Source organism: Parvibaculum sp., assembly GCF_039973015.1.
Classification (GTDB): Bacteria; Pseudomonadota; Alphaproteobacteria; order Parvibaculales; family Parvibaculaceae; genus Parvibaculum.
Genome location: NZ_JBDWLT010000008.1, coordinates 115343 through 173013 on the forward strand (window position 1 = coordinate 115343; position 57671 = coordinate 173013).

Below are 57671 nucleotides of genomic sequence, written 5' to 3' on the forward strand. Positions count from 1 at the left end.
CTCACGCTGCATTTCCTCGCGCGCGGGGAGCGGGTTCGCACGGCGGCGGAAATCCGGCGGCGGCTGAAATCCGGCGCGCCCTTCGTTGCCGCGCATTCGAGCTTCCCGCAGGACGCCGAAACGCGGCCTCAATGGCTCTCGCGCTACGCCGCCTTTGCCATCGCCTCCGGCGCGGACCCGGAAATGGCCGAAAAGGCGCGCGCGGGCGTCGCGGCGCATCTCGACCTGCTCTCGCCGGAGGAAGACGAGGCGGTGCTGCGCGAGGCAGGCTTTCGCGATGTGACGCCGTTTTATGCGGCGTTTACCTGGCGCGGCTGGGTCGCCTATGCGTGAGCGGCATCGGAGGCAAAGAGCTTCTGGAGCTTCTGGAGCTTCTTCCTGACGCGGAAGACACGCGGCCCCCGCCCGCGCTCCTGCCGCAATGCCTTTCCAAGCGCGGAGAGAAGCGCCGGTTCGGGTGCGAGCGCGGCGGCGCGGGAGAGCACTTCGGGCGGCACGGCGCTGCCGCCGCCATATTCATCTATGACCGCGTTGTAGCCTTTCCAGAGCGAGTCATCGTGCGGGTCGAGCCCGCAGATCAGCAGCAGGCCCGTGGGGTGCGTGTCGAGCAGCGTCAGCACGAGATCCGGCCTTTGCCTGCGCAATGTCTCATAGAGCTTCCAGACATCGCCCGCCCACAGCGCGGTGCGGCGCTCGCGCGCACCCTGCGCGGCATGAGCGGGCAGCACATTGTTCACGACGACAAGCGTCGAGGGGCGGGACAGGCGCTCCACCTGCATGAAATCGAGCAGCATGGTCTCGAAAAAGCGCGCGCCATCGAGAAAGACGAGATCGGGCGGCGTATCGAGGGCGGGCTTGCCGCGATGCTCGAAGAAGTAATCACCGCTGGCGGCCGCGACGGTGCGGATATTTTCCCGCAATGCGCCAAGCGCGCCGGCATGAGGGCCGATGCCGAGCGCAGGGCAATGCGCAAGGGAGAGGCCGCGGGCATCGCGCGCGCCGATCTCGAAATAGCTTTCGGGCTTCAGGGCAGTATGCAGCTTTTCCAGCACCTCGAAGGTGGAGACACTTCCCTTCGCGGCTTCCTCTTCATCCGATCCGCGACCGGCGAAGGGCGGCTCCGCGTCGTGCGCGGGCTGCGCGGCGGCGGGCAAGGCCGGTGCGCCCTTCTTGCGGAAAATACCCGTGAGGTCATTCCACGGACCGCGCTCGTCCATCCAGACATCCACCATCTCGCAATCCGTGTAGCGCGCGAGCGCGGCATAGGCATCGGGGTAGAAGCGGTAGCAATCGACGGGATAGCGATGGATCGGGCCCGCAGAGGGCGCAATGAGGAAGATAAAACCCGATGGCTTCAGTACACGGACCATTTCCTCGAAGCTCTTCCAGAAGAACTCGCAATGCTCCAGCATCTGGCCGCTAAGCACGATATCGACCGAGGCATCCTCCAGCGGAATTTCGTAGGCGCTTTCGAGGACGATGGCGACGCCCTCGCCCGCCACGAGATCGGCGCCGCGATAGTCATATTGCGGGCCGCGGAAAACATCGCGGTAGCTGCCATTTACATCGGCGCCACCCAGATCGAGGACGATGAGGCGCTCACGCGACTCCAGCTCCGTTCCCGCCACAAAGCGGCGGTAACAGCGGTCCATGTTTTCCATGGAACTGATATGCATTCCGTGCAACTCCCCCAAAGCAGCCCGAATGAACGATTTTCCGCCAGCCGGGAAATATCCGGGCGGTGCGGAGTTTGAACGTCTTTGCGAAGAGCGGCAAGTTCGGGAACAAGGCATCCGCGCGGCGGGACGCGGCGTTCAGGCGCTTTCTAGGCGATGGCGCGCAGGCCCGTGCGCAACAGATCGGCGTCGACGCCGATCTCCTTTTCCAGCGCTTCATGTTCGCTCTTCCAAACGGTCATGGCCGCGCGCAGCACCTTGCGCCCCTCGGGCGTGAGCGAGAGCTTGCGGCCGCGACGGTCTTCCGGGTCGACCTCAACCGCAATGAGGCCATTGCGCTCCAGCGGCTTCAGGTTTGCGGTGAGCGTGGAGCGATCCATAGCGAGGAACTTCGCGACAGGCCCCATCGAGACCGGGTCCGGCCTGTTCAGCACGTTCAGAAGCGAGAACTGACCGCTGGTGATGCCATGCGGGCGGAGCGCATCGTCAAAGCGGCGGGCGAGCGCGCGGGCGGCGCGCTGCGCATGCAGGCAGAGGCAATGGTCGCGGATATGGGCCGTCGCCTCCTGAAGAGCGGTCTGCTTTTTCGTCATGGCTTCTTGCTACATGGATTTTTTGTTGATATCAAATCGCCCTTATTGTATTGATATCAAACTATTTAGCAATGCGGAAACCGGCCCTGCCCGGCTTCCGCAACCGGACTGCCCCAGCCCCCGAAAGGAGCCGTCATGAGGACCGCCGTACACAGCGACGCGCCGAGGACAGAACGCACCGTTTCCCGCGCCGAATGGGAGGAAACCGTGAAGGCGCATCTCGCCAAGGAGAAGAAGCTGATGCGGCTGCAGGACGAGCTCTCCGCAGAGCGGCGGCGGCTGCGCCGTGCACAATTGATTTCGACAGAGACGAGCGTAAGGAGAGAGTAATGAGGACATTGAGCGTGTTGAAATGGGTGCCGCCTTTCGCGCGGGGCTCGGTGAAGGAATTCCGGGTGCGCTGGGCGCTGGAAGAAGCGGGGCTGCCCTACGAGGAACGGGTACTCACGCCGGAAGACCAGGACGCGGCGAGCTATCGCGCGGTTCAGCCTTTCGGGCAGGTGCCTGTACTGGAGGAAGAGGGGTTCGCGATGTTCGAGAGCGGCGCGATCGTGCTCGCCATCGCGGAGAAAAGCGAGGCGCTGATGCCGCGCGACGAGGAAGGCCGCGCGCGGACGATGCAATGGATGTTTGCGGCACTGACATCGGTTCAGCCCGCGGTCGCCGAAGTGGCGGCGCTGGATTTCTTTTATCCCGAGGAAGAGTGGGCGAAGCTGCGGCGGCCGGGCGCGGAAGAGTTCCTGATGCGCAGGCTCGGGCAGGTCTCTGGCCGGCTTGAGGGACGCGAATGGCTGGAAGACCGCTTCACGGCGGGCGACCTGATGATGGTGACGGTGCTGCGCGACCTGCGGCACAGGGATTTCATCGCGAAGATGCCGGTGCTCGATCAATACGTGAAGCGCGCCGAAGCGCGGCCCGCCTTCAAGAAGGCGCTGGCCGGCCACATGGCGCTTTATGCGGAAGCCGCGAAGGCCGAAGCGGCGGAGTGAGGGGCGAAAAGATTGGCGATCGGGGGTATACTGGTGATGCTCCCGTCGCGACCAGACCCAACAGAAGCGGGGAGATGACAGGACCGGCTTCATGAAAGACCCCTACGAAACATTGGGTGTGACGCGCACCGCCAGCGACGCCGAAATCAAATCCGCCTTCAAGAAACTCGCGCGCAAGTTCCACCCGGACCTGCATCCAGACGACAAAGAGGCCGAAGCCAAGTTCAAGAACATATCGGCGGCGCATGACCTCTTGAAAGACCCGGAGAAGCGACGGCGCTTCGACGCGGGCGAGATCGATGCAAGCGGCGCAGAACGGCCGCAGGAGCGCTATTACCGCGAATATGCGGACGGTCCCGGCTATGCGTCGCACGCCGCGCAGGACGGCTTTGCCAGCAATGAAGATCTTGAGGCATTTCTGTCGCGCGCTTTTGGCGGCGGCGGTATGGGCGGGACGCGGCGGCAGTCGGGCGCGGCGTTCAAGGCGCGCGGTCAGGATGTGAGCTACACGCTGCCGGTGACGTTTCTCGAAGCCGCGACCGGCGCCAGGCGCACCATCACGCTGCCGGAGGGCAAGACGCTGCAGGTGACCATTCCCGAAGGCGCGGAAGACCGGCAAATGCTGCGGCTGAAGGGCCAGGGCATACCGGGTTTCGGCGGCGGACCGGCGGGCGACGCCTATGTCGAACTTCACGTAGCGCCCCATGCCTTCTTTCAGCGCAAGGACGACAATATCCATGTCGAGGTGCCGATCACGCTGAAGGAAGCCGTGCTGGGCGGGCGGATCGAGGTGCCGACCATCGGGGGCACGGTGTCGATGACGGTGCCGAAGGGATCGAACACCGGCAAGACGCTCCGGCTGCGCGACAAGGGCGTACGAAACCGGAAGACGGGCGCCGCCGGACACCAGATCGTGACGCTGAAAGTGGTGCTGCCGGAGGGCGAGGAGCCGGAGCTCGCGGCGTTCCTCGAAAGCTGGCAACCGGCAAGCCCGGACGAGCCGCGCAAGGAGATGTTGTCATGATGGGGATCGAGGAGCTTGTGAACGAGATCGCGGCGCTGCAACGCGCGGACCTCGAAGCATGGATCGGCGAGGCGCTCGTCTCGCCGCAGGAGGAAGCAGGCGCGCCGGTTTTCCCGGAGATGGAATGCGCGCGGGTCCGTCTCATCTGCACGCTGCATTACGATCTGGAGATCGAGGCGGAGACGCTTCCCGTTGTGCTGTCGCTGATGGACCAGCTGTACGACACGCGGGCAAGGCTCAACTCGCTGACGGCGGCCGTCGCGGCGCAGGACGAGAGTGTGCGCGAAGCGGTGCTGAAGGCGATGGGACGGGAGTAAGCGCGGCGGCGGCACTTCCGTTCTCGCAACGCAGAAATAAAAAGCCCGGATCAAGCGATCCGGGCTTTTGCGTTTCAGATTTGTGCCTTCGTCACTTCCCCTTGGGGGCCTGATTGAAGGGCAGATCCTTGTCGACACGGATTTCGCCCGGCAGGCCGAGCACACGCTCGGACACGATGTTGCGCAGGATTTCATCCGTGCCGCCCGCGATGCGGTAACCCGCCGCGCCGATCCACTGCTCGGTATAGGCACCATCGGCAGGCGAGAGCTTGCGGTCGCGAATGACGCCGCCCATGTCCTGCAGGTCCATGCCGAAGGAGCCGAGATCCTGCATCTTCTTGGCGGCCACGATCTTGGAAATCGAGGATTCCGGTCCGGGCGTCTCGCCCTTGGAGAGCGCGGTCAATGTGCGGAAGCGCGTGAACTTCAGCCCCTGCGCCTGCACATACCAGTCGGCAATGCGCTCGCGCACGCCGCCATGACGGATGGCGGGCTCACCGGCGATGGTGACATCGCGCGCCAGCTCGATGAGGTCGTCCGTATCGGCGTTACCCTGCGAGCCGCCGACGGCGAGACGCTCGTTCATGAGCGTGGTCAGCGCGACCTTCCAGCCGTCGCCCGGATTACCGAGACGCTGGCTGTCCTTCACGCGGAGATTGGTGAAGAAGACCTCGTTGAATTCCGAGCCGCCCGACATCTGCTTGATCGGACGCACTTCCACGGCCGGATCCTTCATGTCGATCCAGAACATGGTGAGGCCCTTGTGCTTGGGCACGTTGGGATCGGTACGGGTGAGGAGGATGCCGTAGTCGCAGAAATGAGCGCCGGACGTCCAGACTTTCTGGCCGTTGATGACCCACTCGTCGCCATCCTTTTCGGCCTTGGTGCGCAGACCCGCCACATCCGAACCGCCTGCAGGCTCGGAGAAGAGCTGGCACCAGATCTCGTCGCCGCGCACGGCCGGACCGACGAAACGCTGCTTCGCCTCGTCCGAGCCCCAGCTCATGACGGTGGGGATGCACATGCCGAGGCCGATGGCGAAGATGCCGCCGGGGACGAGATATTTCGCTTCTTCCTGGCTGTAGATCACGTTGTCGATGGTGGTGCCGCCACCGCCGCCCCACTCTTTCGGCCAGGTGATGCAGGCATAGCCGGCATCGGCCTTCTTGGCCTGCCAGGCTTTCGACTGGGCGATCAGCTCATCGAGGTCGCGCGGCAGTTCCATGCCTTTCGCGTCCGCCTTCTTCGTGGCGTTCTTGTCGAGCCACTCGCTCACCTTCTTGCGGTAGGCGGCTTCTTCCGGTGTGTCGTTGAAATCCATTTTGGTTCTCCCGAATATCTTTATTTGAGCCGCTTATGCTGCGTTCTTCGCTTCAAGGCGCGAGACGAGTTTTTCCTTCCACTGGATCGGCGCACCGATCGTCAGGGCAAGGAACTTCGCGCGGCGATAATGGAACTGGCAGTCGGACTCCCATGTGTAGCCGATGCCGCCATGCGTCTGGACGTTTTCCTGAGCGGCGAAGACATAGGCGTCCGAACCCGCGATGCGCGAGGCGGCGGCGGCTTCGGTGAGTTCCGAGCCCTCGTCATTCAGCATCATGGCGCCGTAATAGGAATTCGACTTGGCGAGTTCCTTCTTCACATACATGTCGGCGAGCTTGTGCTTGATCGCCTGATAGGAGCCGATCTGACGGCCAAAGGCATAACGCTCAAGCGCATATTCGCGCGCCATTTCGAGGGCCGCCTCGGTACCGCCGACCTGCTCGAAGGCGAAGAGGACGGCCGCGCCATCGAGGATGCGGGAAAGCTGCGACCAGCCTTCGCCCTGCTTGTCGCCGAGGACTTCGGCGGGCGCATCCTTGAAGGTCATGGTGACGTTATCGCGCGAGGGGTCGATGGTGCGGACTTCCTCGGTGGAGACGCCGCCCGCCTTCGCATCGACGATGGCAAGCGAGATGGCCTGCTCACCGGCGCCGCCCGTGTTGACCGCGACGATGACGACATCGGCGATGCTGCCATCGGTGACGGGCTGCTTCACGCCGGAGACCTTGCCGCCGGCAAAGGACGTCTCGATGTTGCGCGGATGGGCGGCGTGTACGCCTTCGGAGATGGCGACGGTGCCGATGATCTCGCCGCTCGCGAGCTTCGGCAGCCAGGCTTCCTTCTGCTTCTGCGTGCCGAAAAGCCTGATCGCTTCGGCGGCGAGATAGATCGAGGAGGAGAAGGGAACGGGCGCGGCAACGCGGCCAAGCTCTTCGGCCACCACGCAAAGTTCAAGAGGCCCAAGACCGAGGCCGCCGAACTCTTCGGGGATCGCCGTGCCGGTGAGGCCCATCTCGACGAGGCCCTTCCAGACGTCCTTCGCATAAGGCTCGTCGCTTTCCAGGACGCGGCGCGTCACGCTCATGGGGCACTTGTCGGCAAGAAACTTGCGGACCTGCTCCTTCAGCATTTTCTGGTCGTCGGAAAAATCGAAATTCATGATGTCTCCCTTGTCGCGCCGCTGGCGCATTCTTTTGAGGATTTCCGCGCGAGCGCAGGTCTCCGTATCGTTGTTTGGCGCGCATTCTCACTGCAATTTGGCGATGTGAAAAGGGTTTCGATTTGACGCCGCGTCCGCTTGGGATGCGAGACGCGCGGGAGGCCGAATCCCGGCTGAAGTCCGGGGATGGCAGCCGTTTTCCCTTTTTCACTCCCCCGGCACCGGCTTGCAGAAGCCGGGGTAAAATCCTGCATTGGGAACAAACCAGATCATTTCCTTAAGCGGGCGCTAACCGCTCGGCGGCCATACTGAAGCCCGGATTTCAGACGTTCGGGCGGAGGCTCCCCCTCAGATGGCGAAAGCGCAGTTCCATAAAAACCAGCGGGTCTATGTGCGGCCCGTGGGCACCTGGGCGACAATCGAGCGTGTCGTGCCGCAATGGGTCAAGGACATGGATGAGCCGTTGCGCATCCATTACGACGTGGGGCTTGGCCGCGACTTCGCGGCGAGGGAACTCGAAACGGAAGAAGTGGCGGCGCTCTCCCATCTCGATCCGCAGATGGAGGAATGGCATGTGGTGCGCGTGCCGAACAAATGGCGCTCGGCGGAAGAATGCGCGGGCCACCCCGTACCGGGGACACATCCGGTCGTCGTGACGGGCTCTCACGAAGGCGGGGGCTGGCGCGTGCCGGGCGTGGAATACGACATGACGCCCGACCGCGTGGAGCTTCAGGCGAAGGTGATCGCGGCGGCGCCGAAAATGATGGTGCTGCTGAGCCGCCTCGCCGATACGGCGCGGCACAACCCCGAGAACCTGCCGGAAGACGTGATGGTGCTGGCGGGCGATGCCGACGCGATCGTGAGCAGCATCATGGGGGCTGCCGAGGAGTGATCGCGCGGACATGCCGGGACCATGACGGTCTGGCGGGCGGCGGTTTTGCCTCCATGCCGCAATTCCGCCATGCCGGGAGCGGAATCTGCCCCTCGCAGTCTCCGCCGATTCACCTATATAGAGGGTGTGACCCCCTCCGACGCCGAGCACCCCCATGCGCAACGAAGACCCCCGCCCCATCCGCCTGAAGGATTATCAGGTTCCCGCCTTCGCCACGCATGAGGTCATGCTCGATATCGAGCTCGATCCGAAGGCTACAAGGGTCCATGCCACGCTGAAGATGGAGCGCAATCCGGCCAGCACGGACAGGCAGGCGCCGCTGAAGCTCGACGGTGAGAAGCTGAAACTTCTCGAAGTGAAGATCGATGGCGAAGTGCTGGGCGCGAACCGCTACAGCGTGGACGCGGAGAGCCTGACCATTCACGACGCGCCGGAGGGCAAGTTCACGCTCGAAACGGTGACGAATTGCGCGCCTGAAGAAAACACGGCGCTGGAGGGGCTCTACCTCACTGACGGCATCTATTGCACGCAATGCGAGGCGGAGGGCTTCCGCCGCATCACCTATTATCTCGACCGGCCGGACAACATGGCCGTGTTCCGCACCCGCATCACGGGAGACCGGAAGAGCGAGCCGGTGCTGCTTTCCAATGGCAATCCGGTGAAGAAGGGCAAGACGAAGGACGGGCGGCATTTCGTCGAATGGCACGACCCCTTCCCGAAGCCTTCCTATCTCTTTGCGCTGGTGGCGGGCGACCTTGCCCATGTGGAAGACAAGTTCATCACCATGTCCGGCCGCGAGGTGACGCTGCGCATCTTCGTCGAAAAAGGCAATGAAGACCGCTGCGCCTATGCGATGGAGGCGCTGAAGCGCTCCATGAAATGGGACGAGGAACGCTTCGGCCGCGAATACGATCTCGACATCTTCATGATCGTCGCGGTGAGCGCCTTCAACATGGGGGCGATGGAGAACAAGGGCCTCAACGTCTTCAACGACAAATATATTCTGGCGCGGCCCGACACGGCGACGGACGCCGACTATGCGGCGATCGAGGCGATCATCGCGCATGAATATTTCCACAACTGGACCGGCAACCGGATTACCTGCCGGGACTGGTTTCAGCTTTGCCTGAAGGAAGGACTGACCGTTTTCCGCGATCAGGAATTCACGAGCGACATGCGCTCGCGCCCGGTAAAGCGGATCTCGGATGTGCGGCTGCTGCGCGCGCATCAGTTTCCCGAAGACGGCGGACCGCTGGCGCATCCCGTGCGGCCGGACAGCTATATCGAGATCAACAATTTCTATACGGCGACCGTTTACGAGAAGGGCGCCGAGCTCTGCCGCATGATCCATACGATGGCGGGACCGAAGCGTTTCCGCAAAGGCATGGATCTCTATTTCGAGCGCCATGACGGTGAAGCGGCGACAGTGGAAGATTTCCTCGATGCGCTGGCGGACGGGGCGAAGCTCGACCTCACGCAGTTCAAGCGCTGGTACTGGCAGTCCGGCACGCCGGAAGTGCTGGCCTCCGGGCGCTACGACGCGGCGCGCAAGACCTATACGCTGAAGATGAGCCAGGTGTGCCAGCCGACACCGGGACAGCGCGTGAAAGAGCCGTTCCACATTCCCGTTGCGGTCGGCCTTGCCGGCCCGGACGGCAAGGACATTCCCCTGACGCTGGACGGCGAGGAGAAGCCGGGCGCGAAAACGCGCGTGCTGCACCTCACCGAACGCGAAGGCACATGGCGTTTCAAGAATGTACCCGAAAAGCCGGTGCCCTCGATCCTGCGCGGGTTCACCGCGCCGGTGAAGCTCGACGCGAACCTCAAGGAACGCGACCTCGTGTTCCTGATGAAGCATGACAGTGACAGCTTCAACCGCTGGGAAGCGGCGCAACGCTATGCGACGAACCTGCTCACGCGCATGGTTGAAGCGGCGAAGGACGGCAGCACGCCGCGCAAGGGAACGGCATTTGCCGAGATGGTGCATGACCTTCTCAGCGCGAAGAAGATCGACCCCGATTTCGTGGCGCAGATCATCCTGCTGCCGAGCGAACAGACGCTGGCACAGATCATCGGGCAGGATGTGGATGTCGATGCGATCCACGCCGCGCGCGAGGCGCTGCGCCTTGCCATCGCGGCACATGCGAAGGATGCGCTCCTCTCCGCCTATACGCGCATGGAAGTGACGGGAGCGTACAATCCCGACGCGGCAGATGCCGGCAAGCGCGCACTCAGGAATGCCTGCCTCGGCTATCTTGCCGCCGCGCCGGGCGATGAGGGCGTGACGCTCGCGGCCGAACAGTTCCGCCATGCGACGAACATGACGGATTCCATCGCCGCGCTTTCCGTGCTCTCGCATATCGATTGCCCGGAACGCGAAGAGGCGCTTTCCACCTTCTACGAACGCTGGAAGGACAACCACCTCGTCATGGACAAGTGGCTCGCGATCCAGGCGATGTCGTCGCTGCCGGGAACGCTGGACGAGGTGAAGCGCCTCACGCAGCACCCCGCCTTCACGATGAAGAACCCGAACAAGGTGCGCTCGCTCATCACGAGCTTCGCCAGCGCCAACCAGCTGCACTTCCACGATGCGAAAGGCGCGGGCTACCGCTTTGTGGCCGACAAGGTGCTGGAACTCGACAAGCTGAACCCGCAGGTGGCGGCCCGGCTTCTGGGCGCCTTCAAGAGCTGGCGGCAATTCGAGCCGAAGCGCCGCAAGCTGATGCAGAAGGAGCTGAAGCGGATCGCGGGCACGGATGGCCTCTCGCGCGACGTTTACGAGATCGCGAGCAAGACGCTCGCCTGACACCTACCCGGCAGCCCCCGAAACAGCTCCCAAAACAGCCGGATGAACGCCGGTTTGTGCCGCGGCGACGCGATTCGTATCGCCACGGCACACGTTAACCATTCTGCTTAACGCAGAATTAAGGACGGTGGCTCAGGAGTCATTAAATCGGCGTTTTCTCCAGATCACATGCTGGATCAGGTGGTTTGTGAGGGACATTGAGTGAGTCCCGCTTGCATCTATTAACAAAAAGTTAACGCCAGCTATGGACAGGCGGACTCTCAGGCCGAATCATCGCTTCAAGGGCAGTGATTCGGGTAATGGCGGGCACCGGCAATGCTGACGGAACCCGAGCGGACGGAAGAGCGCATGAGCGACGCTACGACAACAAGACAGGACGCTATGAAGTGGCGCGAGGCCGCGGGCCGCCGCCGCCGCACCCTGCCCGCCGGATTGCTGCCGCGCCTTGCCCTCGGCGTTTCCGGGCTTGCGCTCGCTGCACTCAATGTCACCCTCTACGCGCAGGAAGGCATGTCCCGCGCGCTTCTCTTTTCCTCGTTCCTTTCAGCCGGCTATCTCGGCCTTGCCTATATGCTGGTGCGGCTTCGCGAGTCGAAGCTCGAAGCGGAAGATGCGCTTGTCGAGAACCAGCAGCGCTTCGACATGGCCTTTGCGGGCGCGCGCTGCGGCATCTGGGACTGGGATCTTTCGGAAAACCGCGTTTACTGGTCGTCCGCCATGTTCGACATGGTGGGGCTGAAGCAGCCCTCGAAGCGGCTTTCGCCGAACGAGATCAAGGCCTTCGCCCATCCCGACGACATCAACGCCATCGACGATATTTCCCGCGCCGTGACGCGACCCTCGCGCTCCTACGACACGACGTTCCGCCTGCGCCATGCGGATGGCAGCTGGGTGTGGATGCATGCGAAGGGCCAGGTCTGGAGCGGCAATCGCGCGTCGGGCGACCGGCTCGTCGGCATCACCATCGATATTACAGAGCAGAAGCTCGCGGAAGAGCGCGTGTCGGAAGCGAATGAGCGCCTTCGCGACGCGATCGAAAGCGTAGGCGAAGCCTTCGTACTGTGGGACGCAGAGGGAAAGCTCATCACTGCGAACAGCAAGTTCGGGGAATTCCTCAACCTTGCAGACGAGGCGACGGCGCCGGGCATGACACGTGCGGACGTGATGGCGCGCGCGGGCGTGGGCAGCGGATGGCCGGTGGCGGAAGGTGCGGAAACGGAAGCGGCTTTCAGCGAAATCCGCCTGCCGACGGGGCGCTGGCTTCAGATCAGCGAGCGGCGCACCAAGACCGGCGGGCATGTGAATGTCGGTACCGACATTACCGCGATCAAGGAACAGGAAGCGGCGCTGACGGACAACAAGTCGGCGCTGGAAAAGACCGTGCGCGACCTCGAAAGCTCACGCCGCAAGCTTCAGGAGCAGGCGCGCCAGCTTGTCGACCTGGCCGAGAAATATGCTTCGGAAAAAACGCGCGCGGAAGCCGCGAACCGCTCGAAGTCAGAATTCCTCGCCAATATGAGCCATGAGCTCCGCACACCGCTCAACGCGATCATCGGCTTTTCGGAAATCATGGGGTCGGGCCTTTTCGGCGAACTGGGCTCGCCGAAATACAAGGAATATGCGACCGACATTCATGCGAGCGGTACGCATCTCCTCGAACTCATCAACGACATTCTGGATATGTCGAAGATCGAGGCGGGGCGCATGACGCTGGAAGCGCAGCCGCTTGAGGTTTCCGAAGTGGTGGAGGAATCGCTGCGGCTTGTCTCCGGCCGGGCGGATGTTGCGAAGGTGACGATCGAAAACGAATTGCCGAACCTTCCCGCCGTTCATGCAGACAAGCGCGCGGTGAAGCAGGTGCTGCTGAACCTGCTCTCGAACGCGGTGAAATTCACGCCTGCGGGCGGTTCGATCCACCTCAAGGGAAGCAGCGCCGACGGCCTCGTCACCATTTCGGTGGAAGATACGGGCATCGGCATTCCGGCAAATGCGCTGCCGAAGATCGGGCGACCCTTCGAGCAGGTGGAAAGCCAGCATTCGAAGAAGCACAAGGGCACCGGGCTCGGCCTCGCGCTGTCGCGCTCGCTGGTGGAGCTTCACGGCGGTACGCTCACCATCGAGAGCACCGAAGGCGTCGGCACGACGGTGAGCTTCACACTGCCGGCCTGAGCCCCCGCCCTTTCAGCGTGGCGCAGGGCCGCCGCTTTCAGAGATACCAGTCATATTCGAGAGGCGAGATGGCTTCCTGGAATTTCTCGAATTCGAGGATCTTCGTCTCCGCATAGACATCGACATAGCGGTCGGTGAGGTATTGCCGCATGACCTGCGAGTTGCGGAAACGCTTGAGCGCGCTCGGCAGATAAAGCGGGAGCCCCTCGTCTACCGTTTCGCAAGCATTGCCTTCCGCCGGGTCGCCGGGATCGATCTCGTTGACGATGCCGTAATGGATGCCGGCAAGGATCGCCGCGAGGACGAGATAGGGATTGGCGTCCGCGCCGGTGACGCGATGTTCGATGCGGCGCGAGTCCGGCGAACCGTTCGGTACACGGAAGGCGACAGAGCGGTTATTGTATCCCCAGCTGCCATTGACCGGGACGAAAAGATTGGGCCCGAAGCGGCGATAGGAATTGAGGTTCGGCGCGAAGATCGCCATGGCATCCGGCAGTGTCGCCTGCAAGCCGCCAATGGCGTGGCGGAGCTTCACGGAGCCTTCGTCCGTGCCGTCATTGAAGATGTTGTTGCCCTTCTCGTCCAGCACCGAGCAATGGACATGCATGCCATTGCCCGTCTGTTCCACGAATGGCTTTGCCATGAAGCTCGCGAGGAAGTTGTGCTTACGCGCGATCGTCCCGATGATATGACGCAGCATGACGGCATGATCGCCCGCGCGAATGACATCATTCTCATGCTTGAGATTGATCTCATACTGGCCGGGCGCGAACTCCGCCGTTGCGCCGGAAGCGGGCACGCCCTGGGCTGCGGCGGCTTCGTCGATCTCCTTCAGGAGACCCATGAAGCCGTCGAGCTCGGTGATGCCGTAAACTTCGTGTGCGGTTTCGCGCGCGCCGGTCGCGGGATTGATCGGCGATTGCGGGCGGCCCTTGCGGTCCATCTCCTTGTCGAGCAGGTAGAATTCGAATTCGCAGGCGACTGTCGCCTTGAGGCCGATGTCGTCGAGCTGCTTCACGACATGGGCGAGCACATTGCGCGGCTCAAGCATGAGGGGCGTGCCTTCATGATCGACCATCGTCATCAGAACCTGGGCCTGCTTCATCGAGGCCCAGGGAACGGGCACGATGGAGCCGGAGACGGGATGGGCCTGCGCATCCGGGTCGCCATCCGAAAAGCCCATGCCGAGGATGTCCTCGTTGACGCCCGTCACGTCGAAGAAATAAATCGACTGCGGCATCTGTACGCCGGAGGTGAAAACCTTGTCGGCTTCTTCGGACGGGAACCGCTTTCCGCGCACCGTGCCGCACATGTCGCAGAAGATAGCGTCCAGATAGTCGATTTCGCCGTGCTCGGCGAGGAAGGCATTGAATTCACCGAGAGTAGCCCAGGCCGCAGGGCCGGGTCTTTCGCGATCGCTCATGATGTCCTGCATTTCAACTGTTATTCCCCGCCGCGAAGCCCCTCCGCAGCGTCTGGAATTCGTCCTATAGGTCCATGACGCGATAGTAGCCGAGAGCCCCCTTCAGATACCAGCGCCGCAACGCGGGAAAGGGAATAGACCGGGGCGGCCCGCGCAAAGGCGCGGGAATATCCGCAGAATCGGCTTTTCCGCCAATGAGTTGGGCAAGAAGACGACCGGCCCAGGGCGCGGCGGCAACGCCATTTCCATGATAGCCGAGGGCGAAAAAGACGCTTTCATCATCCGGCAGGGCGCCAAGCGAGGGGGTAAGGCGGGCGGCCATGCAGACGAAGCCGCGCCATGAATGCGTGGTTTCGACATGGGCCCAGCCGGGGAAAACCTCTCCCAGACGCCGCTCCATGAAGCGGCGCATGCGAAATCCGTCTTCCGGCTTGCCGGTGAGATCGCCACGCGCACCGAAGAGGAAGCGGCGGTCCGGCAGGAGGCGGTAATAGAAGAGGAGATTGCGCGTATTGGCGCAGGGCGTTTCGGTCCGCCAGTTCTGCGTGTCGAGTTCTGCCTCCGAGAGCGGTCGCGTCACCACGATATTCGACATGACGGGGAGGACATTGTGCGCCAGCGTGACGGGCATGGGTGCGCGCGTGAAGCCATTGGTCGCGACGACGACACGTGACGCACGGATGGTGCCAGACGGCGTGACAAGACGATGCGCCGCCCCTTCCCTCTCCCACTGCGTGACGGGCGAATGGCCGTGAAGTTTTGCGCCCGCGCGTGCCGCAACTTCGGCAAGGCCGCGGACGAAGCGAAGGGGATGAAGACCGAAGCCCGCGCCGACATGGAGCGCGCCGAACTGCTCCTGCGAGTCGTACCACTCCCGCGCGACCTCCTCGCGCGGGATCAGACGGGCGGGAATGCCGAATGTGCCGGTGAGAAGATCGCGCTCATGTTCCAGTTCGGCGTAGCGCGAGGGCGCATGAGCGACGTGGAGTTCGCCCTCGCCCTGCGGTTCGATATCGATCCCCTCGTCTTCCGCAAAAGAGCGCACGAAACGCGTCGCCTCCACTTGCGAGGCGATGAAGTGTTTTGCTTCCGCTTCACCGTAGCGGGAGATGAGCCCGTCCAGGGAAAGGCCCATTGGCGGAAGCGTGCAGAAGCCGCCATTGCGGCCGGAGGCGCCCCAGCCGAGCGGCCCCGCTTCGAGAAGGCGCACATCGAGAGAGAAATCCCGCGCGAGGTGCAGCGCACAGGACAGGCCCGTGAAGCCGCCGCCGATGATGGCGACATCGCAGGTTTCATCGCCATTGGGGCCGGTATCCGCGCCATCGGCGAGGGGCGGCGCCGTTTCTTCCCAGAGGCTGCGGACGGGCGCCCCTGCATCGTACATGCTTGAGTGATACCAGCTCAGCTTTCGGCCTCGTTCAACACAGGCGCTCCAGCTTGAGCTTTTCCGGCGGCGCGTTTCGAAAGCGGCGCGGAGATACCTTGCTCCGGCAGATCCCTCGAATAGCCGAATGTTTCAAAATCGGCAGCATAAACATGCCGCACCAGATCGATCGCCTCGGGCGTGTAATATTCATCGAGCATGGTGCCGGCACCGGTGCGGTTTTTCGATTTCAGGCGAAGGGACGAAAGATCCTTGCCGATCATGCGGCCCAACGCCTTGAGGTCGTCATCGAGCGTTTCCTGCCGGCCGATGAAGCTGTAGGGAATGTCTTTCACCATCACGAAATCCGCTTGCGGACGCCAATGGCCATTCATGTCGATGGACTTCTTGCGCTTTACCGCTTCCAGAAATTCGATGAATGACGCAGGACGCATCGGATCGTCGAGCAGCAGCGAGCGCAAATGGATGCGGTTCGGTTTATCCCAATTGCGAAGCGGAAACTGGAACTGATTGCGATAGCAGGAGAGTGCGCGAGAAAAAGGATTGCGAATGAAGGTCACGGGACGCAGCGCCCCGCTCTCGATCCGCCTCGACAGATCGCGCAACCCGTAATCGGTCACATGGCACCAAGGCTGATTTTCGACCTGGTGAATTTTCCCTGCACGGATGTTTTCGTCGCCGCCGTGAAGCTCGTTGAAGGCAAGTTTCAGCGAGGTGCATGCCACTTTCGGAATCGATACATAGAGTATCCCGAGGTCCGGCATGATGTGGAAACTGTGATTGATCTCGCCGTAGCTCATCTGCGCGGCCATGCGCAAATGCAGCGGCCAGCGCGAGAAGAAAAGAGGCCGTGCGCGCGACAAGACTTGGAACGCTTTCATTTAATTCAGAACCACCCCAATTGCATTCCGGCGAAGCCTAACACGCTCCGCCGCCCGGCTGCCAAGGAGAGATCGGGATCTCAGGGTGCGGGCGGCTCCATGTCGCCGGGGACGTCCGGGGGACCATCGCGGCCCTCGCGGTTGTCGCGGCGATCACGCCAGCGCATCCGGCCATTCTCCTCTTCCTTGCGCATCGCCTCTCCAACACGCTGGCGCTGCTCGGGCGTGAGCTTCGCAAAACCGGTCATCATGGCATCGCGGCCGATTTCACCCATCTCCTTCATCGCCAGTTCCATCTTGTCGAAGGCATCGCGTACGGCGTCTTCATCGTAGGGGTCGGCAGCAACGGCGGCGGCGAGCTCCATTTTCGCCTTGCGCATCTCGACAAGATGCGGGCGGATCTGCGGGAAGTGGCCGAGCATCACCTTGCGGATCGCCCTGCGGTCTTCCTCCGGCAAATCCCTCAAACTCTGGTGAAACATGCCCGGCCCGGCGCCGCCCGGCGGCGGACCGAAATCCATGTCAGGCCCAGCACGGAAGAAGAGCGGCACGGAGATCAGGCCGACAAGGAAAATGTTGAGCGTGAGAGACGCAAGAAAAGCCGGACCCAGCCAGCGGCGCGGCTGCTTGCCCGAAGGCGGGGTGACGTTCGTTTCACTCATTGCATCCACTCCTCGGGCCAGGCCTGATTGGCCATGGCAAGCGCAATCAATCCTTCGCCAGCTTCTGTATCGGTTACGGCGACGGAGCTGCGCGTATCGAGCACGGAAATGCCGGAGGTGGAGCCGAGCGCAACGCCCATGACAAGCGCGGCAGCCAAAGCACCGGCGGGAAAGGCGGGCGAGCCATAAGGCCAGACAGCCTCGACCAGACCGCCGAAGAAACCCCGCTCCGCCTTGGGGCGCAGATCCGGCGCGGGCCTGACGAGCGGTGCGGCCGCACGCGGGCGCGCGGCCATGAGGCGTTCGGTGAGCGCAGCGGAAGGCGCCTCGACCGGCGCCATATCAAGCAACGCATCGAAGCGGGCGGCATCTTCCGCAAGCCCGCGCGCTTGCGCAGAGGCAGCGAGCATGGCTTCGGCAGCGGGCCTTTCGGCCTCCGGCCAGCGCGCGGGGGAGGCACCGTAAGCCTCGACGATCTCCCTCAGCCGCTCAATTGTCATTTCGTTTCGCATCCGTATCAAGCCCATTCGCGGCGCCCTCAAGAGGCGCTGATTTCCTTTGAACGCAACAACTCATCCTTTTCCGTCGCGAGCGATACCCGCAACTGGCGGCGCGCGCGCGACAGGAGCGATTCCACCGCTTCCACCGTCACGCCGAGAATATCCGCCGCTTCGATATTTCCGAGTCCCTGATAATGCGAGAGCACGATGGCAGCGCGCTGACGCTCGGGCAATTCCTGGAGGGCAGCTTCGACACGGGCAGCAAGCTCACGTTGCTCGAACTGCCGGTCGGGCCCGGGATCGCCGCTGGCGAGATCGGGCATGTCGTCTATGTCGTCCGTCGGGCGCTTCTTGCGCAAGCGGTCGAGACAGAGATTGGTGGCAACACGGTAGAGCCATGTGCCGAACTGCGCCTTGCCCGGCTCCCAGCGATCCGCATGGGTCCAGACGCGGATGAAGACTTCCTGCGCAACCTCTTCCGCATCCGCCTGATTGCCAAGCATTCGGCGGGCAAGCGCGAGCATGCGCATGAGATGCTTGTCCATCAACGCACGGCAAGCCGCTTCGTCGCCATTGGCGACGGCGGCTACCAGGTCATCGTCGGACGGTTGCTCCAACCGCATTTTCCTTGCGTGAGCCGGACCGGGCGGTCCGCTTATTTTATCCGCAGGAAGACGCCCGGCACCCATGCGAGGACGCCGGCCGAAGCCGGCATCCTGCAGGGTTTCAAGGCGTCGATCCGCCATGAACGAGCTTACTCGGCTTCAGGCGATTTGGCACCACGCCCGTCCGGTCCACCATGATGCGGACGGCCTTCGCCCTTCTCAAGCTTGCCGTCGCCGTTGCGATCGAGGCGATCGAACATCTTGTCGCCGCCTGCCACGAACTCGGCCCTGGTCACCTGACCATCGCCATCGGCATCGACGCGGCTGAACATATTGCCCTTCTTGCCGCCACGCTTTTCAGCATGCTTTTCCCTCATCTTTTCGCCAGCGGCCTTCATCTCGTCCTGGGTGAGACCGCCATCGCCGTTCGTGTCGGCGGCAGTGAAGAACTTCTCCATACGGTCAGCGCGACGGTCGGGAAACTTCTCGCCCTTGCCCATCTCGGCCATGCGGGCATTGGCGGCGGCCTTCATTTCCTCAAGCGTGACCTTGCCATCGCCATCGGCGTCGGCCCTGGCAAATCGCTCGGCGGGATCGCCGCGGCGCGACTTGAACTCGTCGCGCATCTTTTCACGCGTCGCAGCCATCTCGTCCTTGGTCAGAACGCCATCGCCATTCGCGTCCGCCTTGGCGAAACGCTGTTCGCTCGCCGCCTGCATCTCGGCCTTGGAAATGAAGCCGTCGCCATCCTTGTCCGTCTGTTCGAACAGGCGGGCACCGTGATCGCCCTTGCCGGGACCGGCATGGGAAATGGCCGGCAGGGCAATTGCGAGAGCCAGTGCACCGGCGGTACCAAGCAGTCCATATCTGAGTTTACGCATCTTAAAATCCTCTTCCTTGGGTTTCCGTACCCCTGGGAAATCGCGTCCCGGAGCCGCAGGCGCTATCTGCGGGAGGGTGCCTGCGGTCTCCGGAACCGGTTCGTCCAGACGGCATATCTCTGCTTCTTGGGGGGCAAGCAGCGGGGGCCGTCCGGGCGCCCGTTACAAAGACAAACGCGCAGGGAGGGCAAATCCGTCGAGAAAATTCAGAAGATTTTTTTCAAAGACCGAAGGCAACGGGAAAAGCGCGGCCACGGGCCGTTTTCCAAGCAGGTTCTCCCATAACCCGCGCCGGCAGGACAAGCTCTCGCGTCGATAGCCCTTCGCGAAGGCGGCCCGTCACCGAAAGAGGGCCATCAAGGGCCGAAGCCTCGACCAGCGCAAGTGCGATATTGGCGCCAAGCGCGGGAGAGAAACCGGCCGTCGTCGCTGTGCCGGCAGGGCGTGTGCCGGACAGGACCGTCGAGAGTGTTACAGGTTCGAGGCCTTCGGCAACGAGCGCAACGAGGCGGCGGCGAGGCCGCTCACCTATGAGGCGGCGGAGCGCCCTGCCCCCGTTCAAGACCGGCTTGTCCATGGAGATGGCGGGCGCGGGCCAGAGTTCGAAGGGGGTTGCCGCATCGGAGGACAAGACCGCGGCAAAGGCCGAAAGATAATCGCGGCCCGCGCGCGGCAAACCCGCTTCGAGGCGTGCGAGTTCGCGCAAGGCGAAGCCCGCGGGCCGCAGACCGTGAGACAAGCCCTTGCCCATCAAGCGGCGCCAGAGATGCGGCGCATCTTCCGCGTCGGCCCAAAGTTCATAGCCGAGATCGCCGCTTGCTCCGGTGCGGCTTACATAGACGGGCATGCCGCCGATATCCGCCCAGCATGAGGCGAAGGGCGCGAGCGTTTCGACGTCTCTTACCCCCGCATCACGCAGGCATGCGGCGGATAGCGGCCCCTGAAGCGAGAGCGTGGCGAGCGTCGCACTCACATCTTCGATGCGGACACGGAACCCCAAGGCGCTCTCCGTCATCCAGGCGAGATGTGTCTCCTCCGTGACCAGACGATATTCCTCATCGCCGAGACGGAAGAGAATTCCGTCGCCAAGCACAAGCCCCGCGCCCTCGCAGAATATGACGGGAATGGCGGCATGAACGGCGAGCGAAGAGATATCGCGCGTGACGAGGCGCTGGAGATAATCGGTGGCGTCGCGCCCTGAAATGCGCGTCTTCACCAGCGGTGAATGATCGGCAAGCACAGCCGCACCGCGCAACGCCCGGTATTCATCGCCGAGATCGGTCAAGACGTCGGGGACAGTGTATCCGTTCCATTCCGTCCAGCGGTTCGTCCGGCTTTCAGCGGAGATGAGAAGGTGAAGCGGTGTCATATGCACAGCGCGCGCAAAAGGCGGCTCGGCGGGCGGCTCCTCGAAAAGCGCGCGATCGACCGGCGTCTGTTCATTGTCGAGATCGACCTGTTCCTGCGCGGCCTCTTCTCTATGTGCTGTGTCCGGCGTCATGTGTTCCCCCTTTCGAGCGCGGCACCGGCCGCAACCCAACCCGGCAAACCGGTGACCCCGCCGCCTGGATGGCTGCCCGCGCCGCAAAGCCAGAGCCCCGGCAACGGCGTCCGGTAGCGGCTGTAGCCCGGCGCCGGGCGGGAAACCAGAAGGCGGTCGAGACGGATGTCGCCCTGATGCCAGTCGCCGCCCGCGAGCCCGTATTTCCTCTCGATATCATGTGGTGTCAGAATTTCACCGGCGATCATGGCATCAGCGATCTCCGGCGCATAACCGCCAAGCGTGCGGATGACGCGCTGCACGAGCGCCTCGCGATGCGTTTCCCAGCCGCCTTCCATTTCATGCGGGATGTTGTGGACGATGATCGAGATGACGTGCTGACCCTCGGGCGCGAGCGATGGGTCGGCAACACTCGGCAGGAGAAGTTCCATCACAGGTTCGAGCGGCAGGTCGCCATTCTGCGCCGCAAGCGAGGTTTCATCGAGTTCGGCAAGGGAGGGCGCAATGAGAAGCCGCGCGCCATGAAGCTCCGGCGCGAGGCCGGTGAATTGCGGCAAACGGTCGAGCGCGAGATTGATCTTTGCAGCCGTACCGCGCGGCGAAAAGTTTCGAAGTTCGTGAATATCGCCCGTCTCGACATGGCGCGCGCCAGCCAGCTCAAGCATGGTCACGCTTGGCGAGATCGCGGACAGGACAAGGGGCGCCCGGATTTCGACGCCGCTCGAAAGCACGATGCCGGTAGCCTTTCCCTCTTCGACGAGGAAGCGCGAAACCTCCGTATCGAGACGGATTTCGCCACCCGATGCGACGATAGCGGCGGCAAGCGCATCGGCAAGCGCGCCCATGCCGCCTGCGGGCAGGCAAGCGCCCTGCCCCTGCAAGCGCGTTGCCTCACGAAGAATGGCGCGGAAAGATGTGCCCGGCGCATATGGCCCCTCGGCGCCGCCCAGCGTTGCGTCGAAAGCGAGCGCACCTTTCAGAAGCGGCGACTCGAACTCGACATCGAGCCGGTCGCCGATGGCTTCGGGCAGAACACGAAGCAGGCTCTGCATTGTGCTGCCGCCCTTCAACATTGCCCGCCAGACAGACCGGCGGAGGAAACGCCTGAACGCATCGGGGTCTGCAAGTTCCGGCGGTCGCTCACCCAGAAGCGGCGCGACAAGACCGGCCAGCGCGCGACGGTGCGCGACATATTCGCGGTAGGCCTCCGCATCTTTCGGCAGTGCCTCGCGAAAGGCGGCGAACTCCTTGCGTGTGCGCGGCAGAAGAAGGTGCTTTCCATCGCGGTCGAGGGCGACGGTCGCGACGTTGCGCGCGGCGTAGCGCAGGCCATGCCTTGCGAGTTTGAGCTTGCGCTCGATCCGGCGGGGAAACCCTTCGAGGAGATGTGCGACGGCGGGGACGCTGTAACCCGGCGTGATTTCGGAGGTGACGGCGGCACCGCCCGTATGCGAGCCCGCCTCAGCGACGAGGACGCGCTTTCCCTCGCCTGCCAGACGTGCGGCCGCGACAAGGCCGTTATGACCGCCGCCCACCACAATCGCGTCGAACGCTGCGCTCTCCCAATTCATGAGCGGCCCCCCTTACGCCGGGCGGCAAGAAGTGCCGAGGCGGCATTGGCGCCTGCCCCGCCCATGACCAGCGGCCCCGGATGGGCGCTCGGCGAACAGAGATAGAAATTACGCAACGGCGTTTCCGCTCCTCCCATGCCGGGGAACGGGCGGTTCGAGAAAAGCTGATCGAGCGTCGTCTCACCATAGGAGAAATCGCCACCCGTGAGGCCGATCTCGTTTTCGATATCGTCCGGCAGCAGAACCTCGAACGCGACGACATGTTTTTCCATGCCGGGGCTGACTTCGGCGAGGCGCGCCATGACATGATCGCCCAGCACCTTGCGCCGCTCCGCCGACCACGGGCCTTCATGCAAAACTTCGGGCACATATTGAACGAGGGCGGAAAGCACATGGCCGCCCTGCGGCGCGAGGGAGGAATCGAGAAAGGACGGGATGAATACATCGATCAACGGATTGCGCGGCGGCATGCGCTCGCGCCAATCGTCATAAGCACGCTGCATGGCCGGAATTTCGGCGGCAAGGCGCAAGCCTCCGCCAAGCGAGGGACAGCCTTCCGGCAGACCGGGGAAATCCGGCGCGGCATCGAGCGCGATATTGACCTTGGCTGCAACGCCGCGCATGCGTACACGGCCCACGCGCTCCACCAGTCCCTCCGGCAGATCCTTCCACTGGAAGAGGCTGAGGAAACTCCGCTTCACGTCGAGACCGGAGAGGACCGCATCGGCGCCGATTTCCTCGCCATTCGCCAGAACGACGCCCTGGACCTTGCGGTCCTTGATGCGGATATCGGTCACTTCCGCTTCCATGCGGAGCTGACCACCTGCGGCAAGGATGACCGAGCGCAAGGCGGAAACGAGCGCGGCCGGACCGCCGACGGGCATCAATGTTTCGGGCGCGCCGCCCATTGCATCGCCTGCCGTTTCCAGCCAGGGGAGAACGAGGCGCGCGGCGCTGGTCGGCGAACAGGGACCGAGAGTGGCTCCCATCATGGCGGCGGCGGCCAGATGCGCCTTCACATGCGGGCTCTCGAAATAGCTGTCGAGGAATTCAGATGCGGGGAGCGTCCCGAGGCGGAGCATGTCGTGAAGATCGGCGGGCGCCATCGCGGAGATCCGGTCCGCCAGCGCAAGACGGGCGCGCAAACCGGCAAAGAGCCCCTTGCCCCGGGGGCGGGCAGGCCCGGCGAGCAACGGAGCGAGGACGCGCGCGGCGCGCAGCATGTCGCGGCGATAGCGCGTGAAGGCATCGGCATCGACGCGGGAGAAGCGCGCGATTTCGCTGCGATGAACCACCCCGTCACGGTAGCTCGCGTGATATTCACCGCCGGGGAAGCAGGTGACGCCGCCCTCCGCACGGATGAAGCGAAGACCATGACACGGCAGATCGAGATCGGCGGCGATGCGCGGCGGCAAACCGCCGCTGCCGAGCGTGAAACGGGGGAGACGATAGCCGGGCGCGACCTCATGCTCGCAAGCGATGCCGCCCGGCGCCGAGGCGCGATCGAGCACAAGAACGGAGAGCCCCGCCCGCGCCAGACAGGCGGCAGCGACGAGCCCGTTGAGCCCGGCTCCAATCACGATCGCATCGTGACGCTCCATGCGCCCCCAACTCCACAACACCTGCCCGGCATGGGACGGTCCCGAAGGATGCCTTCGGCTTTACCTACCCGAAACGTGCCGTTTTGACACGTCCGATACCAGACAGCGCCTGCCGAAAAAGGAAAACGGCCGACGGGTTAACCAAGAATGTCCGGGGATTGCCTTGCTTGCGGCGCGACAACGCCAAACAGCGTTAACGCGCCGATACCCCGGCCAGTACCCGGCAGGTGCAAGAGTTCAGCCAGGGAACGGGAGGTCAGGAAGGAGTGACGATGCTCTCGAAGGCCTCGTGGACCTTGCGCTGATTTTCCAGGAGCTCGGCTTCGAGGGCAGGAAAATCCGGCGCATCGCCAGCACGAGCAAGCAGCGACCGCAGACCGGAAGAGGCTTCGGCGGGATTGAACACACCCTCCACACAGACGCGGATCACCTGGGTCAGGTTGTGAATGAGGGCAATGGCGCGCACCAGCATGTCCGCCGTTTCAGGAGGCAGGAGGTTTGCCTCCGCGATACGCGAGAGAGAGCCGCGCGTATGCGGGGTGAGTATCTCGGGATGCACGGCACCATGCGCGAGCTGAAGGAACTGCGCGATGAATTCGAGATCGACGAGGCCGCCACGCACATGCTTCATCTCCCAGGGGTTCGAGCTTGGCCGCTCCTTCGCGAGGCGCGCGCGCATATCCGCGACATCGGCAGCGATCTTCGCCTTGTCGCGCGGGCGCGTCAGCGTATCCGCGATGGCCTTCTCGACCTGCTGCTTCAGATCGTCCGGCCCGGCGATGACCCGCGCGCGCGTCAGCGCCATATGCTCCCAGGTCCAGGCTTCCGATTCCTGATAGGCCACGAAGCTCGAGAAGGAAGTAGCAATCGGCCCGGCATTGCCCGACGGGCGGAGCCGCATGTCGACCTCGTAGAGCTTTCCTTCCGCCGTCGGCGCGGTGAGCGCGTTGATAAGTTGCTGGCAGACGCGCGCGTAATATTGAGCGGCGTGGAGCGGACGCTCGCCATCGGACGACACTTCGGCATCTGCGTCATAGATCATGATGAGGTCGAGGTCGGAGGCTGCGCTCATTTCCTCGCTGCCGAGCTTCCCCATTGCAACAACCACGAAGCGGCCGCCGGGAATGCGCCCGTGTTTCTCGGCCACTCTCGTCTCCGCGGCCGGCGCGAGGGCCGCGACCAGTTCGCTTGCCAGCGCCGCATAGGCGGGGCCCGCCTCCTCCGCATCGGCGCTGCCGGAAAGCACCCGAACACCGAGGCGAAAGCGATATTCACGCGCCCAGACGCGAGCGAAATCGAGAATGTCCTGATAATCCTCCGCGTGGGAAAGCTCGTCGCAGAGGCTTCGGTTCAAGGTCTCGCTGTCGGGCAGCACCTTGAAGAAATTCGGATCGACCACCGCTTCGAGTACGCGCGGATTCTGGCTCAGGTAATTCGCAAGACGCGGCGCCATACCGCAAATGCCTGCAAGCAGGTCGAGCAGATGCGGATTGGAATAGAGCATCGAGAAAAGCTGCACGCCCGCCGGGAGGCCGGTGAGAAAACGGTCGAACCGGTCGAAGGCCGTGTCGGGGTTAGAGGTGCGCGAGAGCGAACGCAGGAGCGCTGGCATGAGGCTGGTCAGCAATTCGCGAGAGCGCGAGGCACGTGTCGCCGGGAAGCGGCCCGTATGCCAGGAGCGGATCGCCTCGGACATTTCGGAAACGCGGGTGAAGCCGATACCGCGCAATGTTTCGAGCGTCTCGGGGTCATCCTCCGTGCCAGTGAAGACGAGGCTCCCGCTCTCTTCGCCCAGCGGCGGTGCGGTTTCAAACAGCTTCGTGTAGTGATCCCGCACACATTCAAGGCGCGTGGTAAGCGCCCGGGCAAAGCTGCCGCGATTCTCAAAGCCCATGAAACAAGCCACGCGATCCAGATCGTCATCCGAAGCCGGCAGGGAGTGCGTCTGCTCGTCCTCGATCATCTGCAGGCGGTGCTCAAGCGTACGCAGGAAACGGTAGGCTTCCTTCAGCTCCTCCGCCGCCTCGTCCGTGATCCACTTTTTCAGCGCCAGTTCGTCCAGCATGAGGCAGGTCTGCTTGCCCCGCAGATCATAGTCGCGGCCACCGGCGATCAGCTGCTGCGTCTGTACGAAGAATTCGATCTCGCGGATGCCGCCCCGGCCGAGCTTGATGTTGTGGCCAGCCACGGCGATGACGCCATGCCCGCCGACGGCATGTATCTGCCGTTTCATCGAATGAATGTCGTCGATGGCGGCGAAGTCGAGATTCTTGCGCCAGATATAAGGTGTGAGCATTTGCAGGAAGCGCGCGCCCGCTTCGAGATCTCCCGCGACGGCACGCGCCTTGATGAAGGCGGCACGCTCCCAGTTCTGCCCGCGGCTTTCGTAATAGCTTTCTGCCGCAGGCAAGGAAACCGCGACAGGCGTGCCGCCGGGATCGGGACGGAGCCGCAGGTCGGTGCGGAAGACATAGCCATCCGCTGTGCGCTCCTGCAGCATCTTCACGAGATCCTTGGTGAGGCGCACGAAGAAGCCGCTGTCGTCGAGCCCATCCTTCAGCGGCAATTGTCCGGGCTCGTAGAAAACGACGAGGTCTATGTCGCTGGAGTAATTGAGTTCACGCGAGCCATATTTTCCCATGCCGAGGACGACGAGCCCCGAGCCGGCGGCGCTGACCTCTTCCGGTGTCTTCGCGATTTGTCCGCGGGCTGCCGCATTGCGCAGAAGCCAGCCGATGCAGGCATTGACGGCGGCATCCGCGAAGGAGGTAAGCGCATCCGTCACCTGCTCCAGCGGCCAGGCGCCGGTTATGTCGGCCATGGCGATGAGAAGCGCGGCCTCGGACTTTGCAAGCCGCAGCGCCGACATGACCTCTTCCTGCTTGTCGAGCGCGCCGGCCGATGCCGTGCGAAGGAGAAGATCATCGAAGGCGGCATCCGGCGTTCGTTCGACAAGACGCGGAAGCCAGTCCGCATGAAGGCGGATGATGCGGCCGAGGAAGGGCGAATTGCCGAAAATGGAAGAGACGAGATGACGGAAATTCGTGTCGGCTGCGAGAGATGTGAGTTTCGGGTCGCCGATACTCACGACAGCGGCATCGAAGTCCTCGATTTCGCGGGCGACACGCTCCGCATCATAGGGCGCTGGCGCGGCCCCGGCCCATTCGCGAAGTTTCTTTTCGTTCTTCGTAGACCTCACCGAACATCTCCCATCAGCGCCCCGGCATAGCGCGCGGCAAATCGAACCATGTGCCGCGAAAACGAACGGCAGACTGACAATCAGCCCGCCGGTGACGGCTATCGCTCAACATCCTGCATATGTCTGTTTTCCAGGGCGCTCATGGGTGATTGGGCAAAGGCGGGGTGTTCACGCAGCACCGGCACAAGCAATTCGGAGGCGACAAAATGCGACCCGGCAACTGTCAAGTGCGCTTTGTCCCATTGCAAAGGTGATTTGCCGCCCTCACCGAAAAGGCGGCATTTCCTGTCTCGACACAGGCCACGATAAAGCGAAATATAAGTCGCGCCCGAACCGGCCAGGCGCGCAGCCAAGGCATCGTCTATCCCTGCGACAGTCGCATCTTCGTTCAAATCAAAAAACTTTCGCGAATATTCGCCCTTCCAGATCGCCAGAGCTTCCGGCAAGTTCACTTTGTAGCGCGGCACGGGCCCCAGTACGACAACGTCATCTGCATACCGGCTTATATATTCGATACTTTCCGCGAGAGGCTCCACATCAGCCATTTCCCATCTGCCGGATAAAATAACTCCATCGAATTTTTGTCCGGGCAGCACCGTGTCATAGAAAAAGGGGCCTACAATCGCGCAGTCTGGTTTGCTCTCGCGCGTGTTGACATTACGCAATACTCGGCAGCCGCCAGCCCCATAGAGGCGAAAGTCAACGTCGGGAAACTCTGCGATGAGGCCAGGATAAATGTGAGAGGCGTGGCTGTCTCCGATTAGCGCAACGGCAGGGTGACGGAGCGGCATTTCATCACAATGTCTATGTGCATTCGCGGTGCTTCCTTCGCCGGGCACGCGACAGCGAACGCCTTCCATCACCTTACGAATTTCTCTTTCGCCCGCTTTCATGACAGGTGCGGGGTCGAACCGAAAGTCGTAACGCTCTGGCCAGCCTTTCATCGCGTTGCCGACGCCTCCGACTGCAAGAAAAGTGACCGCCACAACACCACCAACAGCAAAGACCCGGCGTTTTGTTGATGTTGGCGCACGGCGACGGAAAGGCCGCTCGACATAGCGCCAAGACGCCCAAGCGAGTGCGACGGATAGAAATATCAGCAGAATGCGCATTCCCAACTCACCGTCGCCGCCGTCGACGAGGTGCCTGTAGAATACGAAAACCGGCCAGTGAAAGAGATACAGCGAATAGGAAATAAGGCCGATGCCGACAAGAACAGGTGTACTGAGTATCCGGCCTATGGTTGTGACTGACGACTCTCCTGAATGGATCAGCAGCATCGTGCCCACAACGGGCAACAAGGCCGCCACACCTGGAAACGGCGTTGCCGGTGTGAAGCCGAAGACGGCGATGGCGATCAATGCGATGCCTACCGCAGCAGAAACTTCTGCCACTCGATTGCTCGTGAAACGGGGGACCATACCTACTGCAAGAAGACACCCGGCCATGAGTTCCCATACACGCATAGGCGTCAGGTAAAAGGCTGCTTCCGGAGCAGAGCGAACAAAATAGACGCTCAAGGCGAAGGATATGACGGTGACCACGAGCAAGGCCGCTTTGAGGATCGAAAGCCGATGGCGATAAAAGAGCGCAAGCAGAAGCGGAAAGAAAATATAGAACTGCTCTTCGACAGCGAGCGACCATGTATGCAGAAGCGGCTTTAGATCGGCCGCACTATCGAAATAGCCGGACTCGCGCCAGAACTGGAAATTGGACAGGAATAGCGCCGTCGCGAACACGCCCTCGCTGAAATCTTCGAAATAAGACGGAAGAAGAATGAACCATCCCGCGATGAAGGAAAGGCCAAGCATCAGAAAGAGGGCTGGAAATATGCGTCTTATGCGACGCTCGTAGAAGCGCGCAATCGAGAAATTTCCGGCCTGAATATCTCCAACCAAAATGGAGGTAATGAGGTAGCCGGAAATCACGAAAAAAACATCGACGCCAACAAAACCGCCGGTGAAAGGCCAGATGCCTGCGTGAAACATAACCACGGGCACAACCGCAACGGCGCGTATGCCGTCAACGTCCGGACGGTACTGCATTTATCCCAGCCTCGGTTTGAAAATCCGCAGATATCCCCTGCCTTGTAGCTTAGACGTATTAAATATGAGACGACAAGCCGCGACGGGCGAGCTTCAACGTCCAGAAACAGGCAGATGAAGCGTCACGCGCAGGCCCGGCCGATTATCGTCAAGCTCGATCGAACCGCCATGAAGCCGCGCGACAGCCGCAACGAGGCTGAGGCCGAGACCGGAGCCCGGCGTGTTGCGGCTTGCCTCAAGACGGACGAAGCGCTCCAGCACGTGCTGCCTTTCGGCGGCGGGAATGCCGGGACCATGATCGGCCACCGACAGAACGATGCCGCGCCCCGGGCGCGCGAGGTCGGCGCCTGCCGAAACGGTGATGACACGATCATCGCCGGCTTCCTGCGGAAGACCGTGCTTGATCGCGTTGTCGAGAAGATTGGCGACGGCCTGCGAGAGCAATTCGCGGTTTCCCCAGATCTTCATGTCTCCGGGAACGTCGATGCGGATCGCAAGATCCTTTTCCTCGGCGACGGGCTCATAAAGTTCAGCCGCATCGTGAAGCGATACGCTGAGATCCACCCATGTCATGGAGTCGCGCAGCGAGCCTGCTTCGGCGCGCGCGATCATCAGAAGCGCATTGAAGGTGCCGAGCAGGCTGTCCGCCTCGGCAATGGTCTTTTCAAGCGCCTGCTTGTAATCCTCCGGCGACGCCTCCTGCATGAGCGTGACTTCCAGGCGGTTTCGCAACCTGTTCAGCGGGCTGCGAAGATCATGCGCCACATTGTCCGTGACCTGGCGCATGCCCGTCATCAGCGCCTCGATCTGGTCGAGCATGGCATTGAGGTTGAGGCCCAGCTGGTCGAGTTCGTCGCCGGTGCCCGCGATGGGCAAGCGTTGCGAAAGGTCGCCTTCCATGATGTCGCGGCTGGAGCGATTGATGTCGTCGACACGGGCGAGCATGTTGCGGCTCATGAAAAGGCCGCCAACGAGGCCGAGCGCAATGGTCATCCCGATTGCCCAGATGAGCGAATTGGTGATGAGGTTCTCGATCTCGCGCCGTTCCTGCACGTCGCGGCCGACGAGCAGATAGAAGCCCTCCTGCAAATAGAAAGCGCGCGCACGCGCCGCCTTCACCTCCGTGCCGTCCAGCGTTTTCCGGTTGTAGTTGAAATCGAACCAGCCATCCGGTCCCGGCTCGACCTGAGGGCGGCCATCCAGCGTACCGGCAAGAACACGGCCTGCCGGGTCGAGCACGAGATAGAGGCTCTGTCCCGGGTCGCGCGAGCGCTGGATTACCGTGTGAACGAGGAGCGGCAACCCGCCCTGCCGGTATTGCTCGGCGAGGCCCGCAATCTCCGCTTCCACCGCCTCATCGGTCTGACGGGCGAGGAAACCCGCCGTGTTCCAATAGACATAGGCCAGCAACGTGATCGCCGAGGCGGCGAACAGGGCCAGATAGATGACCGCGAGCCTGAAGGTCGAGGTTTTAAGGAGTTTGATCAGCGGCACGAAGCGAGTATCCCGCACCGCGCACGGTGTGCAAGAGCGGTTGCTCAAAATTCTTGTCGATCTTCGCTCGCAACCGCGAAATATGAACGTCGATCACGTTCGTTTGCGGGTCGAAATGATATTCCCAGACATTCTCAAGGAGCATGGTCCGGGTGACGACCTGGCCCGCATGTTTCATCAGATATTCGAGCAGCCGGAACTCACGCGGCTGGAGGTCGATCTCCTGCCCTTCCCGGATAACCTTCCGGGCGAGAAGGTCGATTTCGAGGTCACCGACCTGCAGCCTCGTGCGGACCTGATCAGGGTTTGCGCGGCGGACAAGCACCTCGATCCGCGCAAGAAGTTCGGCAAAGGCATAAGGCTTGGTCAGATAATCGTCGCCACCCGCCTTCAGCCCCTTGATGCGGTCATCCACCTCGCCAAGCGCGGACAGGAAAAGGACAGGTGTGCGCACACCTTCCTCGCGCAGGGTCTCGACGACGCTGAGCCCATCACGCTTGGGCAGCATGCGGTCGACGATCATGACATCGAAGGAACTGGACAGGGCGAGTGTAAGCCCCTCTTCGCCATCGGCGGCATGATCGACGATATGCCCGCTTTCGCGCAGGCCCTTGACGACATAGGCCGCCGCTTCCAGGTCGTCTTCAATCACAAGAATGCGCATTGCCTGCCAAACTCCAGATCTCAAACCCAAGGGCGAGCCGGGGGAACTCCGGCTGCCCCTCGTTCTCGCGTCAGGACTTCTCCAGCGCTACCGCCACGAAGCGCTGCTGATCCTGGCTACGCAGGAGAAGAAGAACCGAGCTCTTGCCGGCCTTGTTCGCTTCCTCGACACCGGAGACGACATCGGCGGACTTCTTCACGTCGCGGCCGGAGACTTTCACGATGACATCGCCGGGGCGCACCCCCTTCTCCGCCGCGTCGCTATCGGGATTGACGCTCTTGACGACAACGCCGTCGGGCGACTCGGCAAGTGCAAGGCCAAGGGCTTCGGTGGTCGCGGTTTCGGCCTCACCGCCGGTTTCTGCTGCCGCCGCCATTTGCGGGTTTTCAGGGAAGACGCCGATCTCGACGTCGATGGTCTTTTCGCGGCCATCGCGCCAGACAATGATTTCGGCATCCGTATCGGGCTGAAGATCGGCGACGGTGCGGCTTACGGCGCGCACGTCTTCCATCTTCTGGCCATTGACGTTCAGGATCACGTCGCCGGTCTTGATGCCCGCTGCTTCAGCAGGACTTTCCCCGCCCACCTGGGCGACGAGGGCGCCGCGCGCCTTGTCGAGCGAAAGGGAGGCCGCCATGTCGTCATCCACCTGCTGGATGGTAACGCCAAGCCAGCCCCGCGTGACCTTGCCGTCCTTCTTGAGCTGGGCAATCACGTTTTTGGCGATCGACGAAGGAATGGCAAAGCCGATGCCAACGCTGCCGCCGGTCGGCGAGAAGATCGCGGTGTTCACGCCCACCACATTGCCGTGAACGTCGAAGGTCGGCCCGCCGGAATTACCCTTGTTGATCGAAGCATCGATCTGGATGAAGTCGTCATAAGGGCCAGCGCCGATTTCACGGCCACGTGCCGATACGATACCCGTGGTGACCGTACCGCCGAGCCCGAAAGGATTGCCGACGGCAAGCACCCAGTCGCCCACCCGCACATTGCCGGAATCGCCGAAGACCACGTAGGGAAGCGGCTTCTTGCTCTCCACCTTGACGAGCGAAAGGTCCGTCTTCGGATCCTTGCCGATGAGCTTGGCCGACATTTCCGTGCCGTCGTCACGGATCACCGTGATGTCCTTGCCATCGCCAACAACATGGTTGTTGGTGACGATGTAGCCATCCGCTGAAATCAGGAAGCCCGAACCGAGCGCTGTAGCATGGCGGGGACGCCGCTGACCATCGGGCCCCTGCGGCTGGAGATCGCGGAAGAATTTCTCGAAGGGGCTGCCGGGCGGGAACGGCAGGTCCGGCATGTTGGAGTTCTCGGCGCTGACTTCCTCGTCGACGCGAATGCTGACCACCGCCGGGCTAACCTTTTCGACGAGATCGGCGAAGCTCGGGAGACGTTCGAGCGCGTTCGCCGTCGGCGCGGCGGACTGGGTATCGAGGGGCGCCGTCTCCGCGAAGGCGCTCGTTGCGGGCAAGCCGAAGGCGAGCGCGCCAGCCGTGGTAAGCGCCAGCGCCTTGAGGCGCAGTGTGGTGTTGCGACCGTTCCGCATGAATAACTCCCTGTCGTTGCGCCGCCCGTTCGCCCAGCCCGATGCGCGATGGCGGCCATGCTTGATGGACAGGATCATGTCCTGATCCTTTCCAAATCGTGTCCAAATCATTACAGGGTGGTAAGGCGAAAAGATGACGCCTTCAGGGGGCAGAGTCCCGCGGTTTTCCCGGGGATGTCAGTTCGGCGAGCCGTGCCCTTTCGGCATCGGTGAGACCTGCCTCGCCCGCTTCCTGCCGCTTGCGGCGCAGAAAAGCGGCCGTCACGGCCCCGCCGGCAAGCAGAACCAGCAAGGGGCCGAGCCAGAGCGCCCAGGTCGCCGGCTCGAAACGCGGCGTCATCAGCACGAAATCGCCGTAGCGGTCGACGACATAATCGAAGACTTCCTCATCGGTATCGCCTGCTGCGATCCGTTCACGGACGATGCGGCGAAGATCGCCTGCCAGTTCCGCATCGGAATCGTCAATCGACTGGTTCTGGCAGACGAGGCAACGCAATTCCTTCGATATATCGCGCGCGCGGGCCTCCTGCCCGGGGTCGGACAGACGCTCCGAGGGAGAGACAAGCGCGAGCACCGGCCCCGTCAACATGAGCGAAAGAAGCAGAGTGGCAAGGGTATGGCGCATGGCGCTATTCCGCAGGTGCCGCGCGAAGCCGCGCACGGGTTGGCGCGCCGACACGAAGGCGCCGGTCGGCAAGAGACATGATCCCGCCCAGCGACATGATCCCGCCGCCGATCCATATCCACGGCGCGAGAATGTTGTAATAAGCGCGCACGACCCACTTGCCGTCATCCGATGGCTCGCCGAGTACAACATAGAGGTCCGCGAAGCCGTTGGTGCGGATCGCAGGTTCCGTTTTCTCCTGCCGCTCGGCCGGGAAACGGCGCTTTTCCGGCGTCAGGGTGCCAATCATGCGTCCGGCCTCCTCCACCCGAACGACGCCAACGGTTGCTTCGTAATTCGGGCCGTCGCGCATCCCCACGCGCTCAAGTGTCAGCGTATATCCAGCAATTTCGGCACTCTCTCCCGGGGCAAGCGTTGTGATGAGTTCGCTTTGCCATGCGGTCACGCCAACAATGCCCGCCACCGCAATGCCGAGCCCGCCATGCGCCAACGATGTACCCCACGCGGCGCGCGGCAGGCGTCGCGCACGGTAGAGGCTTTCGCGCAGAGGCGTCGTAAACAGGCGAATGCGCCACGCGATCTCGGAGGCCGCGCCCACAACGAGCCATACGGCAAGCGCCATGCCGAAGGGCGCGAGCCAGGGCCCGTCATAGGCAAAAGCGAAGGTCACGAGGCAAGCAATGAAGGCGAGAGCCGCTGCCGCGATCAACCGTTCGGCGGCGGCCTTCACGTCGGCCCGTTTCCAGCCAAGCAGCGGCCCGAGCGGTACGAGGCAGAGAAGCGGCACAAAAATGGGCACGAAAGTGTAGTTGAAGAAGGGTGGCCCCACCGTGATTTTCGCACCCGTCAAGCCATCGAGAAGCAGCGGATAGAGCGTACCGATGAAGACAGAGGCCACGGCCGCCGACAGCAGCAGGTTGTTCATCAGCAGCGCGCCCTCACGGCTGATCGGCGCAAAAATGCCACCCGTCTTCAGGAGCGGTGCGCGCCACGCATAGAGCGCCAGCGAACCGCCGACAAAAACGACGAGGATGCCAAGAATAAAGACACCTCGATCGGGATCGACGGCAAAGGCATGAACGGAGGTGAGCACACCCGAACGCACAAGGAAGGTGCCGAGCAGGGAAAGCGAGAAGGCGAGAATTGCCAGAAGGATGGTCCAGCTTTTGAGCGCGCCCCGCTTTTCCGCGACGATGGCGGAGTGAAGCAGCGCCGTCCCCGCGATCCAGGGCATGAGCGATGCGTTCTCCACTGGGTCCCAGAACCAGAAGCCGCCCCAGCCGAGCGTGTAATAGGCCCACCACGAGCCCATGGCGATGCCGATGGTGAGCGACAGCCACGCGGCAAGCGTCCAGGGCCGCACCCAGCGCGCCCATGCCGCGTCCACCTTGCCCTCGATCAAGGCGGCAATGGCAAAGGAGAAGGTCATGGAGAACCCGACATAGCCCGCATAGAGCCAGGGCGGATGGAAGGCGAGTGCGCGATCTTGAAGGATCGGATTGAGCCCGCTGCCCTCGAAGGGCGCGGGATCGAGACGCAGGAAGGGATTGGAGGTCAGAAGAATGAAAAGGAGAAAGGCAACCGCAATGGAAGCCTGCACCGCGAGGACGCGGGCGCGCAGCGTATCGGGCAGATTTTTGCCAAAGAGCGCAACCAGCGCACCGAAGAGCGCAAGGATCAGCACCCAGAGAACCATCGAGCCTTCGTGATTGCCCCAGACACCGGAGACCTTGAAGATCATCGGCTTTTCGGAATGCGAATTGTCGAAGACCAGCTTCACGGAGAAGTCGGAAACAACGAAGAGATAGAGGAGCGCGCTGAAGGCGAATGCGACAAGCAGGAACTGAAGCAGCGCAGCGGGGTTTGCAACGCCGATCAACTGCGCGTCGCGGCGATGCGCACCGACCATCGGCACAACCATCTGCACCAACGAGACGACGAAGGCGAGTACCAGCGCGAAATGGCCGAACTCGGCAATCATGGATAACTGCCCTGTCCGTAGGTTTCGGCGTGCGATGCCTCGGCGCCCTCACCCTGCCAGTTGCCGGTCCTCTTCAGCGCGTCGGCAACTTCGGGCGGCATGTAATTTTCGTCGTGCTTCGCGAGCACCTTGTCGGCGGTGAAGGTGCCGTCTTGCTGAATGGCGCCCTCGGCGACGACACCCTGCCCCTCGCGGAAGAGGTCCGGCAGCACACCGCGATGGGTGACAGAAATCGTCTCCACGAAATCGGTTACATTGAAACGCACATTCGCGTCCCCGAGCTTTTGCAGCGAGCCCATTTCGACCAGTCCGCCCAGACGAATCCGCTCGCCCGGCTCCACGCCACGCTCGGCCACGTCGCTCGGGCTATAGAAGAACGTAACGCTGTCGCTCAACGCATAGAGCACGAGCCCGGCGGCAATACCCAGAATGCCGAGGCTGACGAAGATGAATGTGGCGCGGCGCTGTTTGCGCGTCATGTTTCGCTCCCGTCCCGGGCCGCAAGGTGGCCAATGAGGAGAGGTATATCCCGCCGGAACCTCCCCTTGAAACCGCTAAATCGTCGCGGGCGACAAGGTTTTCGGGGCCGGGGCCTCAAAGTCCCAGCATCAGGCGGGTTGCCGGCCCCGCAATACCATCATCCACGATCCCGAAGTCGCGCTGAAAGGATTTCAGCGCCTTTTCGACGCTTTCGCCAAAGATGCCATCGCAATTCAGGGCATAGCCCTCCTTCACAAGCGCCTCCTGAAGGGCACGGACATCGTTCCCGCTCATTCTTGGCTCTGCAAGGCGGAGCGTCCGGTTTGCCGCATCTTCAGCCGAAGCAGGAATGGCGGGACCAATATCCAGCACATCCTTATCTATATGAACGCCACGCACCGTCACGGGCAGTGCAAGCGACCAGTTGCCGGCTTTCGCCAGTGCCGCGAAGGCATCCATGCGATAGACACATTTCCTCAAAAGCGTGTTCGAGTGTCCGGCGAACCATGAACGGCGTTCGGCAATGTAGACCTCCGTCCACTTGCGCGCGCCCGCCTTCAGTGGCGTCCCAATCTTTGCGGTGGTGCGATCACGCATCGCGCTCCAAGAGCCGTGAACGACGCCGTCATAGACGATGGCGGCGGACAGCGCCTCGACGAGACCGAGCTTCCCTGCTGCCGTTACCGCCGGTGCCCAGTAAACACGGTCGAAAAAAGCATCTTGCGCCTCCTGCATGACAGGGTCGGCACCTGCTTCGCTCAGAAGGGTTCGGAACGCCCGGTCCGTATCGAGGCGAAGATCGATGTCGGCAAGGCGTGGCAGATAAGGCTGGAGCGGCCGCGCATGTGAGGCGCCGGACATCGCGCAATATGACTTGATGAGGAGGTGGAGATTGCCGCTGCCGAGCGTAGTTTGCGCGCGACCATAGGTGAGATGCCCGCTATCACCCGCAAGCAGCGTGACACGGGCATAGTCGCCGCGCGCGCTTCCCGTCTCGAAGATGTTGACGATAGCCTTCGCCGTTTCCTTTTGCGTTTTGCTCAACATGATTGCCTGCCGCCCCCCTGCGCGTGTGAGTCGGCGTTCATCCTACAGGCAGGCCGGGCTGGCCGGGGATTAGTCGGCGAGCGATTTTTCGGCTTCTGCGATCCGGTCTAGAGCAACTTCGTCTTCGGGAAAGATCGCTCTGGCCTCTGCCACCGCCGCGCGAGCCTTTTCCATTTCGTTCAACACCTTGTAGGAGCGGATCAAACGAAGCCAGCCTTCGAGGTCGGCGGGATCTTCTGCCAGGCGCGCCGCAAGACCGTCCACCATGCCGCGGATCATCGGCTCATCGGCAGCAGAAATGGCGGGGCGCTGCTCCACGGATGCGATGCGCGCGCGAAGGGCGGGCACCCAGTTCGCGTCGTCGGGGGCCGTTTCAAGGAGTTTTTTCCAGCGCATGAGCGCCGCGTCGCGGTTCCCGGCTTCGAAGTCAGCCATGCCGAGAAAATATTGCGCTCGGGGTTCTGCCGGGTCGATCTCGACCGCCTTTTCGAAATCCTGTTTCGCACCCGGGCCCACGATACCGTCATTCGACATGACGCGCGCCTCGCCGCGCGCCGCAAGACGGCCTGCCGTCACTCCGCCTGCCAGCATAGCGCGGGTCCAGGCGTTCGCTGCCTCCTCGAAGCGGCCAAGCTGCAGATAAACGGGCGCAACAAGCTCCCATCCGCGCAAGTCGTCCGGCTGCTGTTTCAGGTGACGCTCGATCCTGAGCACCAGGCCTTCAAGAGGCAGCTCTTCCGGCGGAACGCTCAGGCGCTCGGCAAATGGCTGTCCCTTCATGCCGGGAGACCCCTCGGCAAGATAGACGCCGAGGGCGAGGGCCGGCACGGCCAGCGCAAGCAGCAGCGCCGTGCCCTTGCGCCAGCGCGGATCGGCGGCCTCGGTGCGTCCCGTCTTTTCACGCTCCTCATCCGCCGCGAGAAGCCGGCGCGAGACTTCAAGGCGAGCGGATTCCGCTTCCGTCTCACCGATTACGCCCCGTTCAAGATCGCGGCCAATTTCCTCAAGCTGATCGCGATAAAGCGCAACTTCGCTGTCGCCTCGGCTCGCCCCCGGGGCCAACGCTTCGCCTCTCAACGGGCGCAGCAACAGCCAGAGCGCAACGCCCGTGAGCAATGCAAACGAGAGAAAAAGAAGTATGTCGTTCGGCGAAAGCAGCACGGGTAAACCTTCTTCAGGAGTTGGCGGCGCAGGGGCGCCGAGCCTGTATAGAGGTTTCAACCGTATGCCGAAAGCGGCGGAGGGACGCAGCCCGGTTTGGCGGCGGCCTGCCCCGGCCCCGGCAATTTGACGGAATCGGCCGGTCGGTTAGGCTCGCAACCTGGCAAAAAAAGGGGGGCCGCGTGTTGCGCATCGTGAAAGCAGGACTGTTCGGACTGGCTGGCCTCGCGGCAATGGTCCTCGCCGTCATTCTCGTTCGAGCCGCAATCGACGCGCCAACCGCCGCCGATCCTGCGCCCTTCATCGCGAAAGCCGCCGAATATGACGCAACGATAAAGCGCGACGAATGGGGTGTGCCGCATATTTTCGGTGACCGGGACGCGGATGCAGCCTTCGGTATCGGCTATGCGCATGCGGAGGATGACTTTGGCACGATCCAGGAAGTGCTGATTGCAACGCGCGGGCATCTCGCCTCCATCAAGGGTGAACGGGCGGCGGTGACGGACTATCTCGTCAATCTGATGGGTGTCTGGGAAACGGTGAACAAGCGCTACGAAAGCGATCTCTCGCCCGAGGTACGGGAAGTGATCGAGGCCTATGCGGACGGCGTGAACTACTATGCCGCCCTTCACCCGGAGAATGTCATTCCCGGGACGTTGCCTGTTACCGGAGAAGACATCGCAGCAGGGTTCATTTTCAAGTCGCCCTTTTTCTACGGGCTCGACAAGGTGCTTCTGGCCGTCTTCGAAGGGAAGGTCGGGGGCGAGACCGGACTGTCCAAGGAAGGTGTGGATGCATTCCTGCCTTCGGAGAAGCCTTATCCCATCGGCTCCAATGGCGTCGCGACAGGCCCTGCCCGCTCGGCGGATGGCGCGACCCGGCTTCTCGTCAATTCGCATCAGCCCTTCACCGGCCCGGTCGCCTGGTATGAAGCCGTCATCGAAAGCGGGGAAGGCTGGCACGTGGCGGGCGGATTCTTCCCCGGCTCTCCCTTCATGCTGCATGGCCACAATGCAACGCTCGGCTGGGCAAACACCGTGAACGAACCGGATCTTGCCGATGTCTATCGCCTCACGGTCAACCCGGATGACGAATATCAATATCTGCTCGACGGAGAATGGCGGAACTTCGAAGTAAGTGTTGCTACAATCCGCGTCGATCTCTGGGGGCCCTTCTGGTGGACGGTGGAGCGCGAAGTGCTGCGCTCCGAGCACGGGCCTGCACTGCGGACGCCGAACGGCACCTTCGCGGTGCGATATGCGGGGATGGGGGAAATCAGGCAGGTCGAGCAGTATTTCGCACTCGACAAGGCCCGGAACCTCGGCGAATGGATCGAGGCGATGCGGCTGCAGGCCTTGCCGAGTATCAACTACATCTACGCCGACGCTCAGGGGAACATCGCCTATGTCTACAATGCGCAGTTCCCCGATCGAAAAGAAGGCCCCGACTGGTCGGGCGTAGTACCGGGCGACGATTCATCGCTTATCTGGAAAGGATACGTTCCCTTCGAGGTCGTCCCGAAGCTCATCAATCCAAATTCAGGTCTCGTGTTCAATGCGAACAACACCCCGTTCCGGGCGACTGCAGGAAATGACAACCTTGATCCGGCGAACTTTCCTGGCACGCTCGGCATCCAGACGGATATGACGAACCGTGCACTGCGCCTTGAGGAAACCTATGGCGCGGACAGTTCGATAACGCGACGTGAATTCCACGAGTACAAATACGATCTGCGCTACAGTGAAAATTCTGCCATGGCGGCGCTCATCGGAGAACTGATCGAAGCAGATTCCCAAGGCAACGAAGACGTAGAAAAAGCGCAAGAAATCCTGCGCGGATGGGACCGCCGGACGGATGTTCGCAGCCGAGGCGCGGCGCTTGCCGTTTTGACGGCGCAACCTGTCATCACCGCACGCCTTCGCGGTCAGACACCGCCCGACCCCATGGCAAAGTTGCATGATGCGATCGAGCGGCTAACAACGCATTTCGGACGTCTCGATCCCGAATGGGGCGAAGTCAATCGCTTCCGGCGTGGCTCCCTCGATCTGGCCGTCGACGGAGGGCCCGATATTTTGCGGGCGATCTACGGCACAAGTGAGGAAGATGGAACACTGAGTGCGCATGGCGGCGACACGCTCATCATGTTCGTGGAGTGGGACCGGAACGGGAAACTTTCCTCTGAAAGCGTGCACCCCTTTGGCTCAGCGACGCTCGACCGCTCTTCCCCGCATTACGCAGATCAGTCGCCACTTTTTGCCGGCATGAGAGTGAAGCCTGTGCGCTTCACGCGCGAAGAACTCGAAGGTCATATCGCGGAAAGCTACCGTCCCGGCGAACGGGACAAGACAGCTCAATAGGCCGCCACACCTTTCGGCTCTTCCCGGGTAACAACGCGCGAGAGCGGCAACTCTATGTGTACCGTTGTTCCCTGTCCGATTTCACTCTCGATGGTAAGTACGCCACCGTGAAGCTCCGTCAGATGTTTCGCAAGCGGCAGGCCGAGGCCCGTTCCTTCATGCTGACGCGAGAGCGAACCGTCGAGCTGTGTAAATGGCGTGAGTGCACGGGGAATATCGTCTTTGGAAATGCCGCAGCCCCGGTCCGTTACGGAAATACGTAAATATTCGGACGCGAGCTGTCCCGATATTGAAATCTCGCCACCGTCCGGACTGAACTTCACCGCGTTCGAAACAAGATTGATCAGCACCTGCTTCAAGGCACGCTCATCTGCCACCACCACAAGCGATGGATCAGGCAGGTTGCATGCAAGATCGATATTGGCCTGCTGGGCGCGATGCCGGACGATACGCATGGCGGATTGCACGACATGATCGAGGTCCGTCTCATCTTCATGCAGTTTGAAGTGGCCGGCCTCTATCTTGGAAAGATCGAGAATGTCGTTGATGAGACTGAGAAGATGCACGCCGCTATTGTGAATGTCTTCCGCGTATTCGCGGTAGCGCGGGTTGCCGACCGGCCCGAAAAGCTCGCGCTCCAACGCCTCCGAAAAACCGATGATGGCATTCAGTGGTGTGCGAAGTTCATGACTCATGTTGGCCAGGAATTCCGATTTGGAGCGGCTCGCGGCAGTTGCCTGGTCGCGCGCATCGCGAAGCGCTTCCGCTTCCCGGCGCCGCGCGGTGACGTCCTGAAGACCCAGAAGCATGGCGCGGCGTCCTTGAAAATGGACGATCGCCGCCGAGACGAGAACATGGATGGGCTCACCATCCATGCGTTTCATGCCAAGTTCCACGGGCGCCCCGGCACGCCCCTTCAAAACGAGACGATCGAGGCGGGCGGGAAGGTCGTTTTCCTGGAAAAGCTGGCGCACATCGAGTCCGCTCACATCCTCGTCTTCAACATCGAATAGCTGGAGGGCAGCCATATTCGCCTGCATCACGCGAAAGGTCGCAGGATCGATCAATGAAATAGGCAAAGGTGCAGCATAGAAAATGCTCTGGAAACTTTCTTCCGTCGCGCGCACAGCCTGTTCAGCTTCCTGACGGACTCCCACTTCCCGCTTCAGCTCATCATAGAGTTCCTGCTGACGCAGAAGGGTTGTGAAGCCGTTGCGGCGCAGCCTGTTTGCGGCGCGCACCATCTCGACGCCGATCGCGTTCACGACGGCGAAGAGAACGCAGATTTCCAGCATGGTGATGGCGGACACCTCGCCCAGCGAAGGTGTAACCGCGACAAACCCGATGCACAGAAGAGAAGACAAGGCGAGGTTGGTGGTGAGGCGCGTCGGCACCCCGATGTAGAAAGCAAAGAGTATGACCACGATGCTGAGAAGCGCAGCGGCGAAATCGACTTCGCCGAGCATCAGCGAGAGAGGTGCGATGATAGCAACGAGAGCCTGCGTGAGAATGGCGCAGAACATGAAGTAGCGCTGATCGCCGGGCGCCCGGAAAAACTTTAACGCGAGAAGAATTGAACCGAGCGCCACCAGACGGCCCGCCGACAGCGCAACAAAAGACCAGCTGAACCCGAGCGTGATGAAGTCGAAAACCATCCAGCTCGTGAAGACATAGACGGCAATCAGCACCGCACCCAGGCGCGAATGTATCTCGTCCCAGCTTGCGCGCAGATAATTGTCTTCGAGTACCGGATCGGCAAATTCGCCAGTCCAGAGATATGCGGGTTCGTCCTCCGGCTTGCGCCGCAGTGTGGACAAAGCCTCTCCACTCGTGTCAGCCGACCACGTCACGCAAGCGTCCTCTCTTCATTCCGCGCCGGGGACGCTCCTCCCGCGATCCCAGCGCGTAGATTACGGAGCAAAGGCTAAATAAAATGCAAAATTCGGAAAGGCGGTCTTTCTCATTGCGGCAGCCTTGCCTATCGTCTGGGCACCTGTCCGCTGTGCGAAAATGAGACAGGGCGATCTGATGCAAGGAGAGGTCATGTCAGGGGAGAAAAGCGGCGGCATTCTGGAAGGCGTCCGCGTACTCGATTTCGGCCGCTACATAGCGGGGCCCTATTGTGCGGCGCTGCTTGGCGATATGGGCGCAGAGGTCATCCGCATCGAGCGGAGAGAAGGGTCCGAGGACCGTTTCGTGCAGCCGATTGTGCCGGAAGCCGGACCCGGCGAAGGTGGCGAGGGAGCCATGTTTCTGCAGATGAACCGCAACAAGCGCGGCCTCACCCTCGACCCCATGACGGAAACCGGACGTGGCATCGTACGCCGGCTCGTCGCCACGGCAGATGTCGTTGTCGCAAACCTGCCTCCTTCGACACTGAAGACTATGGGGCTCGACTACGAGAGCCTTACTGCGGAGAAACCCGACATCATCCTCACCACGGTCTCGGCCTTCGGCCATGGCGGGCCCTATAGCGAACGAACCGGCTTCGACGGGGTGGCGCAGTCAATGGTGGGCGCGGCCTACCTCACAGGCCATCTCGAGGAGCCCGTAAAGAGCTATGCACCCTGGGTCGATTTCGGCACTGCCTCGCTCTCGGCCTTCGGAACCATGGCGGCGCTCATGGAACGGGCAAAATCCGGCAAGGGCCAGGTCGTCGAAGGATCGCTTCTTTCCACCGCCCTCGCCTATTTCAATTTTCATCTTATCGAACAGGAGCTGCGCAAGACGGACCGCGTCGCCATTGGCAACCGCTCTCCCTATGCAGGCCCCGCCGATATTGTCCGCACGAAAGATGGCTGGATACTGGTTCAGGTGATCGGCATGCCTCTCTTCAAGCGGTGGGCGCGCCTCATGGGTGAAGATCACTGGCTGACGGACCCGCGCTTCAAGGATGACCTTTCACGCGGAGATCATGGCGAAATCCTTTCGGAGCGCACTCAGCGATGGGCGGAAACGCGGACAACGGAAGAAGCGCTCGCCGAACTCGAAGCCGCGCGCATCCCCGCCGGTCCGGTTTATTCACCGCAACAGGCGCTCGATGACAGGCATATAAATGACATGGGCTATCTGAAGCCTCTGGCCTTTCCGGGCCTGCCCGGCCCAGCTCCGGTCATGGAGACACCGCTCCGGCTCTCCCGCACGCCAGGTTCCGTCCGCGAGCGCGCACCGCTGCTCGGCGAACACACGGAAGTTATTCTTGGCGAACTCGGTTACACAACAGACGAGATTTTGTCGTTTCGTTTGGAAGGGGTGATCTGAAGCATGCCGAAGGCTCTCGACGAATTTCCGCATCTGCCGCTTGCCCATCTTCCGACACCGCTGGCGGAGATGCGCCACCTGCGCGACGAACTCAGGGCACGTGGAGCACGCGACGTTCCTCGCCTCTTCATCAAGCGGGACGATTGCACCGGCCTTGCCACCGGCGGCAACAAGACGCGGAAACTCGAATATCTTTTAGGAGAAGCCCTGGAACAGGGTTGCGACACGATCGTGACGACAGGCGCGCTGCAATCGAACCATGCGCGCCAGACCGCGGCGGCGGCAGCCGTTGCCGGGCTCTCGTGCATCCTCGTTCTGTTCGACACCGTGCCCTACAAGGCCACCGCCTATCGCCGTTCAGGCAACCTGCTGCTCGATCGCATTCTCGGAGCGGAGGTTCGCATCGAAAACGCCGATGCGGATGCGGCAGAAATATTCGGCAAGCTCTTCAAGGAAATCGAGGCCAAGGGGGGCAAACCCTATTTCGTCCCCGTCGGCGGATCGAGCCCGACAGGGTCGCTTGGCTATGCCAATGCCTATCTGGAACTTGCCGATCAGCTCGATGCGCTCGGCCTCGATCAATCGGTGATTGTTCACGCCTCTTCGAGCGGCGGCACCCAGGCCGGTCTTGTCGCCGGCGCGCAGCTTCGTGGCGCCGGTCCTGCCATCGCGGGCATCAACGTCTATCGCAAGGACAATGCTGCAATGGCGGAGAGCATTCATGCGCTCGCCAGCAAGACAACCGCCCTGCTGGAAGCGCCATCGCCCGATGTGGGCTCCATCGATCTCGACGGCGGGTTCCTCGGTGAGGCCTATGGTCTGCCCTCACAGGAAATGAGAGACGCGGTCGAACTTGTCGCTCGCATGGAAGGTGTGCTTCTCGATCCGGTCTACACGGGCAAAAGCATGGCTGGTTTCCTCGGGCAGATCATGGCTGGGAGATATACCGAAAAGGAAGCCGTGGTTTTTCTGCACACTGGCGGTTCTTCAGGTCTCTTCGCCTATGAGGAAGAATTCGCCGCGCGATGACGAACGATCACCCCTGCGCGGCAACCTGGCCGCGCCGGCGCAACACTTCGGCTTGCCTGTCCTCACCGAGCGTCTCGTGAAGCCTTGCCGCTGCTTCGAGGAAATCTCCGGCGTTGGCGCGCGACGTCCCTTGCGAAACACGCAGTTCTTCAAGCAGCCTGTCTTCGTATGAGGCGAGATAAGTTTCGATCTGCTGGCGAATGCTGCGGCAGTGACTTTGCGCGCCGAGCGGTTCGCAGATCGGGGTCACACCACTCACAAAACGCAGACATGCCGCAACGCGGTCAAGACGGGAACGATCGGGCGCTTTCCCTAGATCGGGACGCATTGGCCCGCCGCGGCCATACTGGCCGAACTGATGGAAGGGTAATGCACGGACAAGTTCCGTCTCGAAGCGAGACATTTCCTGCGAGATCGCCGCCGACAAGCGCCCGCGCGCGGAAAGCAACCTCTGCCCCCATTCGCCATTACGGTGCAGGTCGATCTCGGCAGTGAAACCTTTCGAGAGATGCGCGAAGCGTCTTACATCTTCGAGAAGTTCGTCGAGATCGGCATGGCCGGGGCGCAACGCTTCACAACGACGCGCGATCTTCTCCATATCGGACAGCAATTGCTCGCCGAAGATCGCGAGTTCGCAACGGCTGATCACCTTGTCGTCACGCTGCTGGGCAACCTTACGGACGAAACGCAGAATCTGGGAGGGTTCACTGAGACGCCCCGTCACGGCAAAGGCCAGGTAAAGGGCGTTGGATGGCGATGTCTCTTCTACCCTTTCGTAAAGCTCCTTCAGCGCCGCGACCATCCCCTCGTCGAAATCGGCGATTTGCTTTGGCAACGCCGCCTGCAGTTCAAGCATGACGGGCGCAACGGAAAGAACATCGGCGATCTCGCAGGCATCCTCGAAGCCGATCTCGCCGCCGAGACGCTTTTCGACCTGCTTGCGCCTCGCTGCATCCTGACGCGCTTCACTGAGCGCGGCTTGGATGGCGGCGGCGGTGGAGGCATGCATGACGGACACGGCCGCGTTCAGCGCGACGTCGTCATTCTTCAAGGTATGCTCTGCAATCCGGGCTTTCAAATCGGGAAGCGTGTCCGGCATCAAATCCTGTTCAAGCCACGACCAGACACGCATGACCGAGGCGCGGGATATCCGCCCCTGGCGCGCGCCGTTGTCGTCCCGATCGACCAGAAGATCTTCGAAAGGGCGGCAGAACTGGCGCAGGGCATCCGGCATCCCGGGCCGTGCGCCCTTGAACGATGCGAGCAGGGGACGAAGGCCGGCAAGGATCATTTCGTAGGGAAGGTTCGCTGTTCCGCGCAGCCGCTCCCGCTCCAGGCCGGAGGCAAGCTTCAGCGCGGTAGGCTGCGGAAGCTGAGCCAGATAGCTTGCGAGCTTCTGTCTGATCGACGTTTGCTGTTCCGTCATCATCGGCTTTCGCGGTGCAATCGCTGGTTCCGGCGCTTTCCCTGGTTAGCGGGTAACCAATCCAGAATATGCGCCTCTGTTTCCGGGTTCCCGTGCAGGCTAGCCAGCCATGCTTAAAATTTGGTTCCACACGGCGGAAAATCACAGAATTCCTCTGTAAACTGCCTCTAAAATCCGATGTCGCGCCCCTAGATTTTCGATAGGCCTCGGGAAAATTCGGTGATAGCGTTTTTAATCGGGTGTCATCGTCAGGCTGGCATCCGTCCTTTATTTCTACACGAGGCATTCAAGGCACTATGGCTAGCGGAGTCGTGAAGTGGTTCAACGCCACTAAGGGTTATGGTTTCATCGCACCGGCGGATGGCGGCAAGGACGTGTTTGTCCACATCTCTGCCGTCGAACGCGCCGGTCAGAAATCCCTGCAAGAAGGTCAGCAGATCCAGTACGAACTGGTCGAGGGGCGCAATGGCCGCTTCTCTGCCGAAGAACTGGTTCTCGGCTAACATCGGGTCGCGCGGGACACATCGCCCGCACGTTCGAGAGACCAAGGCCCTCCCCTTCGGTGGAGGGCCTTTTTGTTGTGGACGGAAGAGCTGACCGTCGCCAAAACTGGCCGAAGCTCGGCCTGGCAGATAGCATAATCCCATGTTCGGACCTTACACGCTTCTTGAACGCGCTCACACCTTTGTCTGGGACCGTCCGCTGAGCGAACTGCCCTGGTGGCAGAGGTCGCTTTTTCTTGCGGCGCGGATCGGTTGGGCAGTGATACGCGACCTTCTCGGCGGCGCGCTCAGCCTGCGTGCCATGAGCCTCGTCTACACCACACTGCTTTCCATCGTCCCTGCGCTCGCCATCGCCTTTGCCGTGTTCCGCGCCTTCGGCTTCGACAGCTGGATCGAAGACCTGCTCGCGGACTTCCTTTCCCCCCTTGGCGACCAGGGGGTCGAGATCACCCAACAGATGCTGGAATTCGTGCAGCGTGTGAACGTCAACGTGCTTGGCACGGTTGGCTTCGCTTTCCTGCTCTACACCGTCATCTCGCTCATCAACAAAGTGGAAGCAGCCTTCAATTCGATCTGGCGCGTGGAGTCGAACCGCTCCTTCGCCCGCCAGTTTACCGAGATCGTCAGCATGAGCGTTCTCGGGCCGCTTCTCGTGCTGACCGTATTCGGCATCATGGCCGGAGCCGTGTCGAATTCCTTTGTCGGCAGCCTCACGGAATATGCGACCGTGCGGTACATACTCGAACAGTCGAGCCGCATGCTTCCCTATGCCGTGCTCATCGCCGCTTTCGGTTTCATGTACATCATGATCCCGAATACAAGGGTAAAGGCCAGCGCTGCGGCGGTTGGCGCAACGGTCGCCGGTATCGCCTGGGGCGCGGCTGGCTGGACTTTCGCTACCTTCGTCGTGAAGTCGGCACAATATGTGGCGATCTATTCCGCCTTTGCGAGCCTCGTCTTCTTCATGATCTGGCTCTATGCCGCTTGGCTCATTCTGCTCGGTGGCTGCGCCATCGCGTTCTATTATCAAAACAGGGCCTATCTCTCGCCCCATGCGGGCGTCAGCCTGCTCACGCTTCGCCAGCTCGACCGCATGGCCGTGCAGGCCCTGCTTCTCGTGCACGACGCATTCAACCGCGGACAAACACCCTGGACGGAAGAAACACTCGCACGGCGGCTGCATGTGCCGATGGAGTCGATGGGAGAGATCGGCACGGCGCTCTGCGAGGCCGGCCTTCTCACTTTCACCACGGGCACGCCAAGCCGCTTCGTGCCGGGTCGTCCGGCCGACAAGACGAAGCTGGCCGATGTCTTCGATGCTGTTCGGACGAAGCGCTACCGGCGCAGTATCGCCGACGACACCCTCGCTCATGAACCCCGCGTGGAAGCCTTTTTCGAAAAGCTGGATGAACGGAAATCCGAGATTGTCGATGCCGTCACCATCGCTTCCCTGATGGCGGCAGACGAAAGCGAACCGGAGAAAGTCATCTCCGCAACCGCCGCAAGTTAACACCTTGATTCGTAGCGATGACTGGATTGCGTTCGCAGCAGCGCCATGTCCATGCGCTGCCGCCGTCATGTATCGTCACCTCGCCCGGAAAAACTCTCGATAAACCGCAGTGAACCGTACCGCATGATGTATGTGCGGAAGTTTCATACACATTTGCTTGACGCGGGCCCCGCAGGGATTCACGCTAAAGATCCTTGGTTCAACAATTGAAAGGAGGTGATCCGATGTCTAACGGTTTGCTGACGCCGTTTGCCATCGCCAAAGTTTCGATCTCGATAGAGGGTCGTATGGCGAGGCAGGAAGAGCCGGACACTTCAGGGGGCCTTTCTGCCTGAGCCTTTATCCTTTATTGCCGCACCCCTTGAGGGCGCGGTGACTCTTCGAGACGAATAGTTTGGTGCAAACGGGGCGGTCCCGTAGATACAAAAAATGAGGCCGCGTCGCTGCCGTTCCGAACTGGCCGCCGCATTCCTTCAGGAAAGCGGCGGCCTTTTCACGTCAGTTCCTCGGAAATCAATTTCAGTTCGCGATCTGCCAGCTTCCATCCGGCTGACGGCAAGCCGTGCCGTAAGCGCTTTCGGGGTGCCCGCCGATATAGACGGTCTGGCTGTATTCGCGGCAATACCCGCCGCGCGCTGTCTGATAGGAGCGGCCGGGTTCAACATAGCCGTAATTGCCGCTGTCCGGGTTGCTCCAGCGCGTCGGCTGACCGCTCTGGAAGGCTCCATAAGAAGCGTTCTGCAGATAGCTCTGGTCCGCGCGATCAAGGCTGCGGCCAATATTGTTGCCGACGAGCGCGCCGAGCAGCACGCCAGCGCCCGTCGCCCAGAGACGACCGGAACCGCCGCCAATCTGCGACCCTGCGAGGCCACCCGCAACGGCACCTGCGACCGTACCGATACCCTGCTTCGGGCCTCCGCTGTAGCCGTAGGGATTTCCGGTTTGACACCCGGCAAGCGCTGCGGCGAGAGCACTGACGAGAAAGACATTCCTGATCTTCATGACACGTACCCCAATTCCTGGTTGGTTGATCCGATGGTCATGAAGGTAGATGACGGCTGTTGAGCAGGCCCTGAACGCGCCATTCATGCGGCGTTCAGCTTGCCCGGCTCATTGCCTCGCTTTTTCTCTCACCCGGCGGCGGCTGGGAGATAGAGATCCGCGCGGAGGCCGCCGAGCGGCGATTTGTCGAGCCTCACTTCGCCGCCGTAAAGCTCTGCGATCTCCGTCACGATGGAAAGCCCAAGCCCCGATCCCGGCTTCGACTCATCAAGCCGCGTTCCGCGTTTCATCACAGCGGCGCGCGCATCTTCGGGAAGCCCCGGTCCATCATCTTCGACACGCAGACAGAAGAAGGGTCTCGCCTTCAGCGTGGCGGCGTTCGGGATTACCGTCACGCGCACACGCCTGTTCGCCCATTTGCAGGCGTTGTCGAGCAGGTTGCCGGCCACTTCTTCAAGGTCTTGTGTCTCGCCCCGGAAGCCCGCCTCATCCGGGCAATCCAGTTCGACGGTGACGCCGCTCTCTTCATAGATACGCTCAAGCGCAAGTGCCAGCCGCTCCAGCACCGGCTCCACCGGCGTATGCGCCCCAAGTACGTTTGCGGACGCCGCCATGCGCGCACGAGCAAGATGATGGTCGATCTGTTCGCGCATCTGCCCAGTCATGCGCGTCACCGTCTCTCCGAAAGCGCCATCGTGGTTCCGGGCCTCATTTGTCAGCACACTGAGAGGTGTCTTGAGGGCGTGAGCGAGATTGCCTACATGGGTGCGCGCTCGCTCTATCACTTCCCGGTTGCCCTCCAGGAGCCCGTTCAGTTCGTCGGCCAGCGGCTGGATTTCGGCGGGGAACCTTCCCTCAAGCTTCGTCGCCCTGCCGGAGCGGATCTGCGCGAGAGAACCGCGCACGCGTTCCAGCGGGCGCAGGCCGAAGCGCACCTGAATCAGCAGCGCAATAAGCAGCCCGGCCCCCATTGCACCCATCGCAGCGAAAACCCAGGTATTGAAGCTCTGGATTTCGGCGTTCATTTCCGAGCGATCTCCCGCCACCGCAAAGGAAACCGGCACATCGTAGCCGGGTAACGTCAGCCGGCGTTCGACCACGCGCAGAGGCTGGTTCTCGGGCCCAACCGTATCGAAAACCTTCAGACCGACATCGCTGCGAACCGTCTCATCGGCGGGTGAAAGATCGAGGGATTGATCAAAAAGCGAACGCGAACGCACAGCCGCGCGCGGTGCCACTGGCCATATCTGCCAATACCAGCCGGAATAAACGAGATCGAAACGCGTTTCGGAAAGGCCGCCCTGACGCTCTATTTCGCCGTCATCGTTAACTTCGGTCGTGGCGATCAGTGAGTGCAGGAGAACGGAGAGCCGGGCGTCAAAACTACGCTCGGTGGAATTGCGGAAAATGGCGGAGAGGATCAATCCACCCGCGACCAGCGCAATGACGCTCCAGAGCGCGGCGCCCGCGATCAGCCGGAATGCAAGACTGTCAGACCGCATCTTCGGGCGCCACAAGACGGTAGCCCAGGCCGCGCACAGTCTCGATTACATCCTTGCCGAGCTTGCGGCGGAGGCGGCCGACAAAGACCTCGATCGTATTGCTGTCGCGGTCGAAATCCTGATCATAGAGATGTTCGACGAGTTCGGTGCGGGAAATCACACGGTCCTGATGATGCATCAGATAGGCGAGCAGCCGGTATTCCAGCGAGGTGAGCTTGATCGCGCGGCCGTTTACTGTCACGCGAGAGCTTTTCGTGTCGACGCGGACGGGGCCACATTCGAGTTCACTCGTCGCATGCCCGCTCGCCCGGCGGAGCAGTGCGCGCAGCCGCGCCAACACTTCCTCCATGTAGAAGGGTTTCGCCACATAGTCGTCGGCTCCGGCGTCGAAACCGGCGACCTTGTCGCTCCAGCGGTCGCGCGCGGTAAGGATCAGCACCGGCATGGTGCGGCCGTCGCGCCGCCATTTTTCAAGTACGGTGACACCATCCATCTCCGGCAGGCCGAGGTCGAGGATCACCGCATCATAGGGTTCGGTGTCACCGAGAAAATGCCCCTCCTCGCCGTCCTTCGCGCTATCTGCCACATAGCCCGCCTCTTCGAGCGCCGCTACAAGCTGACGGTTGAGATCCGGGTCGTCCTCGACAACAAGAAGCCGCATAACCTTCTCCGTTCTTCGCCTGTCCCGGCCTATCTCGCGCCCGTGACGCGGCCCGAAGCCGCATCCACCGTCACGACGACGACCCTGTTCTGGGGTGTCATGATCTTCACGTAATAGGCGTTGCCGCCGAAACTCATATCGAGAAACCGGCCCGGATAACGCGACAGGGCTGCCTGCTTCGCCTGTCCGGGCGAAACCACCTGGCCCGAACGCACGGCGTCGCGCGCGCGGTCCTGCTCGGAGTGATAGCCCCACTGAACAGGCACAAGAAGACCGTCTGCCCGCGCCGGGCCGAAGCCAAGGGCGAGGAAGGCAGTGATCGTCAAGGCGATCCATGTGGCTTTGTGCGTCATGCCCCGAACCTACGCCGCCCACGCTGAACCCCGGATGAACGGAGTTTGCACCTATCCTTCAGGAAGTGCGGCTCAGAATCCAGTCAGGGTTGCGAATTCTTCCAGTGGTGCGCGATCCGTCCGCAACTGGTTAATCGGTGCGCTCTCATCCATATAGCCAAGACCGAGCCCGCAAAAGAGCATCAGATCTTCCGGCATCGATACGAATTCGGCGACGGTCTTGTACCAGATCGCCCATGCCTCCTGCGGCGCTGTGTGAAGCCCCTTTTCACGGGCAACGAGCATCAGCGACTGGATGAACATGCCGAGATCCGACCACTGGCCGAGCCCCATCTGCCGGTCGATGGCAAAGAACATGGCGACCGGTGCATCGAAGAAGCGGAAGTTGCGCGAGAACTGCGCGAGCCTTCCCGCCTTGTCCTCGCGCGCGACACCGATGCTCGCATACATGTCCTCGCCACATTTGAAGCGCCGCGCCTTGTAGGGTTCTTTCAGGCCCTTCGGATAGATGTCGTATTCCGTGCCCTCGCCGAAGGGATTCTCCTTCTGCTTCTCCGCAATGATGCCGAGAAACTCCTCAAGCTTCTTTCCCGTCACGACATAGGCGTGCCAAGGCTGAAGATTACCGCCAGAAGGTGCGTATTTCGCGAGTTCGAGAATTTCACGCACCGTCTCTTCCGGCACAGGCTTGTCGAGAAAGGCGCGGCAAGTGATGCGGGTCTTGAGGGCTTCGGAGACATTCATGGGAATTTCCTTCGGAGTTTCGAAATCTATCTTGCCGTGACATGCGGCCAGAGCGCATCGGCGCCCGCTGCAACCGTCTCGCGGCCGAGCATGGCCGCCCACTCGCTTCCCGCGCCGAACTCGGCCCGCCACGCCCAGAGGCGGCGCGTCGCGAAATGGAGCCCGTGCTCATAGGTGAAGCCGATGGCGCCATGCACCTGATGCGCAATGGATGTCGCAATGCTCGATGCGTCGTCTACACGGATCTTGGCAACCGCGATCTCGAACGCCGCTTCAGCGCCCCGCTTGTCCAGCTGTGCGCAGGCATGGTCCGTCACCACGCCGCAGGCTGCGGCCTGTGTGGAAAGCACGGCAAGCTGCTGCTGTATCGCCTGAAACTTGCCGATGGGCTTGCCGAACTGCGTGCGCTCGTTCGCGTAGGCCACCGACTGCGACGAGAGATAGCCAAGCGCGCCTGCCATCTGGCAGGCACGGATCAGCGCACCGTAAAGTTTCATTGCATTTCCGGGAAGCGCGGTCTTTTTCGCCGTCGCCTCCGCGCCCTTCAGCACGACGCGGTCGCGTGGCTCGCGCGCCACGTTGAGGCCCGGTTCGATGGCCGCGCCGTCCAGCGGCACCAGCACCACCTCGCCTTTCACGATGGCAACGCCATGCGCTGCATTCCGCCCATAGGGCACACCCGGCGCCTCGCCGGAGAGTTTGCCGCCTTCAAGCGTAAAGGCACCGTCGAGCAGCGTTGTCACGCCGTCCGGCACCTCGATGCCCGCTTGCACGAGAAACCAGTTCGCCAGCAGCGCATCGGCCAGCGGCAGCGGCGCAACATGTTCGCCCGCCGCCTTCAGCACGATGGCCGCATCGGCCCAGGTGCCGCCCGCCCCGCCTTGGCTCTCGGGCACGAGAACGCGGGTAAGCCCGTTCGCCTCCACTTCGTTCCACAGCGCGGTGGGAAAATCGCCTTCTTCCGCCTTCTGCACCAGCGCTTTGGTGACGCGCTCGGCGAGCAGCCCGTTCACACTGTCGGAAAGGATCGTCTGCAATTCGTTCATGGTTCCCTCCCTCAGCGAAGCCCAAGCCCGCGGGCAATGATGCCGCGCAGGATTTCGCGCGTCCCGCCGCGCAGCGAAAAGCTCGGCACTGTCTGCGTCAGATAGCCGAGCACGTCCTCGTAGTCGTTTCCGGTGCCAATCCCCGGCGCAATGCCAAGCAGTTCATGCGCACGCACCGGCATGTCCTGCTCGAAGATCGCACCGAGATCCTTCACCACCGAGGCTTCAAGCGCCGGGTTCTCGCCCTTCTCCAGCATGCCCGCAACCGAGAGCGACATCTGGCGCAGCGTGACGAGATGCGCGACGAGGCGGCCGATTTCGCGCGCGCCCTCTTCGCCGCCGCGCTTTTCAAGTTCGCGGATCATTTCGACCATCAGCAGGAAACTCGAAAGATAGCGCTCGGGGCCGGAGCGTTCGAAGGCGAGTTCCGCCGTCACCTGTCCCCAGCCGCCGCCTTCCGTGCCGACCAGCATGTTGTCCGGCACGAAGGCATCCTCGAAGACGACCTCGTTGAAATGCGCATTGCCCGCCAGATCCTTGATCGGACGAATGGTAATGCCATCGGTATTTTTCAGATCGACCAGAAACTGCGTCAGCCCGGAATGCTTTGCCTCGGCGGCGAAGTCGGTACGGAAGAGCGCAATCATGTAATGCGCGGTATGCGCGCCGGAGGTCCAGAGCTTGGTGCCGTTCACCCGGTAGCCGCCATCGACCTTGTCCGCGCGAGTGCGCGTTGCAGCAAGGTCCGAGCCCGAATCCGGTTCTGACATGCCGATGCAGAAATAACATTCACCCTTCGCCACGCGCGGCAGGATTTTCTGGCGCTGTTCTTCCGTGCCGAAGCGCAGCAGCAGCGGACCGGACTGCCGGTCGCCAATCCAGTGTGCACCGACCGGCGCGCCCGCCGCCAGCATTTCCTCCAGCATCACATAGCGCTCGAAGAAACTGCGCTCATGTCCGCCATATTGCTTCGGCCAGGTCATGCCGATCCAACCCTTCGCGCCCATCTTCCGGCTGAATTCAGGGTCAGAACCGGACCATGTCTGTGCCCGCGTCACCTTGGGTATCTGTTTCAGCTCTTCGGCAAGGAAGGCGCGGATCTCCTGCCGGAGCCCTTCGGTCTCGCCGGGCAGTTCGCAAAGGTCGAACCTGAAAGGCTGCATCTCTTTCTCCCAGTCTCTTCTTTCTGTTCTTCAGGTCACGCTGTTGTTCAGGTCACCAGCGCCGTGGTGCCACCGTCGATGCGGATGTTGAGCGCGTTGATCGCTCCCGACAGCGGGCTCGCCACGAAGGCAACGAGATCGGCAATCTCCTCCGGGCGCGGAATATGTCCGGTGAGGTTCCCCATGAAATTCTTCAGCACATGCGGCTCGACCTCTTCCCAGGTCTCGCCCCAGCCGCGCTCGCGGCCCTGTTTCAGGAAGCGTTCTTCCACTTCCTTGGTGCGTATGAGGCCGGGCGAAACGAGGTTCACGGTCACCCCCGTGCCCGCGAGTTCCTTCGCCAGCGACACGGTCATGGTCGCAAGCGCGCCCTTGGAGGCGTAGTAATGCGGCATCCGCGCAGCAGGCTCCGTCGAGCCGATGGTGCCGAGCATGACGATCCGCCCCCAGCCGTTCTCCTTCATCGCGCCCATGAAGGCGCGCGTCAGGCGAACGGCGGAAAGAACGTTCTTTTCATAAGCGTCGATCCAGCCATCGGTTTCCGTGCGGGTCCATGAGCCCGCATCCGCCGTGCCGTAATTATTGATGAGAATGTCGATACTGCCCGCGCCGTCCGCGACCTTCGCCGCGCCCTCATCGGTGCAGATGTCGCCCGCCAGGGCGCTCGCGGCAAATCCCGCTCCGCGGATTTCGCCGGCAACCGCCTCGGCTGCTTCAAGGTCGAAGCCATGAACGATCACATGCGCGCCTTCGCGCGCCAGCGCATGTGCGATGGCACGGCCGGTGCCGCGATGGCTGCCCGAGACGAGCGCCCGTTTGCCGTTGAGCTGAAGGTCCATGTCGCTCCGCCTTCACCGTTTTTATTATCCGGTTTTATTCTCCGGGCGGCTTTTCTAGCAGCAATGCGCGGCTCTGTCCGGTCTGGAAGGGCGCGGGTGCTGTCTGGGCAGGAAACAAAAAGTCGGGGGGAAGGACGCGGAAGACAGGAAGTCAGAATTCCGCTGCGGCAAGCTGCGCGGCTGGTTCGTTCGTGCTTGCGGTCTGGGTGGGATTGAACAGGGGCGCGATGGCGATGCCCGTATAGAGCCCCGCCGAAAAGAACAGCAAAATGGACAGCACGAATCCCGCCGCAGCGAAAATGCGGCGGCGGGACCGGCGGTGGTAAAAGATCTTCCTCGCCATCGTTCTCCCCTTCTGCATCGTTCGCCAGCGGCCAAGAGCCGTCGGCGAGGGGTGGTTATGGCGATTATGCAGATCAAGGTTTACCGAAAACTAAAGGTAAAACCTCGAATTCAAATCAATCGGGAAGACTTGGGGGAAAAAGCCCTCACTTCCGCTTCTCGCCGCCCATATTCGCTTCCGCCACGATCCTGTCTGCCTCATGCGCGCGGTAGCAGCCGGCAACGCGCTTTGCCCAGGCGAGCGGCGACAGCCGTCCCATCGAGCGGTCGTCCAGCACATAGGCGTGACCGTCCTGCCCCAGCGCGGCGCAGACGATGCCGCATTCGTCCGATTTCGCGCCGCCAGTCGCGGGCGGGTCGACGCCCACCACCACGCGCACAAGCGCCAGCGGCGCACGCTCGATCCGGCCCCGCTCTATCGTCTCGCGGTTCCAGAGCGCGTCCGGGTTGTCCTCGATCAGTTCCGCGTCGAGTTCCTGCCGCCCGAGCCGCGTGCCCTCGTAGCGCGAGATCACGGCGCGGAAAAATCCGTCGGCCAGGTTCGCGCGGTTCGCATGGGTGGAGGCGCGTGTCACCGCCGTGCGCCTGTCCGCCATCAGCCGTTTCAGAACCGGCACGGGCCGCGGCGTCGTCGTCATTACCTGCCGCGGGTTTTGCCCAAGCCGCAATCCGAATTGCAGCATGTCCCAGGCGGCTTCGGCATAGCGCCATTTCGCCAGTTCGTCGCCCCAGGCCGCATCGAATTGCGGCCCGCGCAGGCTTTCGGGCTCACCCGCCGAGAAAACATGCGCCACCGCGCCATTCGGCCAGAGCAGCCGCTTGCGCGTCACTTCGTAGCGCGGCTTTTCATTCTCGCGTGCAATGGCGCGCAGCCCCGAGGGCCCGTCGATCATTACCTCGCGCACATCGCCCAGCGTCTCGCCGATCAGCGCGATGCGTCCGGCCCGTCCGGCATCGACCTCGCCCTGCACCCATTCGGCGCCCGCGCGCGTTTTCCCCGCGCCGCGCCCGCCCAGCACCAGCCATGTCGTCCACTCGCCTTGCGGCGGCAGCTGGTCGTCCCGCGCCCAGAAGCGCCAGTCATTGTCGAGCAGGCGCAGCTCGCGCGGCGTCAGGCTTTTGAGGAAGCCTGCCCTTGCCTCCCGCGCCAGCAAGGCGAGCGAGGCGGCTCTCAAGTCCGGCGCGGATGCGCTCGTCTTCCGCGCGCCGCTTTGCCCTGTCGGCCTCGGGGTCGTTTCGTTTGGCAAGACGCGCCGCCTTTTCGATTTCATGGAGCTTGTCGATGGAGCGCACCAGCGTCGCGATCCGCCTCGCCTGCCGCTCGCCTTCCGCCTCGTCGCGTGTGGTCTTTCGCTGCCGCTCGATGTCGGCGATCTCGCGGGCGATCAGTTTCGTCAGCCGCGCGGCCAGCGCCTCCGCGTCCTGCGGCAGTTCCGTTTCAAGCCGCTTTTCCTGCTCGACCTCGCCGCGCTTCGGCCAGCTCTCCGCCTTTGCGCGGGCGATGATCCGGTTGTAGTGAATGCCGTGCTCGAAGCCGATATCGGAAAGCCGCTTCCTGCCGATCTCGTAATCGGCGCGGATCGTCTCCCAGTCGATATCCTCATCGCTTGCCGGTTTCGGCGGCGCAGACGCGGCCGCCTCTACCTGCTCTGGTGGCACGCTGACGCGCGCCTTCGCCGGTTTCCTCGCCGCCGCCTTCGTCATGGTCACCCGCACAATTCTGGAGATGGA

At 62.2% G+C, this 57671-nt stretch carries 50 protein-coding genes (1 of these 50 cut by a window edge); 13 read left to right on the plus strand and 37 right to left on the minus strand.

Features of this window, described 5'->3' with window-relative positions:
• Positions 1-333: the 3' portion of a class I SAM-dependent methyltransferase gene (locus ABJO61_RS06665; RefSeq protein WP_348324237.1), read on the plus strand. Its footprint begins 366 nt before the window's first position; only the last 333 of its 699 coding nucleotides appear in the window; its start codon lies off the left edge, out of view; it ends in the stop codon at positions 331-333.
• On the opposite strand, the gene ABJO61_RS06670 is transcribed toward ABJO61_RS06665, so the two are convergent.
• Together ABJO61_RS06670 and ABJO61_RS06675 are read right to left on the minus strand one after the other, a co-directional pair.
• The gene (locus ABJO61_RS06670; RefSeq protein ID WP_348324235.1) at positions 324-1676 is read right to left on the minus strand and encodes a class I SAM-dependent methyltransferase; all 1353 of its coding nucleotides are present in this window, start codon (positions 1674-1676) and stop codon (positions 324-326) included. The genes ABJO61_RS06665 and ABJO61_RS06670 overlap by 10 nt on opposite strands.
• Positions 1677-1825: 149 nt before the next feature.
• Positions 1826-2269: a MarR family transcriptional regulator gene (locus tag ABJO61_RS06675; protein ID WP_348324233.1), complete on the minus strand. Its 444-nt coding sequence runs from the start codon at positions 2267-2269 to the stop codon at positions 1826-1828.
• Between the two features lie 135 nt (positions 2270-2404).
• Between ABJO61_RS06675 and ABJO61_RS06680 the strand changes: the two genes are divergently transcribed.
• The 4 genes from ABJO61_RS06680 (at position 2405) to ABJO61_RS06695 (ending at position 4599) form a co-directional block, all read left to right on the plus strand.
• The gene (locus ABJO61_RS06680) at positions 2405-2599 is read left to right on the plus strand and encodes a DUF899 family protein (RefSeq protein WP_348324231.1); all 195 of its coding nucleotides are present in this window, start codon (positions 2405-2407) and stop codon (positions 2597-2599) included.
• Entirely contained in the window at positions 2599-3258 is a 660-nt protein-coding gene (locus ABJO61_RS06685; protein ID WP_348324229.1) for a glutathione S-transferase family protein, read from the plus strand. The genes ABJO61_RS06680 and ABJO61_RS06685 overlap by 1 nt, the downstream gene beginning before the upstream one ends.
• A 91-nt stretch (positions 3259-3349) precedes the next feature.
• Positions 3350-4282: a J domain-containing protein gene (locus tag ABJO61_RS06690; RefSeq protein WP_348324227.1), complete on the plus strand. Its 933-nt coding sequence runs from the start codon at positions 3350-3352 to the stop codon at positions 4280-4282.
• Positions 4279-4599: a chaperone modulator CbpM gene (locus tag ABJO61_RS06695; RefSeq protein ID WP_348324225.1), complete on the plus strand. Its 321-nt coding sequence runs from the start codon at positions 4279-4281 to the stop codon at positions 4597-4599. Before ABJO61_RS06690 ends, ABJO61_RS06695 begins: the two co-directional genes overlap by 4 nt.
• Before the next feature lie 91 nt (positions 4600-4690).
• On the opposite strand, the gene ABJO61_RS06700 is transcribed toward ABJO61_RS06695, so the two are convergent.
• Both ABJO61_RS06700 and ABJO61_RS06705 read right to left on the minus strand, forming a co-directional pair.
• Positions 4691-5920, minus strand: a complete 1230-nt coding sequence (locus ABJO61_RS06700; RefSeq protein ID WP_348324223.1) for an acyl-CoA dehydrogenase family protein — start codon at positions 5918-5920, stop codon at positions 4691-4693.
• 33 nt (positions 5921-5953) lie between these two features.
• A complete protein-coding gene (locus ABJO61_RS06705; protein WP_348324222.1) occupies positions 5954-7081 on the minus strand; it encodes an acyl-CoA dehydrogenase family protein in 1128 nt (375 codons plus the stop codon).
• A 352-nt stretch (positions 7082-7433) separates the two neighbouring features.
• Between ABJO61_RS06705 and ABJO61_RS06710 the strand changes: the two genes are divergently transcribed.
• The 3 genes from ABJO61_RS06710 to ABJO61_RS06720 all read left to right on the plus strand — a co-directional run bounded on the left by ABJO61_RS06710 (position 7434) and on the right by ABJO61_RS06720 (position 12948).
• A complete protein-coding gene (locus tag ABJO61_RS06710) occupies positions 7434-7973 on the plus strand; it encodes a hypothetical protein (protein ID WP_348324220.1) in 540 nt (179 codons plus the stop codon).
• A 154-nt stretch (positions 7974-8127) separates the two neighbouring features.
• On the plus strand, positions 8128-10779 hold the full coding sequence (gene pepN, locus ABJO61_RS06715; protein ID WP_348324218.1) for an aminopeptidase N: 2652 nt from the start codon (positions 8128-8130) through the stop codon (positions 10777-10779).
• Between the two features lie 348 nt (positions 10780-11127).
• A complete protein-coding gene (locus ABJO61_RS06720; RefSeq protein ID WP_348324216.1) occupies positions 11128-12948 on the plus strand; it encodes an ATP-binding protein in 1821 nt (606 codons plus the stop codon).
• 37 nt (positions 12949-12985) lie between these two features.
• Here ABJO61_RS06720 and ABJO61_RS06725 read toward each other — a convergent pair whose 3' ends face one another.
• The 20 genes from ABJO61_RS06725 to ccmI form a co-directional block, all read right to left on the minus strand.
• On the minus strand, positions 12986-14371 hold the full coding sequence (locus ABJO61_RS06725) for a glutamine synthetase family protein (protein WP_348324214.1): 1386 nt from the start codon (positions 14369-14371) through the stop codon (positions 12986-12988).
• Positions 14372-14435: 64 nt separating this feature from the next.
• The gene (locus ABJO61_RS06730) at positions 14436-15755 is read right to left on the minus strand and encodes an FAD-binding oxidoreductase (protein WP_348324211.1); all 1320 of its coding nucleotides are present in this window, start codon (positions 15753-15755) and stop codon (positions 14436-14438) included.
• Between the two features lie 17 nt (positions 15756-15772).
• Positions 15773-16636: a sulfotransferase family protein gene (locus ABJO61_RS06735; protein WP_348324209.1), complete on the minus strand. Its 864-nt coding sequence runs from the start codon at positions 16634-16636 to the stop codon at positions 15773-15775.
• Positions 16637-16716: 80 nt separating this feature from the next.
• Complete coding sequence (locus tag ABJO61_RS06740) at positions 16717-17298, minus strand: periplasmic heavy metal sensor (RefSeq protein ID WP_348324207.1); 582 nt, start codon at positions 17296-17298, stop codon at positions 16717-16719.
• Complete coding sequence (locus ABJO61_RS06745; protein WP_348324205.1) at positions 17295-17798, minus strand: hypothetical protein; 504 nt, start codon at positions 17796-17798, stop codon at positions 17295-17297. The genes ABJO61_RS06740 and ABJO61_RS06745 overlap by 4 nt, the downstream gene beginning before the upstream one ends.
• Before the next feature lie 38 nt (positions 17799-17836).
• Entirely contained in the window at positions 17837-18544 is a 708-nt protein-coding gene (locus tag ABJO61_RS06750) for an RNA polymerase sigma factor (protein WP_348337099.1), read from the minus strand.
• An 8-nt stretch (positions 18545-18552) separates the two neighbouring features.
• The gene (locus ABJO61_RS06755; RefSeq protein ID WP_348324203.1) at positions 18553-19284 is read right to left on the minus strand and encodes an EF-hand domain-containing protein; all 732 of its coding nucleotides are present in this window, start codon (positions 19282-19284) and stop codon (positions 18553-18555) included.
• Positions 19285-19504: 220 nt separating this feature from the next.
• Positions 19505-20785, minus strand: a complete 1281-nt coding sequence (locus ABJO61_RS06760; protein WP_348324201.1) for an aminomethyltransferase family protein — start codon at positions 20783-20785, stop codon at positions 19505-19507.
• Positions 20782-22356 carry an NAD(P)/FAD-dependent oxidoreductase gene (locus ABJO61_RS06765; protein WP_348330977.1) on the minus strand — a complete coding sequence of 525 codons (1575 nt, stop codon included), beginning with the start codon at positions 22354-22356 and terminating at the stop codon, positions 20782-20784. Before ABJO61_RS06765 ends, ABJO61_RS06760 begins: the two co-directional genes overlap by 4 nt.
• The gene (locus ABJO61_RS06770) at positions 22353-23957 is read right to left on the minus strand and encodes an NAD(P)/FAD-dependent oxidoreductase (RefSeq protein ID WP_348323845.1); all 1605 of its coding nucleotides are present in this window, start codon (positions 23955-23957) and stop codon (positions 22353-22355) included. Before ABJO61_RS06770 ends, ABJO61_RS06765 begins: the two co-directional genes overlap by 4 nt.
• A gap of 256 nt (positions 23958-24213) precedes the next feature.
• The gene (locus tag ABJO61_RS06775) at positions 24214-27156 is read right to left on the minus strand and encodes a bifunctional [glutamine synthetase] adenylyltransferase/[glutamine synthetase]-adenylyl-L-tyrosine phosphorylase (protein ID WP_348323847.1); all 2943 of its coding nucleotides are present in this window, start codon (positions 27154-27156) and stop codon (positions 24214-24216) included.
• Between the two features lie 98 nt (positions 27157-27254).
• Positions 27255-29201, minus strand: a complete 1947-nt coding sequence (locus ABJO61_RS06780; protein ID WP_348323849.1) for an acyltransferase family protein — start codon at positions 29199-29201, stop codon at positions 27255-27257.
• Between the two features lie 93 nt (positions 29202-29294).
• Complete coding sequence (locus tag ABJO61_RS06785; RefSeq protein WP_348323851.1) at positions 29295-30695, minus strand: HAMP domain-containing sensor histidine kinase; 1401 nt, start codon at positions 30693-30695, stop codon at positions 29295-29297.
• On the minus strand, positions 30673-31359 hold the full coding sequence (locus tag ABJO61_RS06790; protein ID WP_348323853.1) for a response regulator transcription factor: 687 nt from the start codon (positions 31357-31359) through the stop codon (positions 30673-30675). Before ABJO61_RS06790 ends, ABJO61_RS06785 begins: the two co-directional genes overlap by 23 nt.
• A 70-nt stretch (positions 31360-31429) precedes the next feature.
• Positions 31430-32986: a DegQ family serine endoprotease gene (locus ABJO61_RS06795; protein ID WP_348323855.1), complete on the minus strand. Its 1557-nt coding sequence runs from the start codon at positions 32984-32986 to the stop codon at positions 31430-31432.
• 64 nt (positions 32987-33050) lie between these two features.
• On the minus strand, positions 33051-33533 hold the full coding sequence (locus ABJO61_RS06800; RefSeq protein WP_348323857.1) for a cytochrome c-type biogenesis protein: 483 nt from the start codon (positions 33531-33533) through the stop codon (positions 33051-33053).
• A 4-nt stretch (positions 33534-33537) separates the two neighbouring features.
• Positions 33538-35514, minus strand: coding sequence for a heme lyase CcmF/NrfE family subunit (locus ABJO61_RS06805; protein WP_348323859.1), 1977 nt, complete (start codon positions 35512-35514; stop codon positions 33538-33540).
• The gene (gene ccmE / locus ABJO61_RS06810) at positions 35511-35993 is read right to left on the minus strand and encodes a cytochrome c maturation protein CcmE (RefSeq protein WP_348323861.1); all 483 of its coding nucleotides are present in this window, start codon (positions 35991-35993) and stop codon (positions 35511-35513) included. The genes ABJO61_RS06805 and ccmE overlap by 4 nt, the downstream gene beginning before the upstream one ends.
• A gap of 115 nt (positions 35994-36108) precedes the next feature.
• Complete coding sequence (locus tag ABJO61_RS06815; protein ID WP_348323862.1) at positions 36109-37041, minus strand: peptidoglycan-binding protein; 933 nt, start codon at positions 37039-37041, stop codon at positions 36109-36111.
• A gap of 69 nt (positions 37042-37110) precedes the next feature.
• Positions 37111-38202, minus strand: a complete 1092-nt coding sequence (ccmI, locus tag ABJO61_RS06820) for a c-type cytochrome biogenesis protein CcmI (RefSeq protein ID WP_348323864.1) — start codon at positions 38200-38202, stop codon at positions 37111-37113.
• A gap of 182 nt (positions 38203-38384) precedes the next feature.
• On the opposite strand from ccmI, the gene ABJO61_RS06825 reads away from it, so the two are divergent.
• Positions 38385-40559, plus strand: coding sequence for an acylase (locus ABJO61_RS06825; RefSeq protein WP_348323866.1), 2175 nt, complete (start codon positions 38385-38387; stop codon positions 40557-40559).
• Here ABJO61_RS06825 and ABJO61_RS06830 read toward each other — a convergent pair.
• On the minus strand, positions 40553-42376 hold the full coding sequence (locus ABJO61_RS06830; protein WP_348323868.1) for a PAS domain-containing sensor histidine kinase: 1824 nt from the start codon (positions 42374-42376) through the stop codon (positions 40553-40555). The two genes, ABJO61_RS06825 and ABJO61_RS06830, sit on opposite strands and share 7 nt — an antisense overlap.
• Positions 42377-42602: 226 nt before the next feature.
• Here ABJO61_RS06830 and ABJO61_RS06835 point away from each other — a divergent pair, with 226 nt between their 5' ends.
• Together ABJO61_RS06835 and ABJO61_RS06840 are read left to right on the plus strand one after the other, a co-directional pair.
• Positions 42603-43820 carry a CoA transferase gene (locus tag ABJO61_RS06835; protein WP_348323870.1) on the plus strand — a complete coding sequence of 406 codons (1218 nt, stop codon included), beginning with the start codon at positions 42603-42605 and terminating at the stop codon, positions 43818-43820.
• A gap of 3 nt (positions 43821-43823) precedes the next feature.
• Positions 43824-44849, plus strand: a complete 1026-nt coding sequence (locus ABJO61_RS06840) for a D-cysteine desulfhydrase family protein (protein WP_348323872.1) — start codon at positions 43824-43826, stop codon at positions 44847-44849.
• A gap of 7 nt (positions 44850-44856) precedes the next feature.
• Here the strand turns inward: ABJO61_RS06840 and ABJO61_RS06845 are convergent, their stop codons facing one another.
• Complete coding sequence (locus ABJO61_RS06845) at positions 44857-46275, minus strand: hypothetical protein (RefSeq protein WP_348330975.1); 1419 nt, start codon at positions 46273-46275, stop codon at positions 44857-44859.
• Between the two features lie 296 nt (positions 46276-46571).
• Here ABJO61_RS06845 and ABJO61_RS06850 point away from each other — a divergent pair, with 296 nt between their 5' ends.
• Positions 46572-46778 carry a cold-shock protein gene (locus tag ABJO61_RS06850; protein ID WP_293208411.1) on the plus strand — a complete coding sequence of 69 codons (207 nt, stop codon included), beginning with the start codon at positions 46572-46574 and terminating at the stop codon, positions 46776-46778.
• A 142-nt stretch (positions 46779-46920) separates the two neighbouring features.
• A complete protein-coding gene (locus tag ABJO61_RS06855; RefSeq protein WP_348323876.1) occupies positions 46921-48288 on the plus strand; it encodes a YhjD/YihY/BrkB family envelope integrity protein in 1368 nt (455 codons plus the stop codon).
• Positions 48289-48807: 519 nt separating this feature from the next.
• Here ABJO61_RS06855 and ABJO61_RS06860 read toward each other — a convergent pair.
• The 11 genes from ABJO61_RS06860 to ABJO61_RS06910 form a co-directional block, all read right to left on the minus strand.
• Entirely contained in the window at positions 48808-49290 is a 483-nt protein-coding gene (locus ABJO61_RS06860; protein WP_348323878.1) for an RT0821/Lpp0805 family surface protein, read from the minus strand.
• Positions 49291-49418: 128 nt separating this feature from the next.
• On the minus strand, positions 49419-50792 hold the full coding sequence (locus ABJO61_RS06865) for an ATP-binding protein (RefSeq protein WP_348323880.1): 1374 nt from the start codon (positions 50790-50792) through the stop codon (positions 49419-49421).
• Positions 50782-51453, minus strand: coding sequence for a response regulator transcription factor (locus ABJO61_RS06870; RefSeq protein WP_348323882.1), 672 nt, complete (start codon positions 51451-51453; stop codon positions 50782-50784). The genes ABJO61_RS06865 and ABJO61_RS06870 overlap by 11 nt, the downstream gene beginning before the upstream one ends.
• Positions 51454-51482: 29 nt before the next feature.
• On the minus strand, positions 51483-51806 hold the full coding sequence (locus tag ABJO61_RS06875; protein WP_348323884.1) for a PepSY domain-containing protein: 324 nt from the start codon (positions 51804-51806) through the stop codon (positions 51483-51485).
• 72 nt (positions 51807-51878) lie between these two features.
• Entirely contained in the window at positions 51879-52550 is a 672-nt protein-coding gene (locus tag ABJO61_RS06880) for a nitroreductase (RefSeq protein ID WP_348323885.1), read from the minus strand.
• Between the two features lie 26 nt (positions 52551-52576).
• A complete protein-coding gene (locus ABJO61_RS06885; RefSeq protein ID WP_348323887.1) occupies positions 52577-53596 on the minus strand; it encodes an acyl-CoA dehydrogenase family protein in 1020 nt (339 codons plus the stop codon).
• An 11-nt stretch (positions 53597-53607) separates the two neighbouring features.
• The gene (locus ABJO61_RS06890) at positions 53608-54759 is read right to left on the minus strand and encodes an acyl-CoA dehydrogenase family protein (RefSeq protein ID WP_348323889.1); all 1152 of its coding nucleotides are present in this window, start codon (positions 54757-54759) and stop codon (positions 53608-53610) included.
• Between the two features lie 47 nt (positions 54760-54806).
• Positions 54807-55598, minus strand: coding sequence for an SDR family oxidoreductase (locus ABJO61_RS06895; protein ID WP_348323891.1), 792 nt, complete (start codon positions 55596-55598; stop codon positions 54807-54809).
• Positions 55599-55749: 151 nt separating this feature from the next.
• Complete coding sequence (locus tag ABJO61_RS06900; RefSeq protein ID WP_348323893.1) at positions 55750-55941, minus strand: hypothetical protein; 192 nt, start codon at positions 55939-55941, stop codon at positions 55750-55752.
• Between the two features lie 145 nt (positions 55942-56086).
• A complete protein-coding gene (locus ABJO61_RS06905) occupies positions 56087-57115 on the minus strand; it encodes a terminase family protein (protein WP_348323896.1) in 1029 nt (342 codons plus the stop codon).
• Entirely contained in the window at positions 57021-57650 is a 630-nt protein-coding gene (locus ABJO61_RS06910; protein WP_348323898.1) for a hypothetical protein, read from the minus strand. Before ABJO61_RS06910 ends, ABJO61_RS06905 begins: the two co-directional genes overlap by 95 nt.
• Between the last annotated feature and the right edge of the window lie 21 nt (positions 57651-57671).

Coding starts and splice junctions, on each gene's coding strand:
- ABJO61_RS06670 (WP_348324235.1), bottom strand. CDS start 1,676: ATGCATATCAGTTCCATGGAAAACATGGACCGCTGTTACCGCCGCTTT.
- ABJO61_RS06725 (WP_348324214.1), bottom strand. CDS start 14,371: ATGAGCGATCGCGAAAGACCCGGCCCTGCGGCCTGGGCTACTCTCGGT.
- ABJO61_RS06720 (WP_348324216.1), top strand. CDS start 11,128: ATGAGCGACGCTACGACAACAAGACAGGACGCTATGAAGTGGCGCGAG.
- ABJO61_RS06870 (WP_348323882.1), bottom strand. CDS start 51,453: ATGCGGCTTCTTGTTGTCGAGGACGACCCGGATCTCAACCGTCAGCTT.
- ABJO61_RS06815 (WP_348323862.1), bottom strand. CDS start 37,041: ATGTTGAGCAAAACGCAAAAGGAAACGGCGAAGGCTATCGTCAACATC.
- ABJO61_RS06855 (WP_348323876.1), top strand. CDS start 46,921: ATGTTCGGACCTTACACGCTTCTTGAACGCGCTCACACCTTTGTCTGG.
- ABJO61_RS06795 (WP_348323855.1), bottom strand. CDS start 32,986: ATGATCCTGTCCATCAAGCATGGCCGCCATCGCGCATCGGGCTGGGCG.
- ABJO61_RS06860 (WP_348323878.1), bottom strand. CDS start 49,290: ATGAAGATCAGGAATGTCTTTCTCGTCAGTGCTCTCGCCGCAGCGCTT.
- ABJO61_RS06790 (WP_348323853.1), bottom strand. CDS start 31,359: ATGCGCATTCTTGTGATTGAAGACGACCTGGAAGCGGCGGCCTATGTC.
- ABJO61_RS06800 (WP_348323857.1), bottom strand. CDS start 33,533: ATGCGCCATACCCTTGCCACTCTGCTTCTTTCGCTCATGTTGACGGGG.
- ABJO61_RS06730 (WP_348324211.1), bottom strand. CDS start 15,755: ATGTACGATGCAGGGGCGCCCGTCCGCAGCCTCTGGGAAGAAACGGCG.
- ABJO61_RS06895 (WP_348323891.1), bottom strand. CDS start 55,598: ATGGACCTTCAGCTCAACGGCAAACGGGCGCTCGTCTCGGGCAGCCAT.
- ABJO61_RS06845 (WP_348330975.1), bottom strand. CDS start 46,275: ATGACGGAACAGCAAACGTCGATCAGACAGAAGCTCGCAAGCTATCTG.
- ABJO61_RS06700 (WP_348324223.1), bottom strand. CDS start 5,920: ATGGATTTCAACGACACACCGGAAGAAGCCGCCTACCGCAAGAAGGTG.
- ccmE (WP_348323861.1), bottom strand. CDS start 35,993: ATGACGCGCAAACAGCGCCGCGCCACATTCATCTTCGTCAGCCTCGGC.
- ABJO61_RS06745 (WP_348324205.1), bottom strand. CDS start 17,798: ATGACAATTGAGCGGCTGAGGGAGATCGTCGAGGCTTACGGTGCCTCC.
- ABJO61_RS06735 (WP_348324209.1), bottom strand. CDS start 16,636: ATGAAAGCGTTCCAAGTCTTGTCGCGCGCACGGCCTCTTTTCTTCTCG.
- ABJO61_RS06890 (WP_348323889.1), bottom strand. CDS start 54,759: ATGCAGCCTTTCAGGTTCGACCTTTGCGAACTGCCCGGCGAGACCGAA.
- ABJO61_RS06875 (WP_348323884.1), bottom strand. CDS start 51,806: ATGACGCACAAAGCCACATGGATCGCCTTGACGATCACTGCCTTCCTC.
- ABJO61_RS06710 (WP_348324220.1), top strand. CDS start 7,434: ATGGCGAAAGCGCAGTTCCATAAAAACCAGCGGGTCTATGTGCGGCCC.
- ABJO61_RS06675 (WP_348324233.1), bottom strand. CDS start 2,269: ATGACGAAAAAGCAGACCGCTCTTCAGGAGGCGACGGCCCATATCCGC.
- ABJO61_RS06840 (WP_348323872.1), top strand. CDS start 43,824: ATGCCGAAGGCTCTCGACGAATTTCCGCATCTGCCGCTTGCCCATCTT.
- ABJO61_RS06900 (WP_348323893.1), bottom strand. CDS start 55,941: ATGGCGAGGAAGATCTTTTACCACCGCCGGTCCCGCCGCCGCATTTTC.
- ABJO61_RS06765 (WP_348330977.1), bottom strand. CDS start 22,356: ATGAATTGGGAGAGCGCAGCGTTCGACGCGATTGTGGTGGGCGGCGGT.
- ABJO61_RS06680 (WP_348324231.1), top strand. CDS start 2,405: ATGAGGACCGCCGTACACAGCGACGCGCCGAGGACAGAACGCACCGTT.
- ABJO61_RS06695 (WP_348324225.1), top strand. CDS start 4,279: ATGATGGGGATCGAGGAGCTTGTGAACGAGATCGCGGCGCTGCAACGC.
- ABJO61_RS06685 (WP_348324229.1), top strand. CDS start 2,599: ATGAGGACATTGAGCGTGTTGAAATGGGTGCCGCCTTTCGCGCGGGGC.
- ABJO61_RS06885 (WP_348323887.1), bottom strand. CDS start 53,596: ATGAACGAATTGCAGACGATCCTTTCCGACAGTGTGAACGGGCTGCTC.
- ABJO61_RS06805 (WP_348323859.1), bottom strand. CDS start 35,514: ATGATTGCCGAGTTCGGCCATTTCGCGCTGGTACTCGCCTTCGTCGTC.
- ABJO61_RS06760 (WP_348324201.1), bottom strand. CDS start 20,785: ATGACGCCGGACACAGCACATAGAGAAGAGGCCGCGCAGGAACAGGTC.
- ABJO61_RS06835 (WP_348323870.1), top strand. CDS start 42,603: ATGTCAGGGGAGAAAAGCGGCGGCATTCTGGAAGGCGTCCGCGTACTC.
- ABJO61_RS06740 (WP_348324207.1), bottom strand. CDS start 17,298: ATGAGTGAAACGAACGTCACCCCGCCTTCGGGCAAGCAGCCGCGCCGC.
- ABJO61_RS06865 (WP_348323880.1), bottom strand. CDS start 50,792: ATGCGGTCTGACAGTCTTGCATTCCGGCTGATCGCGGGCGCCGCGCTC.
- ABJO61_RS06780 (WP_348323849.1), bottom strand. CDS start 29,201: ATGCAGTACCGTCCGGACGTTGACGGCATACGCGCCGTTGCGGTTGTG.
- ABJO61_RS06755 (WP_348324203.1), bottom strand. CDS start 19,284: ATGCGTAAACTCAGATATGGACTGCTTGGTACCGCCGGTGCACTGGCT.
- ABJO61_RS06880 (WP_348323885.1), bottom strand. CDS start 52,550: ATGAATGTCTCCGAAGCCCTCAAGACCCGCATCACTTGCCGCGCCTTT.
- ABJO61_RS06750 (WP_348337099.1), bottom strand. CDS start 18,544: ATGGCGGATCGACGCCTTGAAACCCTGCAGGATGCCGGCTTCGGCCGG.
- ABJO61_RS06690 (WP_348324227.1), top strand. CDS start 3,350: ATGAAAGACCCCTACGAAACATTGGGTGTGACGCGCACCGCCAGCGAC.
- ABJO61_RS06770 (WP_348323845.1), bottom strand. CDS start 23,957: ATGGAGCGTCACGATGCGATCGTGATTGGAGCCGGGCTCAACGGGCTC.
- ABJO61_RS06705 (WP_348324222.1), bottom strand. CDS start 7,081: ATGAATTTCGATTTTTCCGACGACCAGAAAATGCTGAAGGAGCAGGTC.
- ABJO61_RS06850 (WP_293208411.1), top strand. CDS start 46,572: ATGGCTAGCGGAGTCGTGAAGTGGTTCAACGCCACTAAGGGTTATGGT.
- pepN (WP_348324218.1), top strand. CDS start 8,128: ATGCGCAACGAAGACCCCCGCCCCATCCGCCTGAAGGATTATCAGGTT.